This is a genomic window from Pseudoduganella violacea, assembly GCF_014191875.1.
Taxonomy (GTDB): Bacteria; Pseudomonadota; Gammaproteobacteria; order Burkholderiales; family Burkholderiaceae_D; genus Rugamonas; species Rugamonas violacea_A.
Map to the genome: position 1 here is coordinate 56,993 of NZ_JACHXD010000001.1, position 57,259 is coordinate 114,251.

Below are 57,259 nucleotides of genomic sequence, written 5' to 3' on the forward strand. Positions count from 1 at the left end.
ACGACGGCAGCCAGATCACCGCCACCTTGACGCGCAAGCTCGACCAGGGCGAACTCACGCTCTATGCGCGCCGTACCAACGACAAGAATGCCTTCTATACCGGCGTGCCGCTGATTTCCAGCAATGAAGGCCGTTCGATCAGCGAATTCCCCGGCTTCGATCCGCTCAAGGGCACGCTGATGAGCAATGAGATGCGCCGCTTCACCGTGGAAGCCGGTCCCGGCAAGACGCTGAACTACAATCTGGGCGATGGTCGTGGTTTGAAAGCCACAGTCTTTGGCGCCGAGTTCGACCAGAAATTTGGCGGCTGGACCGTGTCCAACAAGTTCAACCGCTTCGACGGCGATATGAACACCATCGCCATGTTCACCGGCAATAATCCCCTGTCCATGGGCGCCTACAACACGGCGGCGCTGAAGGCCAATGGCGGCACGGCGGCCACGGCCACCTACCTGGACGGCACGCCCGTGGCCGACAGCCAGCAGGTGGTGCAGGCCGGCCTGTGGGCGGTCGAGAAAAAGATGAAATCCTTCAGCGACGAGCTGCGCGTCAGCAAGGAGTGGATGAAGGATAACGTCGTCACCGTGGGCGGTTATTTCGCCGATTACTCCTCGGACGATACCTGGTATCTGGGCAGCAGCCACCTGATGACGGCCGTGCCGAACGCGCGCCTGATCAATGTGAAGCTCAATAATGGCGTGGTGGTGGCGAACAATGGCAAGGACGGTCCGGTGTTCTACGCGCCGAACGCATCCTATGACGGCCGTAATACCGCCTTCTACATCAGCAACGGCTGGAAGCTGAACGAGCAGGTGCGGCTTGACGCCGGCGTGCGCCGCGAACGGCAAAAGCTGGACGCCACCATCTCCCAACTGACGACCGGCGATACGGACGGCAATCCGCTCACCGTCTACAACAACAATACCTCGATGCCGACCGGCGCCTACACCGCCCTGCACCGCAGCGACTCGGCCACCTCCTTCACCGTGGGCGGCAACTACAAGCTGGGCAAGGATTCCAGCCTGTTCGCGCGCGCCAACACCGGCCACACTTTTGTGTCGTTCGACGACCTGCGCAATGCCGGCAGCCAAGCCAAGGTGGATGACCGCAACGTCCTGCCGACGCCAAAAATCAAGCAGATCGAAGTGGGCTACAAGACCGTGGGCCAGCTGTTCAGCGCCTACATCAACTACTTCCACACTGAGTTCGACGGCATCGCCTTCCAGCAGATCCTGGCCAACGGCAATATCCTGAACTCGGTCAGCGGCTCTAAGGGCAATGGCGTGGAAGTCGAGTTCGCCGTGCGCCCTGTGCGCGACCTGACCCTGAACCTGACCGGCAACTACCAGGATTCGACCTACAAGGACAATCCGCTCACCGCCGGCAAGCAGGTCCAGCGCCAGCCCAAGCTGCAGTTCCGCTTCACGCCGACCTACCGCGTCGGCCTGGGCGAGAACAATGCCGTCAAGCTCTACGGTACGTACACCCAGATCGGCGCGCGCTGGGCCGACCAGGCCAACCAGCAATACCTGCCGAAATATCACACCGTGGACCTGGGCGCCCTGTTCACCTTCGGCGAAAAAATCGAGCTGCGCCTGAGCGCCAACAATGTCGGCAACCAGCTGGGCCTAACCGAAGGCAATTCCCGCCTGACCACGGGCAACAGCGGCCCGATCAATGCCCGTCCCCTGTTCGGCCGCTCGTGGGAAGCCTCGCTGATGTACCGCTTCTAAACTCCAAGAAGTAAAAGTCCCTCTGCAGTACTTGGGGGGTGGATGGAATCCAAGGCCATCCACCCCCATTTTTATTGGCAAAAGGATACGGAAACTGCTGGAAATTTCAGCAAAATTCGCCTACTCTAGAGATGGTGTCTAAATGGGTGAAATTGTGGTTTCAATAACTTCCGTCAACACATTGAAGAGTGCCGTGGCCGTTGCCGAACGCAAAGTTCAGCAAGACCAGACTCGCGTTGACCAAGACGAAGACCGCCTCGACGACAGCCGCAACCAGCTCGTCCGCGACCGCGAAACCCTGGGCCGCACGCAAACCGAAAGCCTGCAAGCCCAAGCCGCCGCCGCCCCAACACTGAGCGCCCCCCGTCTCGACCGCGCCATCGAAAAGCCCATCCCACCGAATCTGCTGCCCCCATCCACCCAGCTCAACGCCCAAGGCCAAACCATTGGCCGCCTCATCAACATCGTCGCCTGAGCGGCCCCCTTTGATCTACCTCAACAAATGTCCACCCTGGTGTCAGGCACCGCGGTCGGACATTTACTGATCTAGCGCAAACAATGTCCGACCTTGGTGCCTGACACCAGGGTGGGACATTGTTTGATTTGGCGCAAAGTGAGTGGGGGCTTACTTGGTGGCGACTTCCCACCAGGCGGAGGTTGCTGCTGGGGCGGCGATGCTCAGGGCTTGGCCAATTTCGGGGGTGGCGAGGGTTTGGCCGTGCTCTTGCGCTAATGCGGCAATGCGCTGGAAGGGGTCGTCCCAGGCGTGCAGGGCGAGGTCGAAAGTGCCATTGTGGATAGGCAGCAAGACTTTGCCGCGCAGGTCTTTGTGCGCTTGCAGGGTTTGTTCGGGTTGCATGTGGACGTCCGGCCATTGGGGATCATAGGCGCCGGTTTCGATGAGCGTGAGGTCGAAGGGGCCGTGCTTGTCGCCAATTTCCTTGAAGCCTTTGAAGTAGCCGCTGTCGCCGCTGAAGAAGATGCGCGCCTCGCCGTTGTCGATGACCCAGGAGGCCCACAGCGTCTTGTTGCCGTCGAATGGGGTGCGGCCGGAGAAGTGCTGGGCCGGCGTCGCGCTCAGGCGCAGGTCGTCCACGGTGGTGGTCTGCCACCAGTCGAGCTGACGGACCTTGGCGGCGGGCACGCCCCAGCCGATCAGGCGGTCGCCGACGCCGAGCGGGGTCAGGAATACTTCGGTTTTGCCGGCCAGTTGCTGGATGGCGGCGTAGTCGAGGTGGTCGTAATGGTCATGCGAGAGGATGACGCCGCGGATCGGCGGCAGTTCGTCGATGCTGATCGGTGGCGCGTGAAAACGCGCCGGGCCGGCCCATTGCACGGGCGAGGCGCGTTCGGAAAATACGGGGTCGGTCAGCCAGAAACGGCCATGCAGCTTGAGCAGCACGGTGGAATGGCCCAGGCGGTAGAGGCTGTTGTCGGGCGCGGCTAGCAGTTGGGCACGGGTGATCGTCTGCACGGGGATGTCTTGCGTAGGCACGGTCCCGGCCGGCTTGTCGAAGGCGAATTTCCACCAGATGCCGAGGGCTTTTCGCAAGCCCATCTGGTTCATTGCCACCGGGTTGCGGAATTTGCCCTCTTTTTGCTGCGGCGAATCGGCGTAGTTGGCGGCATTGCCGGTCAGCGTTGTGGTGTAAGCCATAATCAGTAACACTCCCAGAAGCAAGATCAGACGTTTCATCGGGTTAATCCCAAAATGTAAACTACACAGTGTAGTTCCTATTTTGAGAAAAGTAAACTACCCGGTGTAGAATTCGGGGATGACTACCGAACGCCTTACCGACCGCAAGCGCGCCGCCATCGTAGAGGCTGCCATCGCGGAATTCCGCCAGCATGGTTTCGACGCCACCAGCATGGACAAGATCGCCGCCACGGCCGGCGTGTCGAAGCGCACCGTGTACAACCACTTTCCGGCCAAGGAGGAGCTGTTCGCGGAAATCCTGCAGGAGCTGTGGAAGTGCAGTGCGCCGCTGGACGCCCTCGTCTACTGTCCCGGCGTGCCGCTGCGCGCGCAATTGCTGGAACTGATGCGGCAGAAAATGCTGCTGCTGCAAGACGAGTATTTCCTCGACGTGGCCCGCGTGGCGATCGCCGAAGCCATCCACCGTCCGCAGCGCGCGCGCGAGATGGTCGATCGATTGGCCGACAAGGAGGAAGGCGTGACCGGTTTTATCCGCGCCGCCCAGCAGGATGGCCAGTTAAAGGAAGGCGACCCGGCCTTCATCTCCCATCTACTGCAAGGCCAGTTGAAGGCCTTCGCCTTCTGGCCGCAAGTGGCAATGGGCCAGCCGCCGCTGGATGCGGAACGCCAGCAGGCCGTCATCGACACGGCTGTCGATATGTTCCTGTCCTACTTCGGACGCTAAGCAGCATTAAGCGAAACGCACCGCGTACACCGGCGGCAGATTGAGCGAGATGGTCTGCCAGTAATCGCCGCCATTGGCCGAGAGCCAGACCCCGCCCGTGGTGGACGCCATCAGCAGCGTCTTGCCATCGTCGGCCACGACCAAGCCATGACGGTAGACCAAGTCGTAACAGTGCTCCTGCGGCAAGCCGCCGCGCAGCACGGCGAAGCTGGCGCCGCCATCGTTGGTGCGGGTGACGGCCAGCGCGGCATCCACCGGCACGCGCTGCTGGTCGGCCACGCCGGGCACGAACCAGGCGGTGTTGCCGTCGCGCGGATGTACGGCCACGGCAAAGCCGAAACTCGATAGCGGCGCCGTTTTCACCTCGGCCCAGTTGCGGCCATTGTCGGTGGAGTGCCAGATGCCGCAATGGTGCTGGCACCACAGCACGTCCGGCTCATCCTGGCAGCGCACGATGCGGTGCGGGTCTTGCGCGTCTTCCTGCTCCGCCAGATCGGGCGGCATATAGTTGGCGCGCATGCCTTTCGCGCGCAGCGACCAGGTGGCGCCGCCGTCCTCGGTCAGCCAGGCGCCGGCGCAGGACACGCCCACCAGCACCGCATTGCTGTTGCGCGGATCGACACAGATGCTGTGAATGCCGGGATAGTCGTAGCCGCCGCCAAACCACTGGCTGCGGTTCTCCACATTCCACAGCGAGTCCACCAGCTGCCAGCTGTCGCCGCGGTCATTGGAACGGAACAGGCCTCCGGGCAGCGTGCCCGCCCACAGCACGCCCGGCTGATCGGGACCACCGGTTTCCAGCGACCAGATTTGGCGCAGCGTCCATTCGGTCTTGTCCGTGCTGTCCTCCGGTTTGGGTGGGTAGACCGGCACCGCCACCTCCTGCCACTCGCCGCCGGCATCGCGCCGCTGCAGCTTGCAGCCAAAATGGCCCAGGTTCAGGGCCGCGTAAGTGGCGCCGTCGCGCGCATCGTTCAGCACCATGGACACCGGCTCGCCGTAGAAATGCTTGTCCACCACGGCCCACTCGCCGCCCTTGGCGGCCAGCTCGAACAAACCCTTGCGGGTGGCGATGAAAGCGCGGTCTGGCATGTCAGCCTCCTGAGAGTGCCTGCAAAATATAGATGCTGGAATCGGCTTGCAAGGGATCGTCGAGCAGAGCGCGGTCGCGGCAACGCTGGCCGTCGATGAAGATGACGACATTGGGACGCAAATGACCCTGATCGTCCAGCACATAGCCGCGCAAGCGCGCATTTCCGGCGAAAGCGCCATCGAGGGCGGCGCGCAGGGTCGTCGCCTGCGTTTCCAGCTGCGGAACGGGCAGGAAACGCGCCAACTGCTGGGTGAAGATGATCTGCGCCACGGCTCTCCTCCAAGGTGGAAATTCTAGCGCGGTTCGGTGCGGCTTTGGCCTAAAATAAAAGCGGGCGAACCACCGGAGCCACAGATGTCGATTACCCAGCTGGAACTAGAGTTGCTGATGCAGGAAGTCGAACAGGAAGACCCGATTGATTTTGCCGACCTGCCTTTTGACGAAAAAGAGCTGCGCGGCCTGGTCGCCAGCCATCTCTGCGAGATGGCCGATGCGATGGACAAGTTCACCGAGGAAGACCGCCGTCTGACCTTGCTGGCGGTGGCGGCCAAGCTGGTGCTGGAAAACCTGGTGCTGCATGTGCAATTGCTGCGCCGCCACGGCCTGCCGCTGAACGAACAGACCGAGGCGCTGCTGATGCGCCTGCGCCGCAGCCGGCCCGAGGACGATTGATTCAGACCTGGCGCGCCGCCGGCACCGAGATCACCAGATCGCTGTCCGCCACGGCGACGCAGGGCAGGATGAAGCCTTCGCGCTTTTCGTCCAGGCTCAGTCCCGGCCACTCGACCAGATAATGCACCGTGCCGCTGGCGTGACAAAAACAGGTGCGGCAAGTGCCGTTGCGGCAGGAGCTGGGCAGGCGGATGCCCGCCTGTTCGGCCGCGGCCAGCACGGTGCGGCCCTCCCCTGCCTCGAATTCCCAGCCTTGCGGCTCGACGCGGATCTTCATTGGCTCAGCCGCTCCGGCGCGCGCGCCGGCTCGCAAGCCGACCAGTATTTGTGGAAGGTGGAGGCGGTGTTGATCAGGTAGGCGCAATCGCGCCAGCCCAGGCGCGTGAGCCAGACGGCGGCGTTCAGCATGCGCCGGCTGATCAGGTGCTCAGGGAAGCGCTGGCTGGCGAGCACCTGGCGGCCCTTGTCGGCGGCGTGGCGGCGCATCTGGCGCAGCACGGATGGATCGAAATAGTCGTGCCACTGGTATTTCAGGCCGGCGGGCATGGGCAGCTCGCAAGGCACGTGGCCGGGATAGGCTTGCCATGGGATGGTATCCAGTCCATTCGGGAAGCGTGCCAGCCAATCCATATAGAAACGGTGTTCGAGGAAGGCGTCCACCGGCTGGCGCAGCACGGTTTCGAGGAAGCTGGCGTCGAGGAAGGGCAGCTGGAATTCCATGCGCTCGCGATCGATCTCTTCGAAGTGCTGGGCCAGGTGGCGGCGCTGGTCATTGAACATCAGGAAAAGGTGGAAGGCGCGGCCCCGATCTGCACCCTGGATGGCGTCCAGTTCTTCCAGCGCGCCTTGCAGCGGCAAGCCTTGCAGGGTTTCGCGCATGGCGGCCGGGATGATGCGCGAAGGCAGTCCCTTGTTGAAACGGGCCAGCGCCTCGGCCGGCGCGCCGCGCTGCATATCGGCCACCAGCTCGCGGTCCATATACACATGCCCCAGCGAGACGCTGCCGCCATCGCCCGACCACAACAGGCGCGGACGGTCGCTGGTCAGCGGGCCGAATTCGTGGCGCATCCATTCCTTCAGCTCGGACTTGTGATAACCGCGTCCGGCATCGCTGCCTTCCTGCACCAATTGCACGTGGCGCGTGCCAAGGTGGTCGGCCATCAGCTTGGCGAAGACCTGGTCCTGCTTGCCATCCGGCGCGAGGTTGAAGGTGTAGACGGCGGAGCCGATGGCGTGCAGGCCGCCGACAATGGCGCGCGAATCCAGGCCGCCGCTGAGGAAGGCGGCCGCCATGGGCGCGCCGCGCTGGCGGCGACGCAGCGCGGCGACAAAGGCATCGTAGGAGCGCCGCACGGTCGGTTCCTGCGGCAGCGGCGCTTCGGCTTCGTCCCAGCGCGCATAGGTGGAGAAAGTGGCCGCGCCCTCGGCCAGGCGCGCGATCTCGCCCGAACGCAGCATGCGGATGCCGGCATAGGCGGTGCGTTCGCCCAGGGCATAGCCGAAGGCGGCGATCTCGGTCACGCCGCGCACGTCCATTTCCTTGCGCACCTGGGGCAGCGCTTCGAGAATGCGCAGCGCGCTGGCGAAGACGGCATAGTCCTCGCCCTGCCACAGATACAGGGGGCGGGCGCCGATGCGGTCCACGAAGAGCAGCAGCTCGCCGCGCGCGGCGCTGTAATGCAGGCCGCAGAAACTGCCTTGGCTTTGCGCCAGCGCAAGCTCGCCTTCGGCGCGACCCTGCGCAAAACCCGCGTGCAGCGAGGCGGTGTCGTGGGCGCGGTTCCAGGCGGGATCGTTATCGCCTTCGCGCAGCAGGGCTTCGCCGGCCAGCGCGCTCAGGTTGCCGGCGGCATCGGCCTGCATGGCCGGTGCGCCGAAAGCGCCAATGTCAACTTTGGCGACATGGCAGAAAGCGTCGCCCAGTTCCGCCACGGCCTCGCAAGGCTGGCGCGAGATATGGCGGCGTAGGGCATTGCGCAACTCTTCCGGCAGTGCCTTGCCGGGCTTCGTACTGAAGGCACCCGCAAGTATCGTCATGGCAGGCCTATCCTTTCCTTCTGACCAGGCGCCACACATCCATCAGCGTGGCGCGGTTAACCGTCCAGCTGCACAGCACATAGACCAGGGCGCCGGCCGATACTTCCACGGCCAAAGCCAGCTTGCGATCCGCATAGCCGCGCAGCGCATACTGCACAGCAGTTACCGCAGCAAACATCACGCCAGCCGAAATCATGGCAGGCATCATGCGCTGCACCACGTGGCCGACAGTGAGGCCGATCACCGCCACCATGCGGCGCAGATTGATCAGCAAGACCACAGGATACATGATGGCCCAGGCCAGGGCTACGCCGGTGATGCCCCAATGGGTGCCGGCATAGAAGGCGAGCGGCATCAGGGTGCAGCCGACGATGCCATTCTGCAGCGAAACGCCGGGATGGCCGACGGCATCCGTCACCGTCGGCATGAACTGCACCACGGTGCGGAAAGGCATGATCAGGGCCAGCACCTGCAGCGGGAAGACCGCCTCCTCCCAATGGTCGCCGAGAAAGACCAGGATGATGTCGCTGGCAGTGGCCGCCATACCCCATAGCACCGGGAAGGCGATCAGGCTGACCAGCTCAAAAGCCTTGAGCAGCTGGCGCACGATGGCTTCGCGGTCATGCTGGAAACGGGCAAACGCCGGGAAGGCCACCTGGTTCAGGATGGCCGAAACGCGCTGGGTCGGCATGCTGGCCAGGTGCATGGCCACCGCATACAGGCCCAGTACCTGCCCGCCCAGCATGCGGCCGACGATGACGATATCGACCTGGCTGAAGAAGAACCACAGGAAGCGCGAGGTCGTCACCTTGCCGCCGAACGTCATCAGATCGCGCATGCCGGTCCAGGAAAACAGCGGCCAATGCGGGAACGGCGACACGATATTCACCAGCGCCGTGCGCCAGACGGCGGCGGCCACCTGGCCCAGCGCCAGCGACCAGACACCATGCCCCATCAATGCCAGCGTCAGCGTCACCAGGCTGGTGATCACCGCCGTCGTCAGATCGACGATGGAGCGCTTCTTGAAATCGAGCGCGCGCTGCAGCTGCACTTCGGAGACGATGGCCAGTGGCGTCAGCAGGAATTGCAGCGACAGCACGCGCACCAGCGGCACCAGGCGCGGTTCGGAGTAAAACTCGGCGATGGCCGGCGCGGCCAGGTTCAGCAAGGCGCACAGCGCCAGGTTCACGATCAGGAAGATGCCGAAAGCCTGGCGCAGCTTCTGCGTGGTGACTTCGGCCGCCTGCACCAGGGCCGGCCCCAGTCCCACCTCGGCAAACATCACCAGCAAGGCGATGAAGACCGAGGACATCGCCATCAAGCCATAGTCGGCCGGCACCAGCAGGCGCATCACGAAAATCGTGATCACCCAGGTAATCATCTGGCTGCCGAATTTTGCTCCGGCCATCCATTTCAGGCCGTGCAAAACCTCATTCTTTAAAGTCATCGAGTTCTCTTTACACCAGCTGTGCGCTGACGGTTAAATTCCTGGCCAGGCGCAGCACAAAACGCAGCCGGCTGCGGTCCCATGGCGTGAAACGCGGTAATTGGTAGACATCCTGGCGGCCCTTGCTGGCGCCCCAGGCGGTGGAAACGGCGCCCTCGAAACCCAGTTCGCGCACCATGGAGACATGCTCGGGCAGATAATCCTCGCCCGGCTTGCCGTTCGGGTAGGCGAACAAGAGCACATTCTGGCCCAGCAAATCCTCCAGCGCGGCCTTGCCGCTGGCGATTTCCTGGCGCGCCTGCGCGGCCGGCAGGCGCGCCAGGATCGGATGGTTGACGGTATGGGCGCCCAGGCCCATGCCGGCGTCGCGCAGCTTGTGCAACTGGGCCGTATTCATCATCAGATCCGCAGGCAGCTCGCAGCGGGCCAGATCGGCCAGGCGGTTCACCTGCGCCAGGCGCTCTTCCATCGGCAGGTATTTCAATTGGCCGATCAGGGCCGGAATGGCGCGCTGGCGGTCAGCGATGCTGCCCAGGGCATGCTGGCCAAGGCCGAGGGAGGAGGCATCCAGCCCACCGCCCGGCGCGCGCCGCGCCAGCTCGATCACGCTGTCATTCCACATGCGGCCGCCGTTCAGGAAGCCGGTCGCGATAAAGAAGGTGGCGTGCAAACCATGCTTCAGCAGCAACGGCAGGGCCACTTCGGCATTGTCGGCATAGCCGTCGTCGAAGGTGATGCAGGCGGCGCGCGGCGGCAAGTCGCCGCTGCGGGCGCGGCGCACGGCATCAAGCAGGGGCAGGATGGTGAAGCGCGATTTCAGGAGAGCAAGCTGCTGGTCGAACTCCTCCCTATCGACTTCACCGGGAAACAGCGGATCTTTTTGCGGCAGCACACGGTGGTAGATCAGGATGGAGAGGCCGCGCCGCCCGCCAGGGGACAGCACGCGCAGCAGTCCTTTTTCCAGCAGCGGCGAACCGCCGCCATGCATTTCATACTGGCTCATTCCGCGCTTTCTCGTCGTCTGGGACGGTGGTGGGTGGCGGGACGGCGAATACGCTGGGCGCGCGCCGCACCGGCAAGGGTTTGACGTCGCGCAGGCCGCGTTCGACCAGGACGCGGGTCGCGACCATGGCCACCATCAGATAATAGGGCACATCGAAATAGGCCAGGCTGAGGAAGGCGCCGCCCACCATGAAGCCCAGCTGGCTCACTTGCAGCATGCGCGCCAGATTGGCGGCCCACTCGAATTCCGGCAGCTTGGCCGAGTTGCGGATGATCCAGCTGCCGGTGCGCCAGGTCAGGATCAGCAGCGTCAGATACAGCCACAGGCCGATCCAGCCATGCTCGCCCAGGATCTGGAAATAGATGCTGTGGGCGGCATGCACGTCTTCCGGTATCGGCGCATAGCGATGGAACACATCGGGGTCGTAGATTTCGAAGCCGCCGCCGAAGAAGCGGTCGTTGGCCAGGTTGAAAGCCATGCGCCAGGCATTGATGCGGCCCATGGCGGAATCGTCTTCCTGGTAAGTGTTGATGGTGTCGATGCGCGCATGCCACTGTTCGGGCATGATGAGCAGGGCCACGGGAATGCACAGCACCAGCAGGCTGCCCATCACGGCCTTGTTCTTGCTCTTCAGCCAAAGGAAGAACATCATGGCGGCCATGGCAACCGCCGCGCCGCGCGAATACGAGGCGATCGAGGCGATGCCGCACAAGAGCATGGAGGCGATCATGGCGCGCTTGCCCCATTTGTGCTGGATCAGAGAAAGCAGGTAGTACATCAGCGGAATGATCATGATCAGCGCCAGCGCGATCTCGTTGTTGCCGTCGATGAAGGTGCCGATCGGCCCCCACACGCGGTACTGGGCGCCGCTGCGGATGGTGAAGATGCCGCCCTTTACGCCGTAATAGCCGATCGACACCACCACCGTCCAGACCAGCCATTCGATATGGCGCCGTTCCGTCACCAGCATGGCGACGACAATCGTCATGCCCATGATTTTCATCACCTTGATCCATTGCGTGCCGACCTGGTCGGGGTGGATGGCGAATAGCGCCGTCACGCACATCCAGACGATGAAGAGGAGGAAGGTTCCGGTGACGGCCGTCAGCGGCATGCGGAATTTTTGGCGGTTGAACAGGATGGACAGCACCATGGTGCCGGCGATAATCGCGGCAAAGGGGAAGTCGCGCGCGAAGCCCCAGCCTTGCGAGTGCGGATTCATCACGCTGATCCAGATCCACATCACCATGCCGAACCAGGGGCGCTTGAAGATATACGGCAGCGATCCGAATACCAGCGCCGCAACGATAAAGTCCCTCATCTCTTTTCCTTACCTCGGCGCCGCGACCTTGCTGACCACATAGCGGAACTTGCCGGATTTCTCGGGCGCGATGGCGTCCACCTGCCGCACATCCACCTGCACGTCCGCGCCCAGGCGGGCCTTGAAACCGCGTTCGATTTTGGCGCGCAGCTCCGCATCGAGCGGCGCTTCCAGCACCACCTGCACCTCGGTCAGGTCCAGGCTTTCCTGGCAAATGCGGAAAGCCTTCACCTGGGGCAGGTCGCGCAGTATATAGACCAGCGCCAGTCCATGCATCACGGTGCCATCCCGCGCCACCAGGAAATCGGTGCTGCGGCCCTGGATTTCCTTCAGCAGCGGCAGGCCGCGCCCGCAGCTGCAGGCTTTCGTATCGAGCACGCCGATATCGCCGGTGCGGTAGCGGATGAAGGGATAGTCGCCGGTCGCCAGATGGGTGACGACAATTTCCCCGGCCTGGCCGCGCGGCAGCGGCTGGCCATCCGGGCCGACTGTCTCGACGATGATGTCTTCGGCCGTGATGTGCATGCCGCCCGCCGGGCATTGGTGGGCGATAAAGCCCGCGTCGCGGCCGCCGTAGCCGTTCGCCACCGGACAGCCGAAAGTGGATGAAATCTGTTCGCGCTGCTCGTCATACAGGCGTTCGGAAGTGACGAAGGCGACGCGGATGCCCAGGTCGTTCATACGCTGGCCGCGCGCCTTGGCGTGGCGCGCGATATGCGACAACGCCGATGGATAGCCGAACAGCATGCGCGGCCGGGTAGCGCGGATACGTTCGACAAAGCTATCCAGCTTGGTTTCCGACATTTCGAAAGCGGGCAGCAGGCGGGTGCGCAGCAGGCGGTCGCGCACGGCGCGCACGCGGTCCTGCGCGCCAAGCTCAATGGGCGAACCCCAGACCACGATTTCGGGATCGCCGATATCCACATTCCACCAGCGCGTGGCGCGCCACTTGGCTGCGACGTCATGGCTGACGCGCTCCTTGCCAATATAAAAAATCAGCGGCTCGCCGCTGGAGCCGCCCGTGTTGAAGCGCGCCAGCCCGACCGCATCCTCCGCCCTAAGCCGGTCGGAGTTGGCGCGGATCGTGGCCTTGTCCATCAGCGGCAGGCGCGCCAGATCGGACAGGGCGTGCAGATCGCGCGCCGGGTCGAAGCCAAGGCTGGCGAACAGGTCGCGGTAATACGGCACCTTGGTCTGGGCGCGCAGCAGCAGACGTTTAAGACGCTGCAATTGCAGATCCTGCAAACGCGGTTCGGGCCAGTACTGCGACTCCTCCATGCGCCGCCGCACCGCCACGCTGGCGTGCTGCTTCATGCGCTCATGCAAAGGGAAGATCAGGCCCGAGATCAAGGACGTGTACAAGGCGGGGGCGGGACGGTTATTCATGGCTGGCTCAATGCTTTGGCCGCAGCGGGCCGCAACACGCTGCGATAGACCTGCAATAACTGGGGACGCACGCTCTGCCAGGTAAACTGCTGCACCTGGCGCAACCCCGCTTCGCGCAGCGCGGCGGCCAGCGCCGGTTCGGCGCACAGGCGCAGGACGGCGTCGGCCATCTGCTGCGGCGATTGCGACGGCACCAGCAAGGCGGTGCGCTCATGTTCGACCAGATAAGGCACGCCGCCCACATCGGTGCTGACCACGGCAACGCCGCTGGCCAGGGCTTCGAGCACGGAATTCGGCGTGTTATCCACCAGACTGCAATTCAGCATCACATCGGCATTGCGGTAGAGGACCGCCATGGCTTGCGGATCGACCCGGCCGGTGAAGTTCACGGCGTCGGTCAAGCCCAGCATGGCCGCCAGCGCTACCAGCTCGGCGCGCAAGGGGCCGGAACCGGCAATCACCAGGCGCGCAGCAGGATGGCGCGCGCGCACGATGGCGAAGGCGTGCAGCGCGGTGGCATTGTCGTAGATAGGCTCCAGATTGCGCGACACCAGCAGGCGCGGGCCGGCTGCCGGCGCGTCGCCTGCATCGGCGCTGCGGAAGCGTTCCAGATTGACGATGTTCGGCACGATGGCGGCATCGACCTTGAATTTCGCGAACACGGCTTTCAGGAAACCGGAGGGAACGATCAGGGCGTCGGCCCGTTTCAGGCTGGGACGCACCCAGGCAATGGCGCCTTGCAGGAAGGTCTCGGCCTCGCCCCCCCGGTAATTCACCACCACCGGCTTGCCGCGCAGGCGCGCGATCCAGATGGCGGGCGCCGCGAACAGATGCCAGGACCAGCCGGAATTGGCCATCACGTGGAAGAGCTGCACGCGTCCCGCCGCCCGCCATAGCTGCGCCAGATAAGGCAGCAGGCGGAATAAGGCGCGCACGCCTTTCAGTCGCGCCGCCCAGGCCGGGCGGTAAGGCGCATTGACCTGGATGGTTTCCACGTCCACGCCTTCATCGCGCAGCAGCGAAGCCAGTTGCAAGGTCTGGTTTGCCATGCCGCCCGATGGCGGGGGCAATGGCCCCACCAGGGCGATGCGCAGCGCCGCCGCGGTCATGGCTGGCGCGCCTTGCCAACCACGCCGCCATACACGCGGCTGTAGCGTGCCACGCTGGCGGCCCAGCTGCGTTCCGACTCGACGAAGCGGCGCCCCTGTGCGCGCAGCTGCGGCCACAATGCCGGCGCGGCCAACAGGGCCAGCACCTTGCCGGCCAGCGCCTGCGCATCGCCGGCCGGGAACAGGATGCCGGTGCGGCCATCGTCGATCAGCTCCTTGTGGCCGCCGACGTCGGAAGCGACCAGCAGGCGGCCTTGCGCCATCGCTTCCAGCGGCTTGAGCGGCGTCACCAGGTCGGTCAGGCGCATCTTCAGGCGCGGATAGCAGAGCACATCGATCAGGTTGTAGTAGCGCTGCACTTCGGCATGCGGCACGCGGCCGGTGAAGATCACCTGGTCCGCAATGCCCAGCTCTTTCGCCTGCTGGCGCAGGTGCTGGTCCTGGGGACCGCCGCCCACCAGCAGCACGCGCGTGTCGGGGCGTTCGGCCAGCACCGCTGGCAGGGCTTGCAGCAGCACGTTCAAGCCTTCGTAAGCGTAGAAGGAACCGATAAAGCCGAGCACTGTCTTGCCCTGCAAGCCAAGGCTGTCCGCCAGCGCCTCATCGCGTTCGCCATCGACGCTGAAATCGCCGATATCCACAGCGTTCGGGATGACCTCGACTTTTTGCGCGGGAATGCCGCGGCCCACGATCTCGCTGCGCAAGCCTTCGCAGATGGTGGTGGCGGCATCGACCCGCTTCAGCGCCCAGGTTTCCAGCGCGCGCGTCATGCGGTAGCGCAAGCCCCATTCCTGGCTGGTGCCATGGTCGACGGCGGCGTCCTCCCAGAAGGCGCGGATTTCATACACGACCGGAATGCCCAGGCGCTTGCCGACGCGCAGCGCGGCCACGGCGTTCAGCGCCGGCGAGTGGGCATGCAGGATGTCGGGCCGCACTTCCTTCGCCACTTGCAGCAGGCGCCCGGCCAGACGGTCGATCACGGCCAGCTGGTTCAGCACCGGCAGGCGCGCCATCAGGCCGGTGGCCGGTTCGGTGCGGTGGAAGGCCAGTCCATCCACCGTTTCATGCGCGACGCTGACGGCGCCCTGTTTGGGGCTGGTGATATGGTGCGTCTCCCAGCCCAGCGCGCGCTGCTCCTGCAAAATGGAGCGGGTGCGGAAGGTATAGCCGCTATGCAGCGGGATCGAGTGATCCAGCACATGCAGGATGCGCAGGGGCTGGCCCTGCGCGTGTTTCGGCTCGGCGGCCGTGCCCAGAAAATCGGAAGTGCCCATGGTCACGCCTGCATCTCTTTTCTCAGGAAGGCTTCGAACATCAGCAGCGTCCAGATCGGCGCGCTGTAATCGCGACGGCCGGACTGGTGCTGCTCCACCATCTCGTTCAGGTAAGCCTGGTTAAAGATTCCGGTAGCGGCCAGGTTCGGTCCCAGCAGCGAGCTGCGCACGCGCTCGCGCAGCGGACCGCGGAACCAGGCTGCCAACGGCACGGCAAAGCCCTGCTTGCGGCGATAGAGGATATCGTTCGGCAGATAATTTTCCATGCTCTTCTTGAACACGTACTTGCCTTCGCTGCCGTTCAGCTTCATCTCGGGCGGCAGGCCGGAAATCCACTCCACCAGCTTGTGGTCAAGCAGGGGCACGCGCACTTCCAGCGCATGGGCCATGCTGGCGCGATCGACCTTGGTCAGGATATCGCCCGGCAGATAGGTCTTCATGTCCAGGTACTGGATCAGCGAGAGCGGATCGTCGGTCGGCGCCTGGTCGGCATGGGCGCGCATCACGTTGATGGCGCGATAGCCTTGTAGATCGGCGCGGAACTTGGGCGTGAACAGCTGCTGGCGCATCTGGTCGCTCATGATGGAGACGCCGTGGAAATAGCCCTCCACCAGATCGCGCGACAGCGCTTCGAAGGTGGTCTTGGCGCGGAACACGCGCGGCGCCCAATCGGCTTTGGGATACCAGCGTCCCAGGGTGCCGAACAACGGCTTGCGCAGGCCGATGGGAATGCGGCCGCGCACGCGGTTTTCCGCCATGGCATAGCGATAGCGCCGGTAGCCTGCCAGATTTTCGTCGCCGCCGTCGCCGGACAAGGCCACCGTCACGCGCTTGCGCGCCAGTTCGCACACGCGGTAAGTCGGGATCGCCGAACTGTCGGCATACGGTTCGTCATACAGATCGGCCAGGGTGTCGAGCAGGCCGTAGTCATCGGTGTCCACGGTTTCGACGTGGTGGTCGGTGCCGTATTTCTGCGCCACTTGCGCGGCATACGCCGATTCGTCGAAGGCCTTGTCCTTGAAGGCGATGGAGCAGGTATTGACCGGGCCGTCGCTCAGCCCCGCCATCATCGCCACCACGGCGCTGGAGTCAACGCCACCGGACAGGAAGGCGCCCAGCGGCACTTCCGCCACCAGGCGGATTTTGACGGCCTCGCGCAGGCGCTCCACCAGCTCGCCCTCGGCGTCGCCCAGCGTCATGCCGGCATGGCGCTTGAAGGGGACATCCCAGAACTGCTGCGGTTCGGCCAGCGGCGCGCCGACCTTCTGCAGCAGGCGGAAACCGGGCGACAGTTTCAGCGCGCCCTTATAGATCGTTTTCGGTTCCGGCACATAGCCGTAGGCGAAATAGTCTTCCACCGCCTGCGGATCGATCTCGCGCGGCAAGCCGTTTAGCGAACGCAGGGCTTTCAGCTCGGAGCTGAAGACGAAGAAGCCGTCCGGCAGCATGGCGTAGTACATGGGCTTGACGCCCATGCGGTCGCGCGCCAGGAACATCACCTGCTTATTGCGGTCCCACAGGCCGAAGGCGAACATGCCGCGGAAATGCTCGACGCATTGCTCGCCCCACTCTTCCCAGGCGTGCACGATCACTTCGGTGTCGCTCTTGGTCTTGAAAGTGTGGCCGAGCGCCTTGAGCTCCGCCGTCAGCTCACGGTAGTTGTAGATTTCGCCGTTGTAGCAGACCATCACGCTGCCATCCTCGTTGCCCAGCGGCTGCTGGCCCAGCGAGATGTCGATCACGGACAGGCGGCGGTGGCCGAAGCCGACGCCGGGTTCCACATAGATATCGCCCTCGTCCGGACCGCGATGATGCTGCGTATCGTTCATCCGGCGCAGCTGGTCCTGATCGATCTCGCGCTTGCCGCGCGTGTCCAGGATGCCGACTATTCCACACATGATGGGACCGCCCTTCTAAGTTTGATCTTGCGTTCGCACAGGGTGTCGTACAGCGCCTGGTATCCTGCCACCATGGCCGCCATGCTGTACTTGCGCAGCACGCGCTCGCGGCCCGCCGCGCCATGGCGGACGGCCAGCTCGGGTGCTGCCACATATTGTTCCAGCGCCGCCGCCATGGCGGCGGGGTCGGATGGCGGCACCAGCAGGCCGGTGACGCCATCCTCGATCACTTCGGGAATGCCGCCGACGCGCGTGCCCACCACGGGCAGGCCGCTGGCCATGGCTTCCAGCGCCGATCCTGGCGTGCCCTCGGCGATCGATGACATGGCAAAGACGCTGAAGCTGCGCAGGATGTCGGCCACGTCGGTACGCGCGCCGGGAAGCCAGACCGCGTCGGCAATGCCGGCGGCATTGGCCTTGGCGCGCATGGATTCCAGCAAAGGGCCGTCACCGATGATGGCCAGACGCAGAGCCGGCGCCAGATCGGGACGGCGCTGACGCAGCGAGATGAAAGCGTCCATCAAGGTGGCATGGTCCTTCACGTCCTGCACCCTGCCCACGGTGCCGATCACCGTCAGCCCGTCGAAAAAGCGCGGCGCTTCGCCACTGCCGCGCGCGCGGAATTTTTCGGCGTCGATGCCGTTCGCCAGCATGCGGCTCTTCTGTTCCGGCACGCCGATCACCTTGCGGTTCCATTCTTCCATCGCGGCGGAATTGGCGTAGCAGCAGTCGTAGAAAGGCAGCATCAGGCGGCGCAGCATATTGTGCTTGCGGTTGCTGCCATCGGGGTCGTTGGCGTCGCGGCCATGCGCGCCGTTGACGCGCACCGGCACGCCGGCCAGCAGCGCGGCCGGCGCGTATTCGATGGCCGACAGGTTATAGCTGTGCAGCACCGCTGGCTGCAGGGCGCGCAGCAGCTTCCACAGCGCGATATGGGTATGCAGCGACAGGCCGGGCTGCTTGTCCAGCGCATGCAGTTCCACGCCCGGCTTGCTGATCTTCTTCGCAAACTCGGGATTGAAACCCGTCAGGCACACCACGGCGTGGCGGTAACGCTCGGCCGGCATGCGGTTGATGCGCTCCACCATGAGCGTTTCCAGCCCGCCGAAGTCGAGGCGGTAAATCAGGTGGACGACGAGTGGAATCCCGTTCATGGCGGCGGCAGGCATCATGGTTTCAGGTTGGCGGCGAGCGTCTTTTCCAGCGGAGTTAGGCCGGTGGAAAGGAAGTGGCGCATGACGGCGCGCGCGGCGTCGGGATTTTCCTCATATGGCGAGTACAGCAGCACGATGGCGCCATCGTCGCGGCCCTTGAGCAGCTTCTGCTTCACCTGCAGCAGCTTGCCGCCGAAATTGCTGGCGGTGTTCTGGCCATCGATCCAATACCACTGCCACACCAGGAGCCGGTTTTCCCTCGGTCCATTCAGGACGGATTCGCGCACGGCCAACTGGCGGCCGGCGATATTCTCGCTGCGCACACTGGCGCCCATATCGTGCCATGGCGACTTGTCGTCGCCCACCAGGCGGTTGCTGGAGCTGATCAACTTCGAGCCCTCGTGCTGCTGGCGGAAGTAGAACAGCTCGAAGCCCAAGGGCTGGCCGGCCACCTGGTAGTTGCGGCCCAGATGGGCATTGGCCTGGTTCATCCCAGGTTTCCAGTCGGTGAACGGCTCGGCCGCCTCCACGCCAGGCTGGAAATCGTTCAGCGCGGCGCTTGGCGCCTTGCCCTGGCCATGCTGCAGATAATAGGCGTAAGCGGGCCAGACGCCGATGGCAAGCGCCAGGCCCAGGGCCACGCCGGCCATGCACGCTGCCGGAACCATGCGCGCGCTGTGCGGCGCCGCCATATGCGGAGTTGGCGCGGCGGCTTCCTGGTCCTGGCGCCAGAAACTGCCGACCCAGAACAGCAGCAGCATCACCAGACCGAAAAAGGCCCAGCCATAAATCAGGTGATCCACGCCGACCGCCATGGTCATGCCGCTCATATGGCCGATCATCACGATCATGTAGGCACGCGCGCCGTTGGCGGCAATCGGCACCAGCATCGAAGCCAGCACGAACAGGGCGCGGCGCAGGAAGGTGCGGTAGGTCAGGTAGGCAAACAGGCAGCCCAGGGTAATCGAGGAAATCAGGTAGCGCAGGCCGCTGCAGGCTTCCACCACCGACCAGTCGCCGGACGGGATGCTGAAATTATTCCCTTCGCGCAGAACGGGAATGCCGGTAAGGCGCAGGGCATCGACCGTGAAGCTGGCCGTGACCTGGATCAGCGGATCGATCAGGCTTTCGCCCACCGGCACGCCGAACAGGATAAAGAACAAGGGGAAGGCGATGGCCTTGGCGATCCGCACGCCGAACAGGGCCAGCACGGTCAAGGGCAGCATAGCGGCAAAGGCGTACTGGCGCACGATCTGCACCTCGCCCAGTTCGGCCAGCAGCCATCCCGCGCCGCACGCGGCCAGCACGGCCAGCGCCGGCAGATAAGGCTGTACCGGCAAGGTGCGCAGCGTGGCGCGGCGCTGCCAGATCAGCCAGAGGCTGATCGGCAGGATCACATAGCCGTGGGCGAACGTGCCGGAGCGTTCCCAGATCGCGGCAATCGACAGCGCGGTATCGAAGTAGATAAGGAAAGGCAGCAGCAGCGCCGCAAACGCGATCGCCAGGCCGAGCGACGATGCGGATGGGCCGGACGCAAGCTGCTTCCGGTCGACCGCCGGCTTGGTTTCGCTCGGAGAGGATACGGTATTCATGCCTGGTTCCATGTAGGTGCGGCCGCCGCATTGGCTGCCGTTGCAACGCGCTTCTCGTCCACGGCGCCGGCCGGACTGGCGTCCAGCCCCGATTCCAGCATGGCTTCCACCGGCGCCAGGCGCGCGGCCCAGCCATAGGACGTTTCGACGCGCGCGCGCGCGGCGCGGCCGATTTCGTCCAAGGCGTAAACGGCGCTGCCGGCGGCAGGGGCCAGCGCCTGGTTCACGGTCGCCGCAAATTGCGCCGCATCCTCGGCCAGCAGCAGTTCGCGGCCGGTTTCGGCGCTGATGCCTTCCAGCGCCTGCGGCGACACGATGACGGCCTTGGCCATCGACATCGCCTCCAGCACCTTGTTCTGGATGCCGCGCGCAATGCGCAGCGGCGCCACCGACAAGGCGGCATGGGCGACATATGGACGCACGTCGGGTACGGTGCCGGTCACGCGGATGCCGGGCAGCGCGGATAGGGCTTGCACTTCCGCCGACGGCCGCGCACCAACGATATAGAAGCGCGCCAGCGGTTCGCGCGCCAGCACCGCCGGGAAGACCTCGCGCGCAAACCAGCAGACGGCATCCACATTCGGCCAGTAATCCATGGCGCCGCAGAAGACCACGGCGCGTTCACCAGCAGCGTAAGGGCTGGCATATTCGGCATGCGGCGTGAAGTAAGCGGTATCCACGCCATTGCCGAAGTAGCCGATGCGATCGCCGCTCTCGGGGGCCAGCGCGCGGAACAGCGCGGCCTCGGGTTCGGAGACGAATAGCGCGGCGTCGCTCACCGCCGCCACCGCGCGCTCGTAGCGCAGCAGGCGCTCGGCCTCGTAGGCATACAGCAGGCGCATAGGCCAGGATTTGCGCTGCGCATACTGGCGCCATTTATCGGAATCGACATCGCAGAAATCGACCACGCGACGCGCCTGCGGATACGTTTCGGCGTACTGCGCCATCGGCCCGGAAAACACCATGACGCGGCCAATGCGCTGCTCGCGCATGGTTTGCGCCACCCAGGCGCGCAAGCCGCCGTCGCTGTAATAATCCTGCGACAGCGAACGGTTGCCCAGCAAAGCGCCAAGGCTGCGCAGGCGCGCCCAGCGCGGATCGAGGCGCGCGAAGTGGCTGGAGGCGCACAACTCTTTCAAATGCGGCAGATGCCGCCAGTCGTCTTCGTCATCGACGAAAGTGCCGAGGTGGACGCGGTAACGCTGCACCAGATGCTTGAGCAAATGGTAGGAACGGATCTTGTCGCCCTTGTTCGGGGGATAGGGAATCCTATGCACCAACAGCAGCAGGTCGTCCACGATTCACCCCAGGTCTTTGACGATGTGCGGGCCCAGCGCATTGGCCAGGGCCAGCGGCATCTTGCGCCACAGCTTGATGAAGAGCTGGTACTTCGGATTGAGCGGGTTCACATCCGGCAGCTCGGACGAGGCATACAGCTGGTATTCGTAAGGCAGGGGCTGGGCGCTGAAGCCCCAGTTCTTCTTGAAGTCGAAAGCGCCGGTGCCGGCCTTGCTGCGGCCGAAGTCGAACAGGCGATAGCCTTGGTCGGCCGAGGCCTGCATCAGATCCCAGTACATGAAGTCATTGCCCGCCACGTCGCGCGCCAGCGCCGTGCCGCCGCCGTAATACGGCAGCACCTCGTCGCGGAAGAAGAAGCTCATCACGCCGGCCACGATCTTGTCCTCCTGCAGGATGACGCGGACTTCGCAATCGTCGGCGAAGATCTGCTTCAGCAGACGGAAGTATTTTTTAGAGAACACCGGCGTGCCAAGACGGTGCACGCTGCTGGCGTAGGCGTGGAAGAAGCGGTCGATATCCTGATCCACCTCGCCGCGCAGCCCCAGCTTGATGGCCTTGCGCACCATGGCGCGCTGCTTGCGCGGGATGGCGTTCATATTCTCTTCGTTGTCGGCCGTGATGGCCTTGCGGAAGGTGTAGTACAGCTCCTTGCCCTGCCATTTCGGATTGCCGGGATGGGCGGGCTTGCAGTTGCGGTATTCCAGATGGCCGGGATTGAGCGAGGCCGCCAGTTCCTCGGCCGCCTGGTCGAGCAAGGCGCGCGCCTCCCCGCTGGTGGCGGCCACGCCGCCATACACGCAAAAAGGCAAGGACACCAGCGAATGGCCGAACAGGCGGCTCTTGATCTGGGCCAGCGGCAGCACGCCTTCGATGCGGCCATCGCGTTCGACATAGAAGAACCAGCAGCGGTGGCCGAAGGCCTGTTCGATGACTTTTTGCCAGCCGGCGCGGTGGAAGAAGGTCGCCTCGGGACATGCCTGCACGAAGGCGTCCCAGCGCGCGCATTCTTCGGCATTCGGCAGCAGCAGTTGCAGCATCAGCGCGCCGGGTGCGGCGGCCGGCGCTTCCGGCACGGGCGCCTGCGGCGGCGACGCTGGCGCGGCGGCAGGCACATCGGCCTGCGGACGCACAGCCTCGCTTTTCGCGGTGGCTATCGCGGCGGCGGTGGATGCGGCGGCGGCGGCGCGCTGGGCCGCCGCTTCGATAATCGATGTCATGGCTGCCCCAGGAAGATGCGGTCCATGCGATCCCAGGCGAAATCGCGGGTGAGCGCCTGGATGCGCTGGTCCATGCGGCCCAGGTTCACGTAATGGCGGAAGCGCGTCTTCAAGCCCAGGCCTTCGGGGCGCGGCTGCTGCGGATCGATTTCCCAGGGATGGAAGTAGAAGATCGCCGCCTGCCCATCCTCGCGGTTCACGCGGCGCATCATGCGGCGCGACAGGGCGTAAGGCAGCAGGCGGAAATAGCCGCCGCCGCCGGCCGGCAGGTTGCGCTGCATCAGGCGCACCGTGGTGATCGGCACTTCCAGCAGGCCATCCTTGCCGTTCGGGTAGAAGGCGAAGCGCGGCGCGTCCGGCATGCCGTAATGGTCGTGCTGGATCGGGTAGATGCTGGAACTGTAGCGGTAGCCAGCCTCGTGCAAGGCGTCGAGCGCCCATAGATTGCCGGGGCCGATCGAGAAGCTCGGCGCGCGGTAGCCCAGCACCGCCTGGCCGCCGATATCCTCCAGAATGGCCTTGCTGCTGCTGATGTCTTGCATGAACTGGGCGCGGTCCTGGTCGGAGGCGCGCAGATGGCCGTAGCCGTGGCTGGCCAGCTCATGGCCGCCGGCGACGATGCGCCTGACCATGGCCGGATAGCGTTCGGCGATCCAGCCCAGGGTGAAGAAGGTGGCCTTGGCCTGGCCGGCGTCGAGAATGCCGAGGATGCGGTCGATATTCGCCTCCACCCGGCATTCGAGCGAGGGCCATGCTTCGCGCGCGATATGCGGCGCGAAGGCGGATACCTGGAAGTAGTCTTCCACGTCGATCGTCATCGCATTGCGGATGGCGGGAGCGGCGCGCGTATCCATGGTTGCTGTCCTCAGTCCCTTTGTTTGAGCCAGTCGAAGAGGATGGCGGCGATGCGCTCGGCGGCGCGGCCATCCCAGAAATGCGGCACGCGGCCTGCCTTGCCGCCGCCTTGCAGCAGCTCCGCATACGCGGCCAGGATGTGCGCAGGATCGTTGCCGACGATGGTGTTGGTGCCTTCATCCACCGTGATCGGGCGTTCGGTGTTGTGGCGCAGCGTGAGGCAGGGCGTGCCCAGGGCCGTGGTCTCCTCCTGGATGCCGCCGGAATCGGTGAGCACCACGCGCGCATCGCGCATCAGGCCCAGCATCTCCAGATAACCCATCGGCGGCAGCAGCAGCACGTCCGGCGTGTCGAGCAGGTGGCTCAGGCCAAACTTCTCGATGGTGGCGTGGGTGCGCGGATGCACGGGGAAGATCACCGGCGTGCTCTGGGCGATTTTCGCGGCCGCTTCCAGCAAGCCTTGCAGGATGGCGGGATCGTCCACGTTCGAGGGGCGGTGCAGGGTCAGCACGGCGTAGCCGCGGCCTTGCGCGAAACCGGCGCGGCCCGCGTCGGCGGCGATCTGCTCGGTGGGGACGGCGCGCTCCAGATTGGCGCGCAAGGTGTCGATCATCACATTGCCGACGAAATGAATGCGTTCGGAGGCTATGCCTTCCTTCAGCAGATTATCGCGCCCGCTTTCCTCGGTGGTGAACAGCAGGTCGGACAGCTGGTCGGTCAGCAAACGGTTGATTTCTTCCGGCATGGCGCGGTCGAAGCTGCGCAGGCCCGCTTCCACGTGGATTACCGGCACGCCCTTTTTGGCCGCCACCAGGGCGCAGGCGATGGTGGAGTTGACGTCGCCCACCACCAGCACGGCGGCCGGCTGCACCTCGTCCATGGCCGGTTCGAAGCGGCGCATCACCTCGGCCGTCTGCTGCGCGTGGCTGCCGGAGCCGACTTCCAGATTGATGTCCGGATTGGGAATGCCGAGCGCCTGGAAATACTGGTGGTTCATCGCCACGTCGTAATGCTGGCCGGTGTGCACCAGCTTCGCTTCGACCTGCGGGCCGAGCGCGCCCAGGGCCGACATGATAGGCGCCATCTTCATGAAGTTCGGACGTGCGCCGACCACGCACAGGATGCGGTAAATCTTGTCGGTCGTTGGACTGGCGGTGTTCATTCGTTGTTATCCAGATTGATGGAAGATGGCGAGCGCACCATCTTTTTCAGGATGGAGAGCACGGAGACCAGCGACTTCTCCACTTTCAGCATGCGTTCATCCAGCAGGGCCGGATACTGGTTGCCGAAGACGGCCGCCTCGGGATCGAGCGGGTTGGCTTCGGCGGCCGGCGCGGCCGCTGCCGGCGGCGCCTGGAATTCCTGCTGGATGTCGCGGATCACCGTGTCCACGTCGGCATCGGTGAAGGCGTGCATCTCTTCCAGGAAGCCCATCAGCAGCAGGCGGTCGCACAGGTGGTTGGTCTTGCGCGGAATGCCGCCGGTGAATTCGTAGATGGCGGCGTGGGCGGCCGGCGTGAACGAGGGATCGCCCTTCCAGCCCACGGTCAGCAGGCGGTGTTCGATATAGGCCTGGGTTTCATGCTCGTCCATCGGGCCCAGATGGTAGGTGGCGATCACGCGCTGGCGCAGCTGCTGCATGCCGGGGCTGTGCAAGGTGGTGCGGAATTCCGGCTGTCCCAGCAGGAAGGTCTGCAGCAGCGACTTGTCGTCGGTCTGGAAATTGGACAGCATGCGCAGCTCTTCCACCACGCGCGGCGTCAGGTTCTGCGCCTCGTCCACCACCAGCAAGGCGCGCTTGCCCTGCTGTTCGCTGGTGCGCAGGAAGGCTTCCAGGCGCGCCAGCAGCACGGTCTTGCTGGCCGCGTCCTCGTAGGGCAGGCCGAAGCCGGCCACCACCATGCGCAGGGTGTCGTCGGAATCGAGATGGGTGTTGACGATGTGGGCCGCCACGATGCGCTCGGTTTCGATCTGGTTGAACAGATTGCGCACCAGGGTGGTCTTGCCCGCGCCGACTTCACCGGTGATGACGATGAAGCCCTCGCCTTGCGACAGGCCATATTCCAGATAGGCCATGGCGCGCTTGTGGCCTTTGCTGCCGAAGAAGAAATGCGGATCGGGACGCAGGCGGAAGGGCTTATCGCTCAGCCCATAATAACTTTCATACATGGCGCACTGGCTCCGTTAAAGCTTGATCGAGACGGACGCGGCGACCGCGTTCTCGGTATAGTTTCCACTATCGAGGAAGGTGCTGCCGCGCACGCGGCGCAGTTCCATCCCGCCGCTGATCTTCTGATCGAACTGGTGGGTCAGGAACAGGCGCAGGGCGCGGTTCTGGCTGCCTTTGCCCAGACTATTGGAGTCGGCATTGGTGTAGGTCGCGGACAGGCTGGCGCCGGTGCGCGAGTTGAGGCGGTAGTTGAACAGGGCCGAAGCGCCCGTCTGCCGCGTGTTGTCGTTCACATTGCCGCTGCTGCTGCCCAGCAGGGCGCTGTCGACCTGGGTCAGCGACAGCGCTTCGCGCCGCATGCTGAACACATTGAACATGGTCGAGGTGCGTGCCGTGGTGAAGCTGACCGAGGCTTGCAACTGCTTTTGCAGCGCATAGCGGTTGCTGAAATAGTTGACGCTGTCGGGCAAGGCGCGCGGCAGGTTCAGGGCGCGGATATACGCTTCCACCGCGGCGGCGCGCTTGGCCGCGTCGGGGAAATTCGGCATGAACAGGCGGTCCAGCATGGCGGCGGTATCGATGGCCGACGGCAGCAGGAAATTCGAGCGCGAGTTGGTGACCGAGTCGCCATAGCTCACGCTCCAATTGCTGTAGCGCGCGCGGTGGTTCAGCGCCAGCGAATAGCTGTTGCCGTAATAGCGCTTGCCGAGCGAGGCGTCGAGGCTGGTGCGCGGCGAAGGATTCCAGCGGAAACCGGTGGACCAGGATTTGCCCTGGGTGGCCTGGCCGTTGTTCTCATAGCTGAATTTGTCGTAGCCGCCGCTGGCCGTCAGGCTGAAGGTCGGCGTCAGGCGGTAGAAGGCATTGGCCATCACCAGCTGGACGGTGGAGGTGGGCGCGATGCTGTCGTCCAGCACCTGGCGGTTGGCCATCAAGCCCCAGCCGATGGTGCGGAAGGCCGGGCCGCTGTTGATGTTCAGGTTGATGCTGTTGGCGTCGCTGCGGCCCATGCCGCGGTTGTCCGTATCCACCGTGTCGCGCGTGTAGCGCAGCTCCATCTGCGCCGTGCTGCCGAAGCGGTGCTGCAGATAGGGGCTGAGGCGGATGGTGCGCACTTCGTTGCGGTTATTGCCGCTGTAGCCGTTGTCGTTGACCTGGGGGCCGAAGGCCGAGGTGGCTTGCTGGCTGATGGTGGCGGTGCCGTCGAAGAACAGCAGGTCGTCCACTACCTTGGCCTGGGCGCCCGCGTTCAGCGAGCTGGTATTGCGGCCGGTGCCGCCCGTGCGTTCCTTCGAGTACTGGTACAGGTGCAACTGGTAATTGGCGTGCAGCTTGAGGCGCGGTCCCACATTGGTCAGGCTGAACCCCGGCACCACTTCGGTGATGAACTGGCTGCCGGCCTTGTCGTTGCTGGCCAGGCCCACATTGTCGGACCAGGTTTCGCGCAGCTCCACGGCGGGAGCGAATTTCCATTCGGCGCGGGCGGCGGGCGCCGCCATCAGCAGGGCCAGCGCCATTGGCGCCAGCTTGGGCAGGGCAGCGGGGACGCAGCGTTTAGCCATAGTGGTAGTCATAGGTCTCCGAACCGGGGAACTCACGCGACTTGTTATAGACCAGGTTGACGTTGTGGCAGCCCTCCAGCTGGCGCAGCGATTCCTTGACCGCGTGCTGGGTGGTTTTCTCCGATTCCACCACCAGCACGATCTGGCCCATATGGCCGGCCAGCACGTGGGCTTCGCTGGTCAGCAGCAGCGGCGGCGAGTCGAAGATGACGATACGGTCCGGATAGCGGTTGGCGATTTCCAGCACCAGATTATTCATCATCTGGCTGGCCAGCAGCTCGGTGGCGCGCGGGTTGGGCGTGCCGGCCGGCACCAGGGTCAGCGTATTCACATTGGTGCGCAGCATGACTTCGGACAGGCCCATCTTCTCGTCCAGCAGCACATCCATCAGGCCGCGCTGCGAGGGCAGGCCCAACGTGCGCAGCACCGAGGGACGGGCCACGTCGGCGTCGACCAGCAGCACGGTGTTGTCCAGCTCCATGGCGATGCTCATGGCCAGATTGATGGCGCAGAAGGTCTTGCCTTCGCCCGGCAGCGAGCTGGTGATCATGATCAGGTTGCCGGGATTCTCGCCAGGCACGCGCGGCGCCAATGCGCGCTTGATCAGCGGGCGCTTGATGATGCGGAAGTCTTCCACCAGCGCGGTGCGGCCGCCGGCGGCCGTCACCAGGCCCATTTGCTGCATGCGCGCCAGATCCAGTTCGACTTCGCGCGCGCGGCGCGGCGCGGCGCCGGCCTCAGCCGCCGGTGCTGCGGCGGCTGCCGCTTCGGCGCTATGCGGTGCGGCGGCCGGCGCCACGGCATCCGGAGCTGGCGCGGACGGTGCGGTGCTCAGCGGCGGCACCGGGGCCGCCGCTTCGCTAGGCTGGGCTGCCGGGTTGCGGCGGTGGTCGATGCGGCTGGCCGCTTTTTCAATGATGCTCACTTGGACTCTCCATCAGGTGGCCCGCCCTTACAGCGGACGGAGCAGGGCCGCGGCCAGCACGCCGCCATAAGCGGTGAATAAGGTGAAGACGGACAGGCCGAACGCATACAGGCGGCGCTTGCGCATCACTTTCTGCTGCGCGGTCCAATTCATGCCGATGGTGCCGAGAATGGGCATGCCGGTCACTTCGCGCAGGCTGCTCTGGCTGAGGAAGGTGGGCCGCACTTGGCTCAGCAGCAGGGCCACGCCGAGGCCGGCCAGCAAGGCGCCGACGAAGACCAGGGAATACAGGCGCGGCCGGTTCGGCCCGGCCGGCGTGATCGGCGCGGTGGGCGGATCGATGACGCGGAAGGTCAGCATATCGGTCGCCGTGCTCAAGTCGCCGGACAGCTTGGCCGCTTCGCGCCGGCCCACCAGCTTCTCGTAGTTATCCTTGTTGATGGCGTAATCGCGGTTGAGCTGGGCCAGTTGCGCCTCCACTTCCGGCGCCAGGCTGCTTTGCGAGCGCATGCGTTCGAGCCGCGAACTGTACTCGCCGACGCGCGCCTTGAGCGAGGCGATGCGCGCCTCTTCCACCGACAGCGCCACATTCATCTGCTGCAGCATGGGGCTGTAGTTGGCGCCCGGGTCGCCGCTGCTGCGGCTCTTCTTGGCCTCATCCTTCTTGCGCGTTTCGAGCTGGGCGATCAGGCGCTTGGTCGACAGGATGTCGGGGTGCTCTTCGGTGAACTGCATGCGCAGCTGGTCGAGCTGCTTGTTCAGCGTCGAGATGCGGCCATCGATTTCCGGATTGACGACCTCGCGCTCGGCGGCCGACACCGGCGCCATGTCCTCGCCGGCGATCTGGCGCTTGATGGCATTGCGCGCCTGCTCCGCTTCCAGCAGCTCCAGGCGCGCCTGGCTCAGCTTGTCGGACAGCTCGCCCACGCTGGACGTGAAGTCGCCGCCCTGGCGCGGCAGCAGGCCCATGTACTTGAGCTTGAATTCCTTGAGCGCGTTCTCGGCGCCGGCCAGCTTTTCCTCATAGCTCTTGATCTGGTCGTCGATGAATTGCACGGCTTTTTCCGAATCCTGCTTCTTGCTGCCGAAGCTGCCCTCGACGAAGATGGTGAGCAGGGACTGCACCACATCCTTGCCCAGCTTGGGATTCGGATTATTGTAGGAAATGGTGTAAATGTCGTCGCGCTCGGTGCCGCCGACCTTGATCTGGGCCATCAGCTCATCGACCAGTTTTTCATGCTCGTTGACGGTCTTGGCCTTGATGTCGAGATCGACCATGCGCATCACGCGCTCCACATTCGGGCGGCTGATCAGGGTGCGGCGCATGAACAGCACCTGCTGGTCGACATTGGGCATGGTCGTCATATTCGCCAGCAGCGGCTTGAGGATGCTCTGGGTATCGACGTAGACGCGGGCCGACGCCTGGTAATCGTTGGGCAGGCGGTACACCACGGCCCAGCCGACGATCGCCACCGTCCAGGTAATAATCACCGCATACCAGCGATACTTGCCGATCGCTTTCAGGAAAGTGAGGATCAGGGCTGTCAGTTCTGCCATTTCAATTACCTGCGGGAAAGGTGTGATGCGCCGAAAAACACAAGCTGATTATTGCTTAAATTGCATCGATCAGCTCTATCATACCGCAGAAAGCCTTGCTCGTTGATATTAATTTCCTGTTCGAATTAAGCCTTTCACAGCCTGCGTTGCATTCTACAGACAGCAGGAATATTATTTCCCAATAGGCAATATCAATTATATTGATGCAAAGCCCGCCATGCATAGAATTAGATAAAAAATCTGCTATCGTGTGCCCATGAAAATCCTACGCTCTTTCCCGTGTACTGGCACGCGGCGAACGCTGCTGCTGGTCGGCGCCGCCTTGCTGGCCGCCCCCCTAGCGGGCATGGCGCCGCCGGCGCGCGCCACCGACTTTCCGCATGTAATTGCCAGCATCAAGCCCTCGGTGGTGGGGGTCGGCACCTATATACGCACGCGCAGCCCGGCTATCGCCTTTGTCGCCACCGGTTTTGTGGTCGGCGACGGCCTGTCGGTGATCAGCAACGCCCACGCCATTCCCGACATTCTCGATATCGAGCGCAAGGAAACCCTGGGCATCGTCACCGGCACGGGCGACAAGCTGGAGTTCCGTCCCGTCACCGTCAGCGCGGTCGACCGCGAGCACGATCTGGTGCATCTGCGCCTGAGCGGCGCCCCCCTGCCGGCCCTGCAACTGGGGCCGTCGGACAGCCTGGCCGAAGGCCAGGCGTTGGCGTTTACCGGCTTCCCGCTCGGCATGACACTGGGCTTGAACCGCGTCACCCACCGCGCCACGCTGTCGGCCATCACGCCCATGGTCTTGCCGCCCTTGAATTCGAGCCGCCTCGACGCGCGCCTGATCGCCCAGCTGCAGCGCGCGCCCTTCCATATTTTCCAGCTCGACGGCACGGCCTATCCCGGCAATAGCGGCAGCCCGGTGTACGACCCGGAAAGCGGCACAGTGTATGCCGTCATTAATATGGGCTTCGTCAAAGGCTTGAAGGAAAACGCCATCAGCAATCCCAGCGGCATCAGCTACGCCATCCCGGCCGTGTATGTGCAGCAATTGTTAAATGGAAAGCCCGGCGGCAAATAAATCGCAACACGCAAGCTCATCAGGAGACCTATCCGATATACAATATACTTGCCAAAATTAAAATACTTCAGCCGTCCAAATCGTAAGTTTTTCTTTCCGTACAATAATATTTTGGCTTGCCCGGCTGCGCGGGATTAACAAGGAGATTGACGTGAATACTCTGCACCTCAAACTGAGCAAATGGCTGTCCGCTGCCACCCTGCTGCTGGGCGCCCTGGCGCTGAGCGGCTGCGCCACCTCCCACCCGCCGCTGACCGACGCCGGCCCCACGCCGGAAGCCGATTACCTGATCGGGCCGGGCGACAATGTGAACATCACGGTGTGGCGCAATCCGGAAGTGTCGGGCTCGGTGCCAGTGCGGCCCGACGGCAAGATCACCACGCCGCTGGTGGAAGACCTGGAAGCGAGCGGCAAGACCTCGACCCAGCTGGCGCGCGATATCGAGAAGGCCCTGGCCAAATATATCCAGCAGCCGGTGGTGACGGTGATCGTGACCGGCTTCGTCGGCACGTATAACGAGCAGATCCGCGTGATCGGCCAGGCGGCGCGGCCGCAATCGCTGCCTTACCGCCGCGATATGTCGCTGATGGACGTGCTGATCGCCGTGGGCGGCGTGACCGAGTTCGCGTCCGGCAACAAGGCCAGTATCATCCGTAAAGTTGACGGCAAACAGCAACAGTTCAAGGTCCGGCTGGACGACTTGATCAAGAACGGTGACATCTCCGCCAATGTTCCGATGCGTCCCGGCGACATTTTGGTGGTGCCGGAGAGTTTCTTCTGACGTCGTGAACTTACTTTCGTACAATGTCGAGGAATCTTACAGTTTTTGATCTCGCGCAAAGGCCGCTGCCAGATTTAGCCAGCGGCCTGATGCTAAGCCCTTGATTTATAACAAGGTAGAGTTGCCGAGTGACTATTGGAATGGTAATTGCTTCATTCCAGAGCATTGAGTTGCTGAGTGAATGGTCGGTTTTTTGTGAGGAATTGTCGTGTCTAAGCGAGAACAGCAAGATGGAGCGTCCGGCCTGCCCCAGGCCGCGGACACCGCCTCCACCCCACTGCCGCCGCATGGCGTGGCGCGCCGCCGGCTCGGCAAGGCCGGCCTCGCCGCCACCGGCGTCCTGCTGACCATTAACAGCACCCCCGGCATGGCCTGCGAAATCTGCACCACGCCGTCCGGCTCGCTGTCCGGCGGCCTGCAAAGCTACCGCGGGCCGAAGCCGGTCTGCGCCGGCCGCGTGCCGAGCTACTGGACCACCCACACCTGGCCCAGCGGCACCTCGAGCAAGAAGTTTTCCAACATCTTCAGCTGCAACTACGCCAACAGCAAGACCTATGGCACCAGCACGATGATGAATATGCTCAAGGGCCAGTCCTACGACTACCCGCAAAACTATGTCGGCGCCTACCTGACCGCGGCCTGGCTGAATGTGAAGGCCGGCCTGTCCACCTTCCTCACCGAAGAGATGCTGAAAAAAATCTGGAGCGAATTCCAGAGCAAGGGCTATTACCAGCCCACGGCCGGCGTGAAGTGGTATAGCGACAAGATCGCCGAATACCTGCGGGGCACGATGTACTGATGATGGCCCAGCGCTGGCGACTGGCGCCCGGCCAGACCCTGCTGCACCGTGGCTGGGACGGGGAATACGTGGTCTACAACAGCCTGTCCGGCGACACCCATCTGCTCACGGCCGCCGCCATGGCGCTGCTGCTGGCCTTGCGCGAAGCGGAGGCCGACGCGGCGGCGCTGGCGCGGCGCCTGTCCCTGCCCGCGGCCGAAGACGCCGCCGACCTGCTGGCCGATCTGCAGGAACTCGATCTGGTCGAACCATGCTGAGCGTCGGCTCCCTGACGCGCGCCGAACTCGCCGCGCAACTGGCCGGCGGCGGCATCCGCCTGCGCACCGGCGCCTTCACCACCTGCCTGCGCAGCGCCATCCCCAGCCTGGCCGAGGGCATCGCCCTGCTGTATGCCGACTATCCGCTGCTGGCGGCGCACGACTTCGCCGATTTCCATCTGCAGCTGGTGCGCCCGCTCAACGCGCGGCGCTGGATCAAGCCCCAGGTCAAGCTGCTGTACGACCGCCGTTCGATCTTCAAGCCGCTGCCGCTGGACCAGGCCTTCCCCATGTTCGAGTGGGGACTGAACTGGTGCGTGTCGAGCCGCGCCAACCGCTACCTGATCGTGCACGCCGCCGTGGTCGAGAAAGGCGGGCGCGCCCTGATCCTGCCGGCGCCGCCCGGCTCCGGCAAGAGCACCTTGTGCGCGGCGCTGGTGGGCCGGGGCGGCTGGCGCCTGCTGTCGGACGAGCTGACCCTGCTGCGCCTGGACGATGGCTTGCTGCATCCGCTGCCGCGCCCCGTCAGCTTGAAGAATGCCTCGATCGACATCATCGCGCGCTATGTGCCGCAGGCCGTCATGAGCCGCCCCGTGACCGATACCGTAAAAGGCACGGTGGCGCATATGCGCGCGCCGGCCGCCAGCATTGCGCGCAGCGGCGAGACGGCGCGGCCGGCCTGGGTGGTATTCCCGCGCTACGAGGCCGGCGCCGCCACCACGCTGGAAGCGCTGACGCCGGCCCACGCCTTCATGCTGCTGGCGCAGAACTGCTTCAACTACAGCCTGCTGGGTGCGCACGGCTTCACGGCGCTGGGCGGCCTGGTCGACCGCAGCCTGGGCTACAATTTCCGCTACAGTGTGCTGGACGAAGCGCTGGACGCTTTCGACCGGCTGCCGCCACCGCCCCTTTAAGCCCCGACCACCTTGCCGCCCGCCCCGCCCCTGCTGCTGAAAGTCTTGAGCCATCCCGAACAGGCGGGCGCGCTGACGCCGGCCGACTGGGATCTGCTGCTGCGCCAGGCCGGCAGCGCCAACCTGATGGCGGCCCTGCACGCGCTGCTGCAGGCGCGCGGCCTGCTGGCGGCGATTCCGGCCGCCGCGCGCGAGCAACTCGATTGGGCCAGTGTGCTCGGCGAACGCCACCGCCAGGCCGTGCGCTGGGAAGTGCGACGCATCCGCCTGGCGCTGCGCGACCTCGGCATCCCCATCATCCTGCTCAAGGGCGCGGCCTACACGCTGGCCGGCCTGCCGCCGGCCCAGGGCCGGCTGTTCTCCGACATCGATATCCTGGTGGCGGAAAGCGATCTGGACCAGGTGGAAGCGGCGCTGATGCTGGCCGGCTGGGCCAGCACCCACCACGACGCCTACGACCAGCGCTACTACCGCGAATGGATGCACGAGCTGCCGCCCATGCAGCATATGCGGCGCGAGAGTCTGATCGATGTGCATCACGCCATCCTGCCGCGCACGGCGGTGCTGCAGCCCGATCCGCGCCTGCTGCGCGCCGCCGCCGTGGCGCTGCCAGACGACGATGGCTTGCTGACCTTCGCCCCGGCCGATATGGTGCTGCACAGCGCCACGCATTTATTCCATGATGGCGAACTGAATAACGGCTTGCGCGACCTGGCCGACATCCACGGCCTGCTGCTGCACTTCGGCGCCCAGCCCGGCTTCTGGGATGGGCTGGCGCAGCGCGCCGTGCAGCTGCATCTGCAGCGGCCCTTGTTCTACGCGCTGCGCTACTGCCAGCGCCTGCTGGCGACGCCGGTGCCGGCCAGCGCCAGCGCCGCCTGCGACAGCGGCCGTCCCGGCGCCGCCCTGCTGGCCCTGATGGATGCGCTGTTCGCGCGCGCTCTGCTGCCCGACCACGCCAGCTGCCAGGATGCGTACACGCCGGCCGCGCGCTTCCTGCTGTACATCCGCGCCAATTGGCTGCGCATGCCGCCGCTGCTGCTGGCGCGCCATTTATTCCACAAGGCTTTCCTCTCGCCGCGGGCAGCGGCGCCGGCCTGAACACGGGTGGAAAAACCACAGCGCCGCCTACGCAAATACAACGATGCGGCAAGCAGGGCTTGCTACAATAGGTGCACGGATTTTGTGCAAGGCGGCCGCCATGAATCAAACCGAAAACCTGTTGATCAAGCTGCAGGACATGTCGCAGTTCCTGGCCAGCGGCTCGCTCAACGACAACCTCAATGAGCAAGCGGCGATGACGGCCGCCCTGGTCGGCGCCGAAACCTGCTCGGTGATGCTGCTGAACGAAGGCGACGGCGACGAGATGCGCATGAGCGTGTGCGCCAGCCACGGCCCGCTGCCGCCGGCTGCCCTGCAAGTGAAGGTGGGCCGCGGCGAAGGCATTGCCGGCCACGTGCTGGCCAGCGGCCGCTCGCTGCTGGTGGAAGACATCGCCAATTCCCAGTTCGCCCACCTGGCGCGCCGCGCCAGCGATCCGCGCCGCAGCCTGATGCTGGCGCCGATCCGCATCGACGCCAAGGTGGTCGGCATGCTCAATGCAAGCTGCAGCCAGGCCAAGGCCTGCTTCAGCTCGGTCGACCTGCACCTGCTCGATGTGATCGCCCTGTTCATCGGCAAATCGATCCAGGTGCAGCAGCTGCAAAGCATCCTCAACTCGCGCTTCACCCAGCTGGCCATGCTGCAGGATGTGCGCGGCAAAGTCGAAGACAGCGGCATCACGGCCTACCAGCACCCCGACCAGATCGCGCGCATCCTGGCCAAGTCCTTCTTCAAGGAGATGACACGGGCCGGTTTCGATTCCGCCCAGATCGTGCAGGCCGCGTCGGAAATCATCACCCAGTTGAACAGCAATCTGCAACGCCACAGCGAGCGCGCCGCGCGCCGCGAGGATGGCGCTCTGCACTGAGCCGCATCATGCCTGTCCGCCGCATTCCTCCCCTGTCCTTCTTGCTGGGTCTACTCGGCGCGGCGGCCGCCTGCGCCCAGAATGCGCAAGTGCTGACCGAGCAGGCGGTGCGCCATGAACACGGCGAAGGCATGCCGCGCGATCTGCCGCAGGCGGCCACGCTGTATTGCCGCGCCGCCCGGCTCGGCGCGCCGGAAGCCCAGTATGCGCTGGGCTGGATGTACGCCAATGGCCGTGGCGTGGCGCGCAGCGACGCCACGGCCGGCCGCCTGTTCGCGCTGGCGGCGGAACAGGGCCATGCCCAGGCGCGCAATATGCTCGCGCTGACCCCGCCGCTGGCGGGCGCCGCCCTGCCCGACTGCATGGCGCCCGATCCGCCGCTGCTGGTCGATTTCGAACCGGAGCCGGAGTATGTGGCGGCCAGCCGCAGCGTACGCCTGCTGGTGGACCGGCTGGCGCCGCAGTTCGACATCGATCCGCACTTCGCGATGGCGGTGATCGCGGTCGAATCGGGCTTCAACGCGAAAGCCGTCTCGCCCAAGAACGCCCAGGGCTTGATGCAGCTGATCCCGGAAACGGCGCAACGCTTCCGCGTCAAGGATACTTTCGACCCGGAAGCGAATATCCGCGGCGGCCTGGCATATCTGCAATGGCTGCTGGCCTGCTTCGAAGGCAATGTGCAACTGGTGGCGGCGGCCTACAATGCCGGCGAAAAAGCCGTGGCCAGTTATGGCGGCGTGCCGCCCTATGCCGAAACGCGCGACTATGTGCAAAAGATCGCCCGTCTCTACCGTCCCGCCAGCCACCCCTACCGCGCCGGCCTGGCCGCCGGCTTCCTGCAGACGGTCGGCGCGCGCAAGCCGCGCTGAACCGGCATCACGGCCCCGCAAAAAAACTGCCCGGCAAGCCGGGCAGTTAGTGTGTGCTGCGAGAGTCTTATTGTTTGCGGCGGCGCAGCCCGGCCAAACCTGCCAGACCCAGACCGACCAGGGCCAGCGATGCAGGCTCAGGCACTTTGATGGCGCGGATCGGATCGTTGATGAAACCGGCAAAGCAGGTGCCGTTATTGACTTCGGCGGCGGTGCAAGTACCGGAGCCGAGGTCGGCGCCGTTCACGCTCAGCGTGAATTTACCGTCCAGGTCGTGACCGAAGAGGCCGTTGGTATCCCATTGCGAGGCCGCGGTGCCGCCTGCCACGTCGGCGAAGAAGGAACCTTTGCCGTCGGTCGGCAGGGTCACGCCCGAAGTCTGCTGCACCATGGTGGCCAGGGTTTCATCGGCCGTTGGATCGGTACCGCCGGCCACGTTCAGGGTTTGCTTGCCGACGCCGAATTCCAGCTTCAGGTAGGCCGGGCCAAAGCCCGACAGCAGCGAGTGCATATCGTAAGCGGTGCGGCCGCCCGGCGCTGCATTGTAGTTCGAGTTCAGGGCCAGCAGGTCCACATTGCTGCGGTACACATCCAGGTGGATCTTGCCGTCGCCGATGCCGCCGGTCGCGCCCACGTTATAGATGTCGAAGGTGCCGCCGGAATTGGCCACGATATTCTGGTCGGCCACGCCGTACAGCATGTAGTACAGATAGGTGCCGTCGGAGGTGCCGTAGTTCCAGTTCTGGCCGCCGACGCCCTGGATCTGGGTGATCGAACCGATGCCCCAGGTGCTTTCATTGGTGCCGGCCCAGAGATTGGTTTCCGTGGTCAAACCCACCAGCTTGATATTCAGGTTGCCGGTCAGCGCATCCAGGGTGGTTGCAGAGGCGCCCATTGCAGCGAAGGCCAAGGACGATGCGACAAGTAGTTTCTTGAGTGACATTTTGTGGATCTCCATTTTTGTTGAGAGCGCCGTCTGTCTAGCGTCAGCATCCATTAAGCAAGCCGCATGCCACTTTGCTGCGATTCAGGGTTTTCCGAGGGAGCTGGCCGCATTTCCGACGGCCTGCGGCACGGCCGCCGACTCACTTTCAAACACGGCTGTAAAGAAAGCCGACACCGTCTGCCGGCTGTGGCCGCTACAGCCCTTGCCGGACTGACAAATAGGAAAATGACTAGGACAGAAGCCTTGAATTGACGCGGTTTACAGTCCGCATGGCAACAAGAAAGCGGCGCGCCTTGTTCTTACTGTAAAGATTCCCGACATTGGCGAATTTAATGACGGGGCTGTTTGAAATTGCTATATCCTGTAAGCCATTTCCTAACCGGCGAGCGAGGTCATCATGGCTACGGTTTTCAACTACGACACCTTTGTCACCCGCAATGAAGGTTATGTCAGTCCCGCCACCCAGGCGAAAATCAAGGACAGCAGCCTGCTGATCGCCGGCAATGGCCTGGGCAGCTCCACCGCCATCTGCGCCGCCCGCATGGGCTTCCGCAAATTCGTGCTGATCGATGGCGACACGGTGGACGCGCATAATCTGAACCGCCAGTTCTTCGACTTCGACGATATCGGCACGCCCAAGGCGGCGGCGCTGAAAAAGCATATCCTGCGCATCAATCCGGAAGCGGAAGTGGAAGCCATCGTCGCCAATCTGGACAAGAGCAATGCGGCCCAGTTGGTGGGCATGGTCGACATCATCTTCGACACCATCGACTTCCTCGACCTGGAAGCCATCCTGCACCTGCACACCTCGGCGCGCAGCCTGGGCAAGCCCATCTTCACGGCCCTCTCCATCGGCCAGGGTGCCGGCGTGCTGTACTTCCCGCCCAATGCGCCCGGTTCGCTGGCCGAGATCATCGCGCACGACGTCAGCCAGGCCACCACGGAAGGCGACGCCAGCTATTCGAATGTGTTCGGCAAGATCATGGCGCGCATCGGCGCCCACCTCGACCGCCAGGTGGTGGAACAGGTGGCGCGCGCGCTGACCATCATGGAAGACGGCCGCCCTTGCCCCGCCTCGCAGCTGGCGGTGGGCAGCTTCACGGTGGCGGCCATGGCGGTGTCGATGATGCACGATATGCTGGCCGGCCTGCCCGTGCCGCAGTCGCCGCAGATCGTGGTGCACAGCTTCAAGAACCACGTCACCAAATTGATCGACATCAGCAGCGACGCGCCGGCCGCCTGAAGCGGCTGCTTACTCGGGCAGCGGCGGCATGTGGCGCCGGTAGTGCGGATTGCCGGCCGGTTCGGTGAACCAGGCCGACAGCGCCGGGTTGTGCTGGGCCAGGTGCAGCTCCAGGCGCCGCAAGTCCAGCAGATACGGCGTGACGGCGCCGTAGTAGTCGGTTTGCGGACCGATCGCATTGAAGGCGAAGCCCATCCTCTGCAGCGAACGCGCCAGCGAGCGCTCCATTGCCGCCAGCCAGTAGCGGATGCCGCTGGCCAGGCTGTGGCGGTACATCTCGCGGTACAGGCCAAAGAGCAGCATGGGCGATTCGCGGTCGTGGGCGCGCCGGCCCAGATTGCGCAGCCAGTTGTCATGCTCGCGCCGCTCGGCGCCCGGCACGCCATACAGGGAATCGGCGCGCTGGCGGCGGTGGCCCTTGCGCACGATGAGACGGGAAATCTCGGCCATCAGGTGGCGCGGCGGCATTTCATGGCCGGCGAACAAATGACAATGCAATTCCAGCGGATAGCATTGCGCGCGCTCGGGCTGCACCAGGCGCACCGTGCCGATCAGGGTTTCATCGCTGGCATAGGCCGCAAAATGGGTCGAGCATTCCTCATACTCGTCCTGCTCCAGGCCGTCGTTCGACGCCTCGGGACGCAGGAAGGCGTATTCCAGGCAGTACACCTCGTAACGCAGCTTGAAAATTTCGGGGGGGACGGCGCCCAGGGCGCCGCCACGGAAGGAACGGAAAATCTTGTGATTTGCTGCAGAACCATCCGCCAATGCCGAGTACTCTTCCCGGGAGAGAGGCAGAGCGGATTCCGGCTTCTTGGGGCCAAACTGAACCATCATAAAACTCTTTGCAACTAAGCCCCTATTTCTTGCCAGGGGCGCCAATCATGCGGTTGACGACCAAGGTCTTGACCAGCACCCAGATGGGGATCGGTTCATCGTTGAACCAGGCGGCCAGGAACTTGTTCTCGCGCTGTAATCTCACGTTCAGCTCTTCGAGGTCGACGATATGGGGCGTGACCGGCCCATAGTAATCCGTCGCAGGCCCGATGGGCACGAACTTGAAGCCCATCTTGTCCAGAGACCGGGCCAGCGAGCGTTCCATCGCTGCATACCAGAAACGGATGCCGTTCCGGCGGCTGTACTTATACATTTCCTTGTACATACCAAGCAGTAACAGTGGACTGTTGCCGCGCTGCTCGCGGTAGCGCGACGATGGCGAATTGGCGCCGCCTTGCACGAAATCCTTGGACACACCTTCCAAGGTATCGCCGCGGCGCCGCCGATACGTCTTCTTCACCACCAGGCGGGAAATCTCCCCAGCTTTCGCGCGCTCTGGAAACCGGAAATCGTCGAAAACCGTGCAATGGCTCTCGAACGGGTAGAGCATGTGCTCCTCCGGCTGGACCAGCCTCACGGTGCCGACGATTTCTCCGTCATGGTTGAAGGCGGCGAAGTGGCCGGAACAGGGATCGTATTCATCCCGCTCCATCCCGTCGCTATACTGCTGCGCGTCGAGAAAATTGCATTCGTTGCAGTAGACTTCGTAGCGCAGGCGATAGATGTCGTTCATCAATTCGCGATTGCTGCCGTTGTGCTCCGCTTCGTGGAAATCGAAGTAAGGGATCAGAATGTCACGCTTGCCGAGTATTCTCTCGATCAACATCTTTACCCCCCTTTTCCAGCCGAATGTCATTGCCATTCCATCCGCCCCCCTACCAAAAGTGAAGGCCGATACAGCAGAGCGTACCCGATTTCGAATTGAAATGCAGCACAATTTCAAACGGAACAGCCCGGCCAGATTGCTCCGTATTAAGTACTCTTAATTTTGAAGTAAGCCTTATATTTCCTAATGAAAATCAAAGTTGCTTCAACAGCGAGCGCGCCTCTTCCAGTTGCGGGAATTGCGCGCCGCTCGCCAGCAGCTTCTCCAGCTCCTTGCGCGCGCCCGCTTTGTCACCAGACTTATGCAAGCCGTATGCCAGGTGATAGCGCAGCTCGCCGGCGGCGCGCTCATCGGGGACGGCGGCGATGGCCTTGCGCAACAGTTCGATGCCGCGCGTGGTATTGCCCTGCTCGATCAACAACCAGCCCAGGGTGTCGACCACGGAAGGATGGGAGCTCTGCAATTTATACGCGTGTTCGGCCACCGCCAGCGCACGCGGGTCTTTCAATTGCTGGTAGACCCAGGCCAGATTGTTGAGCACGATCACATCGTCGACTTTTTTCTTTTGCAACGCTTCCAGCTGGGTCGCCGCCAGCTTGTAATTCTTGTCGCGGATATTGCCTTCCGCTTCCAGCAGGGCCACGGCGAAGTCGTCCGGCTTGTCCTTGCGCCATTGCGCCAGGCGCTGCGCGGCTTCCTTCTCCTTGCCCTGGGCGCGCAAGGTATTGTGGATTTTCAGGAAAATATTCGGCGCGCCCAGGCTCAAGGTCAGCGCTTTTTCGTACGCCACCAGGGCTTGTGCCGGCTTTTGCTGCGCCTCGTAGATATCACCTTCGAACAGATAGCCGGGCGGCTGCTTCGGTTGCTGTTTCTGCACCTGGCGCGCCAGCGTCAGCGCCTGCTCGTAATCACGCTTGGCCACGGCGATGCCGATCAGGCCCTGATAAGCAGGCAGGTAGTCGGCGTCGAGGGCGACGGCCTTTTTCAGGCTGTCCACGGCGGCGGCCTCGTTCTTGGCCAACTGCTGGGCCACGCCGATGCGGTAGAGCGGCACAGCCGACTTTGGCATCACGCTGGCCAGCTTGCTGAAGGTTTCCAGCGCGCCGGCCTGGTCCTTGGTGGCCAGCTGCGCCTGGCCCAGCACATCGAGCAGCTCGGGGCTGGCGGCATGGGCCACCTGGTATTTGCGCAGCAGCGTGACGGCCTTGACGGCCTCATTGCCGCGCATATAGTGGACCGCCAGCTGCAAGGCCGGCGCCAGCGCATCCGGGTTCTCGGTGGCGGCCTTGATCAGCCAGTTGGTCGCGACCTCGGGCTTGTTTTCCAGCACGGCGATATTCGCCAGCGCCGTCATCGCTTCCACGTTTTTCGGGTCTTTTTGCAGCAGCGGGTCGAAGCGCTGGCGCGCCAGGTCGAATTTGCGGTCTTGCAAATCGATCTGGGCCAGGTTGATCATCGAGGGCAGATAAGTCTTGTCCAGGCTCAGCGCTTTCTCGAAGCTGGCGCGCGCCTTCGGCAAATCCTTCTTGGCCAGGTAGATGCCGCCCTTGGTGTTATGCACCACGGGACGGTCGCCGTGTTTCTTCTCCAGTTCGGTGGCGATCTGCAGGGCTTTATCGAAATGCTCCAGACCCAGTTCGGTGCGCAGCAGGGCCAGGCCCGCTTCCAGCGAGCTGCTGTCGAGGGCGGCGGCGCGCTCCATCTCGGCCACGGCGCCGGTCTTGTCGCCCTGGGCCAGCTTGCTCAGGCCCAGCGAGGTGCGCAGCAGGGCTTTTTGCGGATCGAGCACGGTGGCCTTGCTGAAGTAGCTGGTGGCCTTGTCGAAATCGCGCGCCTGCATATAGGTTTCGCCTGCCAGCGCCAGCAGGCTGGCATCCTGCTGTTCGCCTTTCAGGGCCGGACCGAGCACGCTCAGCGCGTCGGGCGCCTGGCCGCTTTTGAGCAGGGCGCCGGCCAGCATCTTGCGCGCGTACACATTGTCGGGATTGGCTTCGAGGTATTTGCGCAGATACTGCTCGGCCTGCTTCACGGAACCGGTATTTAGCTCGACCGCGCCGGCCAGCAGCAGGGTCGGCATATGGTTCGGCGCCACGCGCAGCACTTTCAGCAGGTTTTCCTGGGCCGCCGTGTATTTGCCGCGCGAATAATCGAGCAGGGCCTGGGTATAGAGCACGATGAAATTATTCGGCGTCAGCTTGCGCGCCGCGTCGAGGCTGGTCTGGGCCGCATCGTATTTGCCGTCGGCCACCAGCAAGTAGGCGATTTCCAGGTGGGCGCTGCGGTGGTCCGGCTTGAGCTTGACCACTTGCTGGTAGGCGGCCAGCGCTTCGGCCGGCTTGTCCTGGAAGCGCAGCAGGTCGCCTTTGAAGGACCAGACCGCGGGATTCTGCGGGTCCTTGCTGACGGCTTCCTCGCCAAAGCGAATAGCGCCGTCCAGATCCTTGCGCAGAGAGGCCACGCGCGCCAGGCCGACCAGGGCTTCGCCGCTGTTGGGACGCAGCTTGAGCGCGGCCTGGAACGCTTCTTCGGCCTGCGCCGCCTTGTCGGCACCCAAACTCAGATAAGCATCGCCGCGCAGCACCTGCACCGCTTCCGACTTGTCGTTGGCGGTTTCGTCCAGCACCTTCTGGAACTCGCCTTGCATCAGCAGGGTGCGCGCCAGCACAGGCGTGGTCTTCTCGGCCGGGTATTTGAGCGCGATGGCGCGCCGGATTTCCTTTTCCGCCGCCAGCGGCTCGCCGAGATCGTTGTACAGGCTGGCCAGCTGGAAGCGCGCTTCGGCCAGGTCGGGACTCTTTTCCAGCGCATTTTTGAGCTGGATCAGGGCGGCCTTGTGATCGCCTTTTTGCTGGTACTGGCGGGCGTCCGCCAGCAGTTTTTCCGCCGACTCGCCCTTGCTGCAAGCGCTCATCCCCGCACCCAGCAGCAGTACTCCCGACATGAGGGCGGCGCTGACCGCCAGCTTGTTCACTCGACGCGACATAGTGTTCCCATTAATAGAAATAAAGATAACGCGCCCATGTTGTCACGCTCCAGCGTACAGGGCAATAGCCAGGCAAAACTTTCTGAAAATTTAAGATTTATATCCTAGGCGAAACTCGTATCCGCGGCGGACAGCGGGCGACGCGGGGTTTTCAGACGCAGTGCCGGCTTTTCCACCAAGTGCCAGCTGCACAGCCCACACATGCAAGCCAGGGCCATGGCCAGCGCAGTGGCGGTAAATTGCCCCAGGTCCGGCACATACCAGAGCAGCAGCTTGCCGGCCGGCCAGCCATACAGATAGACGCCATAGGAAATATCGGGCAGCCGGCGCCACGGCGCCAGCCAGGACGGGCCGTGGAAGGCCAGATAGAAGAAGAGATAGCTGCCACCCACCAGCAGGCTAAGTTCGGCCAAACCGAGCCAGGCCCCAAACGCCAGCACGGCCGCCGCCAAGGCTGCCCAATGCGGCCGGAAGCGCAGTTGCGCGCGCCAGCGGCAATACAGCATGCCCGCGCCGAAGAAAGCGAGGAAGCGCAGCATGGGGAATTGGCGGCAATCGGCATCCAGGCCCAGCGGACGCAAGGCGCCGCAGGCGGCGGCCGCGTACAGCAGCAAGACGGCCGCCAGCAAGGCCGCCATCAGCGCGCGGCGGCGCAGCAGGCCGGCCAGGCCCAACGCCAGCAGCACCAGATAACAGAGGAATTCATAGCGGATGGTCCACATCGCGCCGTTGACGCTGGCGTAATGGGTGCCGGCAAACACGGCCGGCGTGGCGGGAATGTCCAGGGTCAGCACGCTCCAGCCCAGGCCGCGCGGCCAGATGGCGCCGAAGTAGCCGGCCGGGGCCGCCAGCGGGCCGACCACGAAGACGCACAGCAGGGCCGCCAGCAGATAGCCGGGCACGATGCGCAGCAGGCGCTTGCGCAGATAGGGCACGGCGCTGGGCTGGCTGTCCCAGCTTTGCAGGATCAGGAAGCCGCTCAGCAGGAAGAAGCCGTCGACGGCGAATTCGCCGAAGCTGAAGCCGCCGCTGAGCATGGACAGCAGCTCGCGGCTGCGGTTGCCATCCATCATTTCCGGCGTGTGCGAGACAATGACCAGCAGGGCCAGGGCCAGCCGGATCAGGTTGAAGTTATTCGCTTGGCGCGACTCCGGCAAGGCAGGCGCTGGCATGGTCGTGTGCTGCATCCGTTTTCCCTCATCCATAGGCCGCCGCAGCAACTTGCAAAGCGGGAATGGCGATGGTGGCATGCGCCTGACAAATTATCAACTAAATAAATACTTTTACAACGCAAGGCGCGCAATTTGCTACGGCGGGCCGGCGCGGACATTGTAAAATAGACAGCTGTTGCAGCGCCCTATCGATAGCTCTTACGCGAGGTTGGAGAATGCCTGACGCAACCCACGATTCCCCTTACGGTGACTTTCCGCGTTCGGAAATGCGCGCCTTTGTGCCTGCCAGCGCGCACTGCGTGCTCGATGTCGGCTGCCATACCGGCGCCTTCGGCCTGGGGCTGAAACAGCGCGGCGTCGCCACCGTGTGGGGCGTGGAAGCCAATCCCGCCACGGCCGCCATCGCGGCGCGCCGCCTGGACAAGGTCATCCCCGGCTACTTCACCGGCGCGGAAGTGCCGGACGATTTCTTCGACGCCATCGTCTTCAACGACGTGCTGGAACATATGCCCGATCCGGCCGTGATCCTGCGCGCCGCCGCGCCCAAGCTGAAAGCCGGCGGCGTGGTGGTGGCCTCGATTCCGAATGTGCGCCATATCGACAATCTGGTGCATATGCTGAAGGAAAAGGATTTCCGCTACGAGCCGGCCGGCGTGCGCGACGCCACGCACCTGCGTTTCTACACGCTGAAAAGCATCCCGCGCCTGTTCGAGCAGGCCGGCTATGCGGTCGAGAAGCTGGAGGGCATCAACGAATCGTGGTGGACGCCTTCGCTGCTGCGCCGCCTGGCCTTCCGCTTTTTCTCCGGGTATTTCGCCGATACGCGCTTTATCCAGTTTGCGGTAGTGGCGCGTCCTGTCGCCGCGGCCGTCAGCGGCAGCGGCGCCGCCACCCACGCGCCGCGGGAGCAGGCGGCCACAGCCTAATCCCGGCCGTTCAAGCCTGGCTGTCCATGCGGCGCAGCACGCGCCGATGTTGGGTCCACAGCAGAAGGCGCAGGCAGCGCAGCGCCAGCGAAGCGCGCCGCTTCAGGTCGGGCGGGCCGAAACGCTGCTGCAGAAAATCCTGCACGCCCAGCAAGGCCGCTTCCGCATGCTGTTCGAAGCCGCGATGGCGCAGACGGTTGACGTCGAACAGCGCATAGTCCAGCAGTTTCAGCAGCAAGAGCTTGCGGTGGGCCGGCGGCGTGCTGCCGTGCCAAAAGATCAGGTAATTGCGCGCGATCAGATAGAAATAATAGGCGGGACGGTCGGTCTCGCGCTTGGGCATGGCGTGCTGCACGCTCGCCTCGTAGGCGACGGCGCTGGTCCAGCCGTGGGCCGCCAGGCGGGCGCCGATTTCGTCGTCCTCGTAATAAGCAAACATGCGCTCGTCGAGCGGGCCGGTCTGGGCCAGCGCCGCCAGGCGCAATAGCACGGCGGTGCCGGGCACCCACTGGTTGAGCGGCATCTGGCCGGCCAGGCGGCGCGCATCGTCGACCGAGCGCGGACGGCGGCTGATGCGCTGTTCCCAGTCGTGGAAGGCGCCGTAGAAATGGATCTTGTTGCGGTCTTCCATATCGGCCAGCAGCGGCGAGACGGCGCCGCAGCGCGGATCGGCATCGGCCACCTCCAGCAGGTGGGCCAACACATCATTGCCCGCCACCACGGCATCACTGTTCATCAGCCAGATGAAATCATAGCCCTGTTCCTGGGCGCGGCGGATGGCCAGATTATGGCCGCCGGCAAAGCCGCGGTTGGCCGCTTCGCGATGCAGCTGCACCGGCTGCGCGTCCAGGCCCTGCACCAGTTGCGCATAGTCGGCCGCCTCCGAACCGTTGTCGATGACGAGGATGTCGGCCTGCTGGCCCGGCGGCAGCGATTGGCGCCGCAGGCTGGCAACGCAGTCCAGGGTCTTGCCGGCGGTATTCCAGTTGAGGATGCTGATCAGGATGCGGCGCTGGGCGGAGGGCGTGGCTTGCATGGTGTCCTTTTAACGGCGCAGCAGGATGGTAATGGCCAGCGGCAGGAAGTACAGCACGCTGCGCGCATCGATGCGCCACTGCTTGAGCAGCACATCGCGGAAAGGCTTGCCATGCATGAGGCGGTGCAGCACGTCGGCCACGAAGCTTTTGCGCAGGGTGCGCACGGCGCGGCGGTTGTCCTCGATCTGGCGCTCGGAAAGCGGGAACAGGCGCGCGATCGCTTTTTTGTACTTCATTTCATGGTGCAGGCGTATCAGCGATTTCTCCGTGCCCCAGCCGGAGCCGGAGAAGATGTTCACGCCCGCGCCGCAAATGCATTCGCTGGCCGAGGAGAAGGCGATGCGCCGGGTCTGGCTGGACAGGTCGAGCCAGAACAGATAGTCCTCGCCGGCATACACGAACTCCTCGCGGAAGCGCAGGCGCGGGAAGCTGGCGTAGCGATACACCACGGTGGGCGTGCCGATCACATTGCCGCTCAAGACCTGGTCCTGCATATCGCCCTGGTAGACGTGCAGCTCGCTGCGGCCCGGCAGCAGCGCATGTTCGGACGGCGTGATGCGGCGCGCGCGGGAAAAGGCGCTGACGCTCTGATTGAGCTGGTAGAAATCGGTGAAATAGAAATCGTGGCCCGCTTCCAGCGCATGCAGGGCGTTGGCGAGATGGACTTCGGTCCACTCGTCGTCCGAATCGAGGAAGGCGACGTATTCGGTGCCGGGCGCAACCTGGTCGAGCGCCTTGTTGCGCGCCGCCGCCGGGCCGGCATTGGCCTGCTCGATCAGGCGCACGCGCGCCGCCTGCTGCGGCGGCAGCTGCGCCAGTTCGCTGCGCGCGCTGACGGGCGAGGCATCGTCCACCACGATGATGTCCAGATCGGCCGCCACGGTCTGCGCGAACACGGAGCGCAAGGCCTTGGCCAGGATGCCAGCTTCGCGCTGGAAGTAGGGAATGACGACGGCGATGCGGACGGACATCGTGCCTTCCCCTCAAACGCGCAGCGCGGGGCGCTGGCGGAACCACTGCTCCAGCATCATCAGCACCCAGACCATGGTGCCGTGGTAGCCCGCGTGCTCGGACAGGTGCTGGCCCACCAGCTGTTCGATGAATTCGCCGCGCACGATCTTGCGCTTTTTCAGGTCGGTCAGGCTGTCGCTGGCCAGCTGCTGCAAGGGCTTGTGCTGCTGCAGCCAGACGCCGAAGGGCAGGCCGAAACCGTGTTTCTGCTTGGTGATGATGGCGTCCGGCAGGAAGCCGCGCAGCGCCTCCTTGAAGAACCAGCGCAGTTGCGTGCCGTTGAGCTTCTGCTGCGGCGTCAGGCCGGCGGAGAAGGCCACCATCTCGTCGTTGAGGAAGGGGAAGGCCACCTCCATGCCGGCCAGCTCGCAAGCCTTCATCACCTTGGGCAGGTCGTTGTCGGCCAGGGTGATCTTCAAGTCCAGCGCCAGCATGCGGTTGATCAGGCTTTTCGCCTCGCTCTGGCCATAGGTGCGGCTCAAGCTGGCAAGCGGCTGGCCGATGTCGGCGCCGGCCAGGAATTCATCGGTGAACACTTGCTGCGGGCCGTAGCGGCCCAGCAGATTATAGGTTTCCAGGCGCGCCGGCATGGCGACCGAGGCCTGCTCGATATAACTGCGCGCCTTGCGCAGCAGGCGCACCCTCTCGCCGCCGGGGAAGTTGAACACGGCCGGTTCCAGCAAGGCCTTGCGCAGCAGTTCCGGCACGCGCTCATACAGCGCGAACACATGCTGCTTGGCGTAGCGTTCATTGCCGCCAAACAGCTCGTCGCCGCCGTCGCCGCCGAACATGCGGGTGATGCCGTCGGCCCGCGCCATGCGGGCGCAGTAAAAGGCCGGCACGGCGGAGGCGTTGCCGAAGGGCTGGTCGAAGACCTGGGCGATCTGGGGAATGGCGGATACCACATCGTCCGGCGTCACATAGTACTCATGGTGGGCGGTGCCGAAATGGCGCGAGGCGATGCGCGCATACTCCATCTCATCATAGCCCTGCGCCTCGAAGCCGATCGAGTAAGTCTGGGCCGGCGCGCCGCCCACATCGCACAGGATGCCGGCAATGGTGGAGCTGTCGGTGCCGCCGCTGAGGAAAGCGCCGACCTTGTGGCCACCGGCCGCCTCGCGCACGCTGCTGCGCAGCAGGGACAGGAATTCCTCGCGCAGCTCGGCGAAGGAGCGCTTGCCCTCTTCCTGGAACTGCATGCGCCAGTAGGGCCGGGTTTCGATGCGGCCCTGGCGGTAATGCAGGAATTCGCCCGGCAGCAGGCGCTGCTGCTGGCGGTAGGCGGTGCCGGGGCTGGGCACCATATGGAAGTAGACGTAGTTGTACAGGCCTTGCGCATCGAGTTCATTGCCGGCCTGAGGATGGCGCGCCAGCGCATCGGCCGAACTGGCGAACAGCAGGCTTTCGCCGGCCAGCTGCCAGTACAGGGGATGGGTGCCGAGGCGGTCGGTGGCCAGCATGGCTTCGCCGCTGGCTTCATCCAGCACGCAGATGGCGAAAGCGCCATGCAGGGCGGCGCTTAGGCGCTCCGCGCCCATCTGGCGCCAGGCGTTGCCCAAGGCCGCCGCCAAGCCTTGGGAGGCGGCCTGCTGCGCCAGCGCCGCATCGCGCAGCACGGGACTGCCCCACACGGCCACCAGCAAGCTGCCGTCGCGGTGCAGATGGGCGCTGCCTGCCTGCGCAACGACGGCAGCGGCGCTGCGCGTAGCGGCTTCGCTGTACGCCGCCGACTGGTCGAAGCGCGCCAGCGGCGCGGCCATCGCATCCACCACTTCCTTGCCGGCGCCGCCGGCGCCGTAACCCATCCACCCACACAAGCCGCTCATGATGCTTTCCTTGTTCGATGTTGAAGTCCGGCCGCAGCGCCGGGCGCCCGGCCCCGGCTTGGCAGCGGCGCCTGCGCAGAAATGGTTTGGACCGGCGCGCCTAGACCAGCACCTCAACCGCCGTTGGATGGCTGAGGAAGGCAGCCGGGCTGGCCGTGCGGCCATAGGCGCCCGATTGCAGCAGCACCACCAGATCGCCCGCCTGGGCCTGGCCCAGTTCCATCTGGTCGGCCAGCAGGTCGAGCGGCGTGCACAGGGGGCCGACCACGGAGGCGGTTTCGCGCGGGCCGCCCGCCACCCGGGTGCCGATGACGACCGGGTAGTTCTTGCGTATCACCTGGCCGAAATTGCCGGAAGCCGAGAGGTGATGGTGCAAGCCGCCGTCAGCGACCAGGTAGACCTGGCCGCGCGACTCCTTGCGGTCCACCACGCGGCAGACGTAAGCTCCCGCCTCGCCCACCAGATAGCGTCCCAGCTCGATCACGATCTGTGCCTGCCCCAGTTGCGGACGCGCCTCTTCCAGCAGGCGGCGCAGATTGGCGCCCACCGCTTCCAGGTCCAGCCGCTCTTCGCCGGGGAAGTAGGGAATGCCGAAACCGCCGCCGATATTCACGATGCGCGGTGCACGCGGCGCATCCTGCGCCAGGCGGATGGCCAGCGCCAGCGTTTTTTCGTGCGCCTCCTGGATCGCCGCCGCTTTCAGGTTCTGCGAGCCGCTGAAGATGTGGAAGCCGTGAAAATCCAGTTCCAGCTCGGCGATACGACGCAGCATCTGCGGCACGCGCTCGGCATCGACGCCGAACTGTTTCGGGCCGCCGCCCATCTTCATGCCCGAGGACTTCAATTCGAAATCGGGATTCACGCGCACCGCCACCTGGGGCTGGATGCCGAGGCGCTGGCCGATGAGAGCGGCGCGTTCCATCTCGCCTTCCGATTCCAGGTTCAGCACGATGCCGGCCGCGATCGCGCAGGACAATTCGGCATCGCTCTTGCCGGGACCGGCGAAGCTGATGCGGGCCGGGTCCATGCCGGTATCGAGCGCCACATGCAGCTCGCCGCCGGAAGCGACATCGATGCCGTCGACCAGGCCCGCCATATGCTGCACCACGGCCGGCATGGGATTGGCTTTCATCGCGTAGTGCAGATGCACGTCCGTAGGCAGATGCTTGCGCAGCAGGGCCACGCGCTCCGTCATGGCGCGCCGTTCGTAGACGTAGAAGGGAGTCTGGCCGACGCGCTGCGCCAGGCGCGCCAGCGGAATGCCGCCGATGTACAAGCTGTCGTCCTTGACTTCGAACTGCAGCAGGGCCGCGTGCTGCGGACGCGGCGCGCTCATTGCTGGCCCTCCGCGAACACGTTCTCATACTGCTGGCTGAGCAGCTTGCGGTCGATCTTGCCGTTCGGGTTGCGCGGCAGGGCCGCCTCGGCGATCACCACCTTCTGCGGCAGCATATAGGCCGGCAGGTGCGGCTTGACGGCGGCCAGCAGGTCGGAGGCGGTCAAGGCCACGCCTTCGCGCGGGAAGGCGACCACCACGATGGCCTGGCCCAGGGCCGGGTGCTTGACGCCGAGAGCGGCCGCTTCGGCCACCGCGTCGCGCGCATACACCACTTCCTCGACCTCGGTCGGGCTGACGCGGTAGCCGGAGGTCTTGATCATTTCGTCATTGCGGCTGATGAAGTAGAGGAAGCCTTCCTCGTCCTTGCGCACGGTATCGCCGGACCACACGGCCAGCTCGGTCAGCGGCAGGCCGTAGTGGCGCGGCGCCACCGGCTTGAAGCGTTCGGCGGTCTTGGCCGGATCGTTCCAGTAGCCCAGCGACACCAGCGCGCCGCGGTGCACCAGCTCGCCCGGTTCGCCCGGCGCGCACTCGCTGCCGTCGGGGCGCAGCACCATCACTTCCGCGTTCGGGATGGCCTTGCCCATGGAATCGGGGCGGCGTTCCAGCTCGGACGGCGGCAGGAAGGTGGAGCGGAAAGCTTCGGTCAAGCCATACATCAGGAAGGGCTTGGCGTTCGGCAGGGCCGCGCGCAGCGCATCGAGCGTGGGGCGCTGCATGGCGCCGCCGGAATTGGTCAGATAGCGCAGGGTGCAGTCGGCCGGCCAGTTCAGGGGCGCCAGCTGTATCCACAGCGGCGGCACGGCGGCCAGGCCGGTGATGCGTTCGGCCACCACGGCGTTCAACACGTCGCGCGGCAGCAGGTGGTTGATCAGCACCGCCGTGGCGCCGACATGGAAGGCCGTGGTGAGCTGGCTCAGGCCATAGTCGAAGCTGAGCGGCAGCACGGCCAGCAGGCGGTCGGCCGGGGTGTTTTCCAGATAGCTGGCGACGCTCTGCGCGCCGGCCACCAGATTGCGGTGCGACAGCACCACGCCTTTCGGCTTGCCGGTGCTGCCCGAGGTGTAGAGGATGGCGGCCATATCGCCGTCGATGGCGCGGTGTGGCGCGCCGTCGCTTGCAGCGCTCAGCGCCGCGTCCCAGGCCAGCACCTCGACACCGGGCAGCTGCGGCAGCTCGCCATTGCCGCCGACGGCGATCACGGTGCGCAGGTCGCGGCAATGGGCCAGGGCGGCCGCCAGCAATTTGAGGCGGTCGGCCGACGTCACCAATACGCGCACATTGCAGTCGGCCAGGATGTAGGCCACCTGTTCCGGCTTGAGCAGGGGATTGACGGGCACGAAGGCGCCGCCGGCCGCCGCCGCGCCGAACATGGCGGCGACATTCTCCACATTTTTTTCCATGTAGACGGCCACGCGCTCGCCGCGTTCCAGGCCGCCGCCGAGCAAGGCGTTGGCAACCTGGCGCACCAGGGCGGCCAGGCTGGCGTAATCCAACCGGCGCTGGCCGTACACCAGCGCCTCCGCAGCGGGACTGCGCTGCGCCGAACGGAATATGAAATCGTGTACCAGCTCGCTCATTGCATCCCTCTCGCTTACTTCCTTGCTTAATTTGCCAGCCCGCGTCCACGCGGACAAAATCCGGCTGTCATCTTAACATTTTAGAATCGAAACGATGCCGTTTTTTTCGCCGCAGCCCCCTGCATTGGGCGGCAAAATTCATTCCAAAAACAACAACATTCATATTTCTATTGCAACGGATTGTTTTATCATTAAGGCTTGCTGCCGGCTGCCGGACAAGCGGGTTATACTTGGAAAATATCAAATTAGAAATGCCGTGCTGGCGGGACCGATATGGGGAATATAAGCATTTCAGACGTCAAGCCCAAGGCTGACAGCGGCTTCGGCGCCACGCTGCCGGCCAGCACGCCCGCGCCGGCAGCGGCCAATTTCCCCCGTTCGCGCCTGCCGGTGGCGCCGCCGCTGTCGATGGCCTCCTTCCGCCGCGGCGGCGGGCCGCATGTGCCCTCGATCCTCGATGCCGGCGCGGCGCGCCTGGTCACCTCGGGCCGTGTCGCCATCGCGCTGGCGCTGCGCCAGATGGGCGTGGGCGCGGGCGACACGGTGCTGGTGCCGTCCTACCACTGCGCCTCGATGGTGGAGCCGGTGATCTGGTCGGGCGCGACCCCGGTGTTCTACCGCATCAATCCCGACACCTCCGTCAAACTGGACGACGTGGCGGCCAAACTCGATGGCCGCGCCAAGGTGCTGATGGCCACCAATTACTTCGGCTTCCCGCAGGACCTGGCGGCGCTGCGCGCCTTCTGCGATGCGCGCGGCCTGCTGCTGCTGGAAGACTGCGCCCACTCCTTCCTGGGCGAGTACAAGGGCAAGCCGCTCGGCTCCTACGGCGACTACGCGATTGCCAGCAGCATGAAGTTCTTCCCGATTTACGAAGGCGGCTGCCTGGTGTCGGCGCGCCATGCGCTGGACCAGGTGGCGCTGCAATCGGCCGGCCTGGGCTTCGAGGCCAAAGTCCTCATCAATACGCTGGAGGAAGGCTTCGCCTACAACCGCCTGCGCCTGCTGAAAGCCCTGTGCTGGCTGCCGATGACCTTGAAGAACCTGCTGTGGAGCCAGATCAAGGCGCGCCGCCACACGGGCGCCCAATCGATGGCGCCGGGATCGTCCGACGGCGGCTTCGGCTTCGACCCGCGCTGGCTCGACAAGCGCTCTTCCTTCTTCGCGCGCGCGATGCTGAAACTGGTGTCGCGCACGCGCATGGGCGCCCTGCGCCGCCGCAACTACCTGCGCCTGCAACAGGCGCTGGACGGCCTGCCCGGCTGCCGCCCCCTGCATCCGGTGCTGCCCGACGGGGTCTATCCCTGGGTCTTTCCCTTGCTGACGGACGATCCGCACGCCATTTTCGGCACGCTGAAAATGGCCGGGGTGCCGGTGATCCGTTTTGGCGAATACCTGTGGCAGGGCGTGGACGCCAGCGTCTGCGCCACCAGCGTGGACCTGTCGCGCCGCGTGCTGCAATTCCCCTGTCACCAGGAATTGACGGAACAAGAAATGGAATGGATGGTCGACCACATCCGCAATGCGCTGCTGGCGCAGAAAGCCCCTCCGCTATGAGCTGGACCTTGTACCCCGCCACCCAGTTTGCCGCGCATGCCGCGCGCTGGGCCGAATGCAACCGGCGCAGCACCGCTTCTCCGCTGCTGGAGCCGGATTTCGTACATCCCCTGCTGCGTGAATTCGGCAATGGCGACGAGCAGCTGGTCTGCTACGAACGCCAGGGCGAGCTGCTGGCCATGGGCATCGTGGCGCGGCGGCGGCGCGGCGTGTGGGAGACGTTCCAGCCCTCGCAGGCGCCGGTCAGCCTGTGGATGCATGCGCCGGGCCTGAACCTGTCCACGCTATTGGCCGAGCTGACGCGCAAGCTGCCCGGCCTGCCGCTGATGCTGGGCCTGACCCAGCGCGACCCGCAGCTCGAACCGCGCCCCGCGCCCGGCGGCTGCCTGCGCACGGTGGACTATATCGACACGGCGCGCATCACGCTGGCGGGCAGTTTCGAGGATTACTGGAACGCGCGCGGCAAGAACCTGCGCAACAACCTGAAAAAACAACGCGCCAAACTGCAGAAGGAAGGCGTGGCCACGCGCATGCAAGTGAGCCGCGCGCCGGAAGAGATGGCGGCGGCGGTGGCCGATTACGGCCGGCTGGAAAGCGCTGGCTGGAAGGCGCAGCTGGGCACCGCCATCCATCCGGAGAACGCGCAGGGCCGTTTTTACACCGCGATGCTGGAAGGCTTTGCGCGGCGCGGCGCGGCCGCCGTCTACCGTTACTGGTTTGACAATCAGCTGGTGGCCATGGACCTGTGCATCGAGGGCGATGGCTGCATGATCGTGCTGAAGACCACCTACGACGAGACGGTGCCGAGCAGCCTGTCGCCGACCATGCTGATGCGCGAGGAATGCTGCCAGCAGCTGTTCGCCGAGCAGCGCTTCGCGCGGCTGGAGTTCTACGGCAAGGTAATGGAATGGCATACGCGCTGGACCGATGAAATCCGGACCATGTACCATGTGAACCATTATCGCTGGCCTGTGCTCCTGCAGCTGCATGCCATCGCTAATCAACGTGCCGCCCTGCGCGGCCAGCGGCCGGCCACCGCCCCCGCTCCCGCGCAATCTCTGCAGCACGGCAACCCATCCACGGAGTAACTATGTATTTGGAAGAAGTAAAAACGATTTTGACCGACGTTCTGAGTCTGGGCACGGCGGGCGCCACGCTCGACGAGCATTCCGCCCTGCTGGGCAGCATCCCCGAACTCGATTCGATGGCGGTGGTGCAGCTGATCGGCGCGCTGGAAGACCAATTCGGTTTCAGCGTCGACGACGATGAAATCAGCGCCGCCACCTTTGCGACCGTGGGCAGCCTGGTTGCCTTCGTCAAGTACAAGCTGACGGCATGAACCAACACCCTGCGCCGCCGCACGCCGAGCCTTTCTTTTTGAAGGCCGGCACGGGGGCGCGCTTTTGCGTGTTCCACGCCGCCGCCGGCGCCTGCCGCGGCGCTTTCCTGTACGTGCATCCCTTTGCCGAGGAAATGAACAAGGCGCGCCGCATGGCCGCCTTGCAAGCGCGCGCCATGGCGGCGCAGGGTTACGCGGTATTGCAGATCGATTTATACGGCTGCGGCGACAGCAGCGGCGATTTCGCCGACGCGCGCTGGGAAATCTGGCTGGACGACCTGGCACGCGGGGCGCAGTGGCTGCGCGAGCGTGTGGGCGCCGCGCTGGAACAGGAAATCGGCTTGTGGGGCTTGCGCCTGGGCGCCCTGCTTGCGCTGGACTATGCGCGCCAGGCGGCGCAGCCGCCTTCCGTCCTGCTGCTGTGGCAAGCGGTGACGAATGGCGCCAATTTCATGACGCAATTCCTGCGCCTGAAACTGGCCAACCAGATGCTGGCCGAGGGCCAGGAAAAAAATGGCGGCACCGCCGCCCTGCGCGCCACGCTGGCGGCGGGCGAGCCGCTGGAAATCGCGGGCTATACGCTGGCGCCCGCGCTGGCGCAGTCGATTGAAGCGCTGGACGCGGCCAAGTTCGGGCCGCCACCCTGTCCGCTGCGCTGGTTCGAGATCGTGGCGGAGGAAGGCCGTCCGCTGCCGCCGGCCGCCGCGCGCGTGCTGCACGGCTGGCAGGAAGGCGGCGAGATATCCGCCCTGACGGTGGCGGGCCAGCCCTTCTGGACCACCCAGGAAATCAGCGAATGCCCTGCCTTGCTGGATGCAACGGCGGCGGCCTTGAAGGAAGCCTGCCATGCAGCTTGAGGAACAGGCGCTCGGCTTTCCCTGCCAGGGCGAGTGGCTGACGGCCATTCTCAGCCCGGCCGCCCAGCCGGCGCGGCGCGGCGTATTGATCGTGGTCGGCGGCCCGCAGTACCGGGCCGGCAGCCATCGCCAATTCACGCTGCTGGCGCGCGCGCTGGCGGCGCAGGGCGTTCCGGCCATGCGCTTCGATTACCGCGGCATGGGCGACAGCAGCGGCGCGGCGCGCGATTTCGAAGAGGTCGACGCCGACCTGCGCGCGGCCATCGACCAGTTCATGGCGGCTTGTCCCGGCTTGCAGGAAGTGGTGCTGTGGGGGCTGTGCGACGCGGCTTCAGCGGCCATGTTTTATGCGCGCCAGGATGATCGCGTCTGCGGTATGGTGCTGCTGAACCCCTGGGCGCGCAGCACCGAAGGCCTGGCCAAGGCCACGCTCAAGCATTACTACCGCGACCGACTGCTGCAGCCGGAGCTGTGGCGGAAGATATTCAGCGGCCGCTTCCGCTTCGGCGCGGCGCTGCGCTCATTTGCCGGCCTGCTGGGCGCGGCGTATGCGCGCCGTCCCGCCGCCGCGACGACGGACGATGCGGCCGGCCATGCGGTGGAGCAGACCGGCAGCCCGACGCCCGACGCGCCCGGCCTGCATCAGCGCATGCTGGAGGGACTGCAAGGCTTTTCGGGCAAGGTTCTTTTCATCTTTAGCGGCGCCGATCTGACGGCGCAGGAGTTTCTGGACATGGTAAAGGCATCCCGCCAGTGGCAAGGCCTGCTGGCGGCTCCGCGCGTGACCCGGCAGACCCTGGCGCCGGCCGACCACACTTTCTCGCGTCGCGAATGGCGCGACCAGGTGGCCGGCTGGACTTCCGATTGGGTGCGCTCATGGTAAAGCGCGTGCTGATGATCGCTTACCACTATCCGCCCATGCGCGGCAGCAGCGGCATCCAGCGCACGCTGAAGTTCTCGCAGTATCTGCCGCAGCAGGGCTGGCAGCCGCTGGTGCTGTCGGCCCATCCGCGCGCCTATGCCAACAGCGGCAACGACCAGATGCGCGAGATTCCGGCCGAAGCGGTGGTGCGGCGCGCCTTTGCGCTCGACACCTCGCGCCACCTGGCCTGGCGCGGACGCTATGTGGGCTGGCTGGCCCTGCCCGACCGCTGGGTCTCGTGGTGCCTGGGCGCGGTGCCGGCCGGGCTGCGCATGATCCGCAAATACCGCCCGCAAGTGATCTGGTCTACCTATCCGATCGCCAGCGCCAACCTGATCGCGTTGTGCCTGCACCGCATGACCGGCCTGCCCTGGATCGCCGACCTGCGCGACCCGATGACCGATGTGGATTATCCCGCCGACCCGCTGACGCGCAAGGTGTACCGCTGGATCGAGAAGCAGACCATCAAGCACTGCACCGTGGCCGTGTGCACCACGCCGGGCGCGATC

52 protein-coding genes (2 of these 52 cut by a window edge) are annotated in these 57,259 nt (G+C 64.7%); 20 read left to right on the forward strand and 32 right to left on the reverse strand.

Annotated features, from left to right (window positions below):
• Positions 1–1,733, forward strand: partial view of a TonB-dependent receptor gene (locus tag FHS03_RS00280; RefSeq protein WP_183439050.1) — the 3' portion only. The gene continues 709 nt to the left of window position 1, outside the view; 1,733 of the gene's 2,442 nt are visible here — the last part of the coding sequence; the start codon falls outside the window, past its left edge; its stop codon occupies positions 1,731–1,733.
• Positions 1,734–1,926: 193 nt separating this feature from the next.
• Entirely contained in the window at positions 1,927–2,208 is a 282-nt protein-coding gene (locus FHS03_RS00285; protein WP_371871556.1) for a hypothetical protein, read from the forward strand.
• Positions 2,209–2,358: 150 nt separating this feature from the next.
• Here the strand turns inward: FHS03_RS00285 and FHS03_RS00290 are convergent, their stop codons facing one another.
• Positions 2,359–3,390 (reverse strand): MBL fold metallo-hydrolase, encoded by a 1,032-nt coding sequence (locus tag FHS03_RS00290; protein ID WP_221207999.1) that lies wholly within the window; start codon positions 3,388–3,390, stop codon positions 2,359–2,361.
• A gap of 118 nt (positions 3,391–3,508) precedes the next feature.
• Here FHS03_RS00290 and FHS03_RS00295 point away from each other — a divergent pair, with 118 nt between their 5' ends.
• Positions 3,509–4,114 (forward strand): TetR/AcrR family transcriptional regulator, encoded by a 606-nt coding sequence (locus tag FHS03_RS00295; RefSeq protein ID WP_183439052.1) that lies wholly within the window; start codon positions 3,509–3,511, stop codon positions 4,112–4,114.
• A 6-nt stretch (positions 4,115–4,120) separates the two neighbouring features.
• Here the strand turns inward: FHS03_RS00295 and FHS03_RS00300 are convergent, their stop codons facing one another.
• A complete protein-coding gene (locus FHS03_RS00300) occupies positions 4,121–5,206 on the reverse strand; it encodes a WD40/YVTN/BNR-like repeat-containing protein (RefSeq protein ID WP_183439053.1) in 1,086 nt (361 codons plus the stop codon).
• 1 nt (position 5,207) lies between these two features.
• Positions 5,208–5,477, reverse strand: coding sequence for a MoaD/ThiS family protein (locus FHS03_RS00305; protein WP_183439054.1), 270 nt, complete (start codon positions 5,475–5,477; stop codon positions 5,208–5,210).
• 84 nt (positions 5,478–5,561) lie between these two features.
• On the opposite strand from FHS03_RS00305, the gene FHS03_RS00310 reads away from it, so the two are divergent.
• Entirely contained in the window at positions 5,562–5,879 is a 318-nt protein-coding gene (locus FHS03_RS00310) for a hypothetical protein (protein WP_176345322.1), read from the forward strand.
• A 1-nt stretch (position 5,880) separates the two neighbouring features.
• On the opposite strand, the gene FHS03_RS00315 is transcribed toward FHS03_RS00310, so the two are convergent.
• From FHS03_RS00315 to FHS03_RS00405, 19 genes are all read right to left on the reverse strand, one after another.
• A complete protein-coding gene (locus FHS03_RS00315) occupies positions 5,881–6,156 on the reverse strand; it encodes a 2Fe-2S iron-sulfur cluster-binding protein (protein ID WP_183439055.1) in 276 nt (91 codons plus the stop codon).
• On the reverse strand, positions 6,153–7,916 hold the full coding sequence (locus tag FHS03_RS00320) for an asparagine synthase-related protein (protein WP_183439056.1): 1,764 nt from the start codon (positions 7,914–7,916) through the stop codon (positions 6,153–6,155). Before FHS03_RS00320 ends, FHS03_RS00315 begins: the two co-directional genes overlap by 4 nt.
• A gap of 7 nt (positions 7,917–7,923) precedes the next feature.
• On the reverse strand, positions 7,924–9,363 hold the full coding sequence (locus FHS03_RS00325; RefSeq protein WP_183439057.1) for a lipopolysaccharide biosynthesis protein: 1,440 nt from the start codon (positions 9,361–9,363) through the stop codon (positions 7,924–7,926).
• Positions 9,364–9,373: 10 nt separating this feature from the next.
• Positions 9,374–10,366, reverse strand: coding sequence for a polysaccharide deacetylase family protein (locus FHS03_RS00330; protein WP_229425998.1), 993 nt, complete (start codon positions 10,364–10,366; stop codon positions 9,374–9,376).
• Entirely contained in the window at positions 10,353–11,687 is a 1,335-nt protein-coding gene (locus tag FHS03_RS00335) for a putative O-glycosylation ligase, exosortase A system-associated (protein WP_183439058.1), read from the reverse strand. Before FHS03_RS00335 ends, FHS03_RS00330 begins: the two co-directional genes overlap by 14 nt.
• Positions 11,688–11,696: 9 nt before the next feature.
• Positions 11,697–13,073: a phenylacetate--CoA ligase family protein gene (locus tag FHS03_RS00340; protein ID WP_183439059.1), complete on the reverse strand. Its 1,377-nt coding sequence runs from the start codon at positions 13,071–13,073 to the stop codon at positions 11,697–11,699.
• Positions 13,070–14,182, reverse strand: coding sequence for a glycosyltransferase family 4 protein (locus FHS03_RS00345; protein ID WP_183439060.1), 1,113 nt, complete (start codon positions 14,180–14,182; stop codon positions 13,070–13,072). Before FHS03_RS00345 ends, FHS03_RS00340 begins: the two co-directional genes overlap by 4 nt.
• Positions 14,179–15,396, reverse strand: coding sequence for a TIGR04063 family PEP-CTERM/XrtA system glycosyltransferase (locus tag FHS03_RS00350; protein ID WP_183439535.1), 1,218 nt, complete (start codon positions 15,394–15,396; stop codon positions 14,179–14,181). Before FHS03_RS00350 ends, FHS03_RS00345 begins: the two co-directional genes overlap by 4 nt.
• A 62-nt stretch (positions 15,397–15,458) precedes the next feature.
• Positions 15,459–17,354, reverse strand: a complete 1,896-nt coding sequence (locus FHS03_RS00355; RefSeq protein WP_183439061.1) for an XrtA/PEP-CTERM system amidotransferase — start codon at positions 17,352–17,354, stop codon at positions 15,459–15,461.
• Complete coding sequence (locus FHS03_RS00360) at positions 17,342–18,526, reverse strand: TIGR03088 family PEP-CTERM/XrtA system glycosyltransferase (protein ID WP_229425999.1); 1,185 nt, start codon at positions 18,524–18,526, stop codon at positions 17,342–17,344. The genes FHS03_RS00355 and FHS03_RS00360 overlap by 13 nt, the downstream gene beginning before the upstream one ends.
• Positions 18,523–20,100: an exosortase A gene (gene xrtA / locus FHS03_RS00365; protein ID WP_183439062.1), complete on the reverse strand. Its 1,578-nt coding sequence runs from the start codon at positions 20,098–20,100 to the stop codon at positions 18,523–18,525. Before xrtA ends, FHS03_RS00360 begins: the two co-directional genes overlap by 4 nt.
• On the reverse strand, positions 20,097–21,398 hold the full coding sequence (locus tag FHS03_RS00370; protein ID WP_183439063.1) for a TIGR03087 family PEP-CTERM/XrtA system glycosyltransferase: 1,302 nt from the start codon (positions 21,396–21,398) through the stop codon (positions 20,097–20,099). Before FHS03_RS00370 ends, xrtA begins: the two co-directional genes overlap by 4 nt.
• 3 nt (positions 21,399–21,401) lie before the next feature.
• Complete coding sequence (locus FHS03_RS00375) at positions 21,402–22,436, reverse strand: FemAB family XrtA/PEP-CTERM system-associated protein (protein WP_183439537.1); 1,035 nt, start codon at positions 22,434–22,436, stop codon at positions 21,402–21,404.
• Positions 22,437–22,612: 176 nt separating this feature from the next.
• Positions 22,613–23,470, reverse strand: a complete 858-nt coding sequence (locus FHS03_RS00380) for an XrtA system polysaccharide deacetylase (RefSeq protein ID WP_221208000.1) — start codon at positions 23,468–23,470, stop codon at positions 22,613–22,615.
• 11 nt (positions 23,471–23,481) lie between these two features.
• Positions 23,482–24,633 carry a non-hydrolyzing UDP-N-acetylglucosamine 2-epimerase gene (wecB, locus tag FHS03_RS00385; RefSeq protein WP_183439064.1) on the reverse strand — a complete coding sequence of 384 codons (1,152 nt, stop codon included), beginning with the start codon at positions 24,631–24,633 and terminating at the stop codon, positions 23,482–23,484.
• On the reverse strand, positions 24,630–25,640 hold the full coding sequence (locus FHS03_RS00390) for an XrtA/PEP-CTERM system-associated ATPase (RefSeq protein ID WP_183439065.1): 1,011 nt from the start codon (positions 25,638–25,640) through the stop codon (positions 24,630–24,632). Before FHS03_RS00390 ends, wecB begins: the two co-directional genes overlap by 4 nt.
• 15 nt (positions 25,641–25,655) lie before the next feature.
• Positions 25,656–27,215 carry a TIGR03016 family PEP-CTERM system-associated outer membrane protein gene (locus FHS03_RS00395; RefSeq protein ID WP_183439066.1) on the reverse strand — a complete coding sequence of 520 codons (1,560 nt, stop codon included), beginning with the start codon at positions 27,213–27,215 and terminating at the stop codon, positions 25,656–25,658.
• Positions 27,196–28,128, reverse strand: a complete 933-nt coding sequence (locus FHS03_RS00400) for an XrtA-associated tyrosine autokinase (RefSeq protein WP_183439067.1) — start codon at positions 28,126–28,128, stop codon at positions 27,196–27,198. Before FHS03_RS00400 ends, FHS03_RS00395 begins: the two co-directional genes overlap by 20 nt.
• Positions 28,129–28,155: 27 nt before the next feature.
• Positions 28,156–29,685 carry an XrtA system polysaccharide chain length determinant gene (locus FHS03_RS00405; RefSeq protein ID WP_183439068.1) on the reverse strand — a complete coding sequence of 510 codons (1,530 nt, stop codon included), beginning with the start codon at positions 29,683–29,685 and terminating at the stop codon, positions 28,156–28,158.
• 256 nt (positions 29,686–29,941) lie between these two features.
• Here FHS03_RS00405 and FHS03_RS00410 point away from each other — a divergent pair, with 256 nt between their 5' ends.
• The 8 genes from FHS03_RS00410 to FHS03_RS00445 all read left to right on the forward strand — a co-directional run bounded on the left by FHS03_RS00410 (position 29,942) and on the right by FHS03_RS00445 (position 36,349).
• Positions 29,942–30,760 (forward strand): S1 family peptidase, encoded by an 819-nt coding sequence (locus FHS03_RS00410; protein WP_229426000.1) that lies wholly within the window; start codon positions 29,942–29,944, stop codon positions 30,758–30,760.
• A gap of 160 nt (positions 30,761–30,920) precedes the next feature.
• Entirely contained in the window at positions 30,921–31,541 is a 621-nt protein-coding gene (locus tag FHS03_RS00415) for an XrtA/PEP-CTERM system exopolysaccharide export protein (protein ID WP_221208017.1), read from the forward strand.
• A gap of 208 nt (positions 31,542–31,749) precedes the next feature.
• Positions 31,750–32,340: a hypothetical protein gene (locus FHS03_RS00420; protein ID WP_183439070.1), complete on the forward strand. Its 591-nt coding sequence runs from the start codon at positions 31,750–31,752 to the stop codon at positions 32,338–32,340.
• Entirely contained in the window at positions 32,340–32,597 is a 258-nt protein-coding gene (locus tag FHS03_RS00425; protein WP_221208001.1) for an HPr-rel-A system PqqD family peptide chaperone, read from the forward strand. The genes FHS03_RS00420 and FHS03_RS00425 overlap by 1 nt, the downstream gene beginning before the upstream one ends.
• Positions 32,591–33,511, forward strand: coding sequence for an HprK-related kinase A (locus tag FHS03_RS00430; protein ID WP_183439071.1), 921 nt, complete (start codon positions 32,591–32,593; stop codon positions 33,509–33,511). The genes FHS03_RS00425 and FHS03_RS00430 overlap by 7 nt, the downstream gene beginning before the upstream one ends.
• Positions 33,512–33,523: 12 nt before the next feature.
• On the forward strand, positions 33,524–34,612 hold the full coding sequence (locus tag FHS03_RS00435; RefSeq protein WP_183439072.1) for a nucleotidyltransferase domain-containing protein: 1,089 nt from the start codon (positions 33,524–33,526) through the stop codon (positions 34,610–34,612).
• Between the two features lie 100 nt (positions 34,613–34,712).
• Positions 34,713–35,480: a GAF domain-containing protein gene (locus FHS03_RS00440; RefSeq protein WP_183439073.1), complete on the forward strand. Its 768-nt coding sequence runs from the start codon at positions 34,713–34,715 to the stop codon at positions 35,478–35,480.
• Between the two features lie 8 nt (positions 35,481–35,488).
• The gene (locus FHS03_RS00445; RefSeq protein ID WP_183439074.1) at positions 35,489–36,349 is read left to right on the forward strand and encodes a lytic transglycosylase domain-containing protein; all 861 of its coding nucleotides are present in this window, start codon (positions 35,489–35,491) and stop codon (positions 36,347–36,349) included.
• 67 nt (positions 36,350–36,416) lie between these two features.
• Here the strand turns inward: FHS03_RS00445 and FHS03_RS27880 are convergent, their stop codons facing one another.
• Positions 36,417–37,292, reverse strand: a complete 876-nt coding sequence (locus FHS03_RS27880; protein ID WP_221208002.1) for a PEP-CTERM sorting domain-containing protein — start codon at positions 37,290–37,292, stop codon at positions 36,417–36,419.
• Positions 37,293–37,692: 400 nt separating this feature from the next.
• On the opposite strand from FHS03_RS27880, the gene FHS03_RS00455 reads away from it, so the two are divergent.
• Entirely contained in the window at positions 37,693–38,538 is an 846-nt protein-coding gene (locus tag FHS03_RS00455; RefSeq protein ID WP_183439075.1) for a HesA/MoeB/ThiF family protein, read from the forward strand.
• A gap of 9 nt (positions 38,539–38,547) precedes the next feature.
• Here FHS03_RS00455 and FHS03_RS00460 read toward each other — a convergent pair whose 3' ends face one another.
• The 4 genes from FHS03_RS00460 to FHS03_RS00475 all read right to left on the reverse strand — a co-directional run bounded on the left by FHS03_RS00460 (position 38,548) and on the right by FHS03_RS00475 (position 44,371).
• On the reverse strand, positions 38,548–39,306 hold the full coding sequence (locus FHS03_RS00460) for a PEP-CTERM/exosortase system-associated acyltransferase (protein ID WP_229426001.1): 759 nt from the start codon (positions 39,304–39,306) through the stop codon (positions 38,548–38,550).
• A gap of 91 nt (positions 39,307–39,397) precedes the next feature.
• Positions 39,398–40,237: a PEP-CTERM/exosortase system-associated acyltransferase gene (locus tag FHS03_RS00465; RefSeq protein WP_229426002.1), complete on the reverse strand. Its 840-nt coding sequence runs from the start codon at positions 40,235–40,237 to the stop codon at positions 39,398–39,400.
• A 157-nt stretch (positions 40,238–40,394) separates the two neighbouring features.
• On the reverse strand, positions 40,395–43,184 hold the full coding sequence (prsT, locus tag FHS03_RS00470) for an XrtA/PEP-CTERM system TPR-repeat protein PrsT (protein ID WP_183439076.1): 2,790 nt from the start codon (positions 43,182–43,184) through the stop codon (positions 40,395–40,397).
• 104 nt (positions 43,185–43,288) lie between these two features.
• On the reverse strand, positions 43,289–44,371 hold the full coding sequence (locus FHS03_RS00475; protein ID WP_183439077.1) for an acyltransferase family protein: 1,083 nt from the start codon (positions 44,369–44,371) through the stop codon (positions 43,289–43,291).
• A 200-nt stretch (positions 44,372–44,571) separates the two neighbouring features.
• Between FHS03_RS00475 and FHS03_RS00480 the strand changes: the two genes are divergently transcribed.
• Positions 44,572–45,282: a class I SAM-dependent methyltransferase gene (locus FHS03_RS00480; RefSeq protein WP_183439078.1), complete on the forward strand. Its 711-nt coding sequence runs from the start codon at positions 44,572–44,574 to the stop codon at positions 45,280–45,282.
• A gap of 10 nt (positions 45,283–45,292) precedes the next feature.
• Here the strand turns inward: FHS03_RS00480 and FHS03_RS00485 are convergent, their stop codons facing one another.
• The 5 genes from FHS03_RS00485 to FHS03_RS00505 all read right to left on the reverse strand — a co-directional run bounded on the left by FHS03_RS00485 (position 45,293) and on the right by FHS03_RS00505 (position 52,075).
• Entirely contained in the window at positions 45,293–46,318 is a 1,026-nt protein-coding gene (locus FHS03_RS00485; RefSeq protein ID WP_183439079.1) for a glycosyltransferase, read from the reverse strand.
• Positions 46,319–46,327: 9 nt separating this feature from the next.
• Complete coding sequence (locus FHS03_RS00490) at positions 46,328–47,290, reverse strand: glycosyltransferase family 2 protein (protein ID WP_183439080.1); 963 nt, start codon at positions 47,288–47,290, stop codon at positions 46,328–46,330.
• 12 nt (positions 47,291–47,302) lie between these two features.
• Entirely contained in the window at positions 47,303–49,156 is a 1,854-nt protein-coding gene (locus FHS03_RS00495; protein ID WP_183439081.1) for an asparagine synthetase B family protein, read from the reverse strand.
• A gap of 100 nt (positions 49,157–49,256) precedes the next feature.
• A complete protein-coding gene (locus FHS03_RS00500) occupies positions 49,257–50,492 on the reverse strand; it encodes a pyridoxal-dependent decarboxylase, exosortase A system-associated (RefSeq protein WP_183439082.1) in 1,236 nt (411 codons plus the stop codon).
• Positions 50,489–52,075 (reverse strand): acyl-CoA ligase (AMP-forming), exosortase A system-associated, encoded by a 1,587-nt coding sequence (locus FHS03_RS00505; protein WP_183439083.1) that lies wholly within the window; start codon positions 52,073–52,075, stop codon positions 50,489–50,491. The genes FHS03_RS00500 and FHS03_RS00505 overlap by 4 nt, the downstream gene beginning before the upstream one ends.
• Positions 52,076–52,348: 273 nt before the next feature.
• Between FHS03_RS00505 and FHS03_RS00510 the strand changes: the two genes are divergently transcribed.
• The 6 genes in view from FHS03_RS00510 to FHS03_RS00535 are tightly spaced (at most 2 nt apart) and all read left to right on the forward strand, a layout consistent with a single transcriptional unit that may run on beyond the window.
• Positions 52,349–53,632: an aminotransferase class I/II-fold pyridoxal phosphate-dependent enzyme gene (locus FHS03_RS00510; RefSeq protein WP_229426003.1), complete on the forward strand. Its 1,284-nt coding sequence runs from the start codon at positions 52,349–52,351 to the stop codon at positions 53,630–53,632.
• Positions 53,629–54,720 (forward strand): GNAT family N-acetyltransferase, encoded by a 1,092-nt coding sequence (locus FHS03_RS00515; RefSeq protein WP_183439084.1) that lies wholly within the window; start codon positions 53,629–53,631, stop codon positions 54,718–54,720. The genes FHS03_RS00510 and FHS03_RS00515 overlap by 4 nt, the downstream gene beginning before the upstream one ends.
• A gap of 2 nt (positions 54,721–54,722) precedes the next feature.
• Entirely contained in the window at positions 54,723–54,971 is a 249-nt protein-coding gene (locus tag FHS03_RS00520; protein ID WP_183439085.1) for an acyl carrier protein, read from the forward strand.
• Entirely contained in the window at positions 54,968–55,828 is an 861-nt protein-coding gene (locus tag FHS03_RS00525) for a hydrolase 2, exosortase A system-associated (protein ID WP_183439086.1), read from the forward strand. Before FHS03_RS00520 ends, FHS03_RS00525 begins: the two co-directional genes overlap by 4 nt.
• Positions 55,818–56,711 (forward strand): hydrolase 1, exosortase A system-associated, encoded by an 894-nt coding sequence (locus FHS03_RS00530; protein ID WP_183439087.1) that lies wholly within the window; start codon positions 55,818–55,820, stop codon positions 56,709–56,711. The genes FHS03_RS00525 and FHS03_RS00530 overlap by 11 nt, the downstream gene beginning before the upstream one ends.
• Positions 56,705–57,259: the 5' portion of a glycosyltransferase gene (locus tag FHS03_RS00535; RefSeq protein WP_183439088.1), read on the forward strand. The gene runs 741 nt beyond the window's last position; the window shows 555 of its 1,296 coding nt (coding positions 1–555); its start codon is at positions 56,705–56,707; its stop codon lies beyond the right edge, outside the window. Before FHS03_RS00530 ends, FHS03_RS00535 begins: the two co-directional genes overlap by 7 nt.

Coding starts and splice junctions, on each gene's coding strand:
- FHS03_RS00290 (WP_221207999.1), bottom strand. CDS start 3,390: ATGGCTTACACCACAACGCTGACCGGCAATGCCGCCAACTACGCCGAT.
- FHS03_RS00295 (WP_183439052.1), top strand. CDS start 3,509: ATGACTACCGAACGCCTTACCGACCGCAAGCGCGCCGCCATCGTAGAG.
- FHS03_RS00300 (WP_183439053.1), bottom strand. CDS start 5,206: ATGCCAGACCGCGCTTTCATCGCCACCCGCAAGGGTTTGTTCGAGCTG.
- FHS03_RS00310 (WP_176345322.1), top strand. CDS start 5,562: ATGTCGATTACCCAGCTGGAACTAGAGTTGCTGATGCAGGAAGTCGAA.
- FHS03_RS00315 (WP_183439055.1), bottom strand. CDS start 6,156: ATGAAGATCCGCGTCGAGCCGCAAGGCTGGGAATTCGAGGCAGGGGAG.
- FHS03_RS00320 (WP_183439056.1), bottom strand. CDS start 7,916: ATGACGATACTTGCGGGTGCCTTCAGTACGAAGCCCGGCAAGGCACTG.
- FHS03_RS00325 (WP_183439057.1), bottom strand. CDS start 9,363: ATGACTTTAAAGAATGAGGTTTTGCACGGCCTGAAATGGATGGCCGGA.
- FHS03_RS00330 (WP_229425998.1), bottom strand. CDS start 10,366: ATGAGCCAGTATGAAATGCATGGCGGCGGTTCGCCGCTGCTGGAAAAA.
- FHS03_RS00335 (WP_183439058.1), bottom strand. CDS start 11,687: ATGAGGGACTTTATCGTTGCGGCGCTGGTATTCGGATCGCTGCCGTAT.
- FHS03_RS00340 (WP_183439059.1), bottom strand. CDS start 13,073: ATGAATAACCGTCCCGCCCCCGCCTTGTACACGTCCTTGATCTCGGGC.
- FHS03_RS00345 (WP_183439060.1), bottom strand. CDS start 14,182: ATGACCGCGGCGGCGCTGCGCATCGCCCTGGTGGGGCCATTGCCCCCG.
- FHS03_RS00355 (WP_183439061.1), bottom strand. CDS start 17,354: ATGTGTGGAATAGTCGGCATCCTGGACACGCGCGGCAAGCGCGAGATC.
- FHS03_RS00360 (WP_229425999.1), bottom strand. CDS start 18,526: ATGATGCCTGCCGCCGCCATGAACGGGATTCCACTCGTCGTCCACCTG.
- xrtA (WP_183439062.1), bottom strand. CDS start 20,100: ATGAATACCGTATCCTCTCCGAGCGAAACCAAGCCGGCGGTCGACCGG.
- FHS03_RS00375 (WP_183439537.1), bottom strand. CDS start 22,436: ATGCTGCAACTGCTGCTGCCGAATGCCGAAGAATGCGCGCGCTGGGAC.
- FHS03_RS00380 (WP_221208000.1), bottom strand. CDS start 23,470: ATGGATACGCGCGCCGCTCCCGCCATCCGCAATGCGATGACGATCGAC.
- wecB (WP_183439064.1), bottom strand. CDS start 24,633: ATGAACACCGCCAGTCCAACGACCGACAAGATTTACCGCATCCTGTGC.
- FHS03_RS00390 (WP_183439065.1), bottom strand. CDS start 25,640: ATGTATGAAAGTTATTATGGGCTGAGCGATAAGCCCTTCCGCCTGCGT.
- FHS03_RS00395 (WP_183439066.1), bottom strand. CDS start 27,215: ATGACTACCACTATGGCTAAACGCTGCGTCCCCGCTGCCCTGCCCAAG.
- FHS03_RS00405 (WP_183439068.1), bottom strand. CDS start 29,685: ATGGCAGAACTGACAGCCCTGATCCTCACTTTCCTGAAAGCGATCGGC.
- FHS03_RS00410 (WP_229426000.1), top strand. CDS start 29,942: ATGAAAATCCTACGCTCTTTCCCGTGTACTGGCACGCGGCGAACGCTG.
- FHS03_RS00425 (WP_221208001.1), top strand. CDS start 32,340: ATGATGGCCCAGCGCTGGCGACTGGCGCCCGGCCAGACCCTGCTGCAC.
- FHS03_RS00430 (WP_183439071.1), top strand. CDS start 32,591: ATGCTGAGCGTCGGCTCCCTGACGCGCGCCGAACTCGCCGCGCAACTG.
- FHS03_RS00440 (WP_183439073.1), top strand. CDS start 34,713: ATGAATCAAACCGAAAACCTGTTGATCAAGCTGCAGGACATGTCGCAG.
- FHS03_RS00445 (WP_183439074.1), top strand. CDS start 35,489: ATGCCTGTCCGCCGCATTCCTCCCCTGTCCTTCTTGCTGGGTCTACTC.
- FHS03_RS27880 (WP_221208002.1), bottom strand. CDS start 37,292: ATGTCACTCAAGAAACTACTTGTCGCATCGTCCTTGGCCTTCGCTGCA.
- FHS03_RS00455 (WP_183439075.1), top strand. CDS start 37,693: ATGGCTACGGTTTTCAACTACGACACCTTTGTCACCCGCAATGAAGGT.
- FHS03_RS00465 (WP_229426002.1), bottom strand. CDS start 40,237: ATGGCAATGACATTCGGCTGGAAAAGGGGGGTAAAGATGTTGATCGAG.
- prsT (WP_183439076.1), bottom strand. CDS start 43,184: ATGTCGCGTCGAGTGAACAAGCTGGCGGTCAGCGCCGCCCTCATGTCG.
- FHS03_RS00475 (WP_183439077.1), bottom strand. CDS start 44,371: ATGCAGCACACGACCATGCCAGCGCCTGCCTTGCCGGAGTCGCGCCAA.
- FHS03_RS00480 (WP_183439078.1), top strand. CDS start 44,572: ATGCCTGACGCAACCCACGATTCCCCTTACGGTGACTTTCCGCGTTCG.
- FHS03_RS00485 (WP_183439079.1), bottom strand. CDS start 46,318: ATGCAAGCCACGCCCTCCGCCCAGCGCCGCATCCTGATCAGCATCCTC.
- FHS03_RS00490 (WP_183439080.1), bottom strand. CDS start 47,290: ATGTCCGTCCGCATCGCCGTCGTCATTCCCTACTTCCAGCGCGAAGCT.
- FHS03_RS00495 (WP_183439081.1), bottom strand. CDS start 49,156: ATGAGCGGCTTGTGTGGGTGGATGGGTTACGGCGCCGGCGGCGCCGGC.
- FHS03_RS00500 (WP_183439082.1), bottom strand. CDS start 50,492: ATGAGCGCGCCGCGTCCGCAGCACGCGGCCCTGCTGCAGTTCGAAGTC.
- FHS03_RS00505 (WP_183439083.1), bottom strand. CDS start 52,075: ATGAGCGAGCTGGTACACGATTTCATATTCCGTTCGGCGCAGCGCAGT.
- FHS03_RS00510 (WP_229426003.1), top strand. CDS start 52,349: ATGGGGAATATAAGCATTTCAGACGTCAAGCCCAAGGCTGACAGCGGC.
- FHS03_RS00515 (WP_183439084.1), top strand. CDS start 53,629: ATGAGCTGGACCTTGTACCCCGCCACCCAGTTTGCCGCGCATGCCGCG.
- FHS03_RS00520 (WP_183439085.1), top strand. CDS start 54,723: ATGTATTTGGAAGAAGTAAAAACGATTTTGACCGACGTTCTGAGTCTG.
- FHS03_RS00525 (WP_183439086.1), top strand. CDS start 54,968: ATGAACCAACACCCTGCGCCGCCGCACGCCGAGCCTTTCTTTTTGAAG.
- FHS03_RS00530 (WP_183439087.1), top strand. CDS start 55,818: ATGCAGCTTGAGGAACAGGCGCTCGGCTTTCCCTGCCAGGGCGAGTGG.